This window comes from Streptomyces sp. NPDC021012 (assembly GCF_044333355.1).
GTDB lineage: Bacteria > Actinomycetota > Actinomycetes > Streptomycetales > Streptomycetaceae > Streptomyces.
Window position 1 is genome coordinate 56,813 of the sequence record NZ_JBIRQU010000004.1, and the last position, 56,436, is coordinate 113,248.

Sequence of the window (56,436 nt, forward strand, 5' to 3'; positions counted from 1 at the left end):
CGTCCGACGGTGATGTCACCGGCCTGCACGGTGAGGCGGGCGCTGGCGGTCTCGTCGAGCTTGACGGTGGCCTGCGCGCCCTCGAACGTGACGTCCCCCAGCCGTCCGACCCCGCGCAGCTCGGCGGCGGCCGCCTTCGCCTCGACCCGGGACCCGGCGGGCAGCTGGACGGTCACCTCGACGGCCCCGGACGGACCGAACAGCTGGTTCTTCGCCGCGGGCCCCGCGATCCGCAGGACCCCGTCCGCGAAGGAGACCCCGGTCTGCTCGGCCGCCCGCACGTCCCGGCCCCTGGAGGCATCGGCGGGCAGGACCTCGACGACGGTGTCGGCCCGATCGGCGGCGATGAACCGGATGCGCCCCGAGGGGATGTCGAGAACGGCGGAGACGGGGGCGGCGGTGGCGAACTTCTGCATGGTACTTCTCCTTGGACTCATTGTTTCCGATGAAGGAAAAGCTACGTTGCGTTCATTGATGTGGCAACAGGGGTGTTGCGTGAAACCGCGATAATTGCAGGTGAAGGCCTGGATTTCATTGCAACGACCATGAGGCTAACGCAACGCCGGGAGCGCCGTTCATTGCAATGGATTGAAGGTGAACGCTATGCGCGCCGAGGGGGCGTCGTCTGGCATGCGGGTGCGTGGGGGTGACCTGGTCGTCCATGGGGGCGCGACCTCGATCGGCTCGCGGAGGGGGTCGACGGCGGCACCCGGGCCGACCGTCGCGCCCGCTCCCCGCCCTAGGGGTGATCTCGGGTCTTGTCACGGTTCTTTTCGGGCGTTTCTGGCGCTCTCGTGCCTCAGGTGTCAATTCGCGACCAACTGGAAGGAAAACCAGTCATATTCGCCGGGCATGGTGCCGCTTTGTGAACGAGCTGCGTAGGTTCTGGGGTCGGTTCGGGATGTCCCTGCGGCAGCCCGGCCGAAGTCCTGCCACCGGAACCGGAGGGGAAATCGCATGGCTGACATCGATCTCGGGGTTGCGTCGGACTGGGACGAGGGGGACATCCACGGCCGCGTCAAGCTGCGGCAGAACCAGGTCTACCCGACCTCCCCGAAGAAGGACGTGCTCATCAGCTCCCCGGTGAGCATCGAGCTGTCCGTGAACACGAACTACTCCTCCTCCCAGGGGGCGGACAAGATCTACTTCACCACCCACCACGGCTCCACGAAGAAGATCATCGCGGTGCTCGACTCCGACGGAAACCTGCACATCGCCGGCCGTCTGATCACCGAGCAGAAGGACCTGCAGTACTAGAAAGCTCCGCGTGACGAGGGGCGGCGGGCTCGCGATGGCGAGCCCGCCGCCCTTGCGCGAGCCGGGGGAACCGCCCCGCGCTCGGCAGCTCCGCGGACTCGTGGCCGGGTTGCCGCGGCAGCGCGTGGCGGCGCGGAGCGGCCGGTGGACCGGAGTCGATGATGGCGACGTCGCGTATGCCGTCGCTCGGGTCGATGCCGCTCGCGCCGGTCACGCCCTCTTGGCGTCCCTCTTGGCATCGATCTCGGCGATCAGGCCCTCGATGAGGGTCCTGATCTCGTCGCGGATGGGGCGGACGGCCTCGACCCCCTGGCCGGCGGGGTCCTCCAGCTGCCAGTCGAGGTAGGTCTTGCCGGGGAAGTACGGGCAGGCGTCGCCGCAGCCCATGGTGATGATGTAGTCGGACGCCTGGGCGGCCTCCGGGGTCAGCACCTTCGGCTTCTGGTCGGAGATGTCGATGCCGACCTCCGCCATCGCGGCGACGGCCGAGGGGTTGATCCGGTCCCCCGGCAGGGAGCCGGCGGAGCGGACCTCGACACGGTCGCCCGCGAGGTGCCGCAGGAATCCGGCGGCCATCTGGGAGCGGCCGGCGTTGTGGACGCAGACGAAGAGCACGGAGGCGAGCGGGGCGGTCATCGGTTCTTCCTGGGGGCGGAGGCGGTACGGGGCGGGGAGGGCCGGGTGCGGGGGCGCGGCCGAGGTGCGAACCCCCTTCGGTGGGTTCATCGGTGGGTTCAAGGGGGAACGCCCCGGCCTGGCAGCGACTCCGCATGACGTGAAAGTATCAGTCCATGATGACGTCAGTCGATACTGATCTGATGCGGGTGCTGGGTGACCCCCTGCGCATCCGGATCGTGACCCTGCTCGCCCGCGAGACGCTGTGCACCACCCACCTCGTGGAGGAGACCGGTGCCAGGCAGACCAACCTCTCCAACCACCTGAGGGTGCTGCGCGAGGCCGGGATCGTCGAGACGGAGCCCTGCGGCCGGTTCACCTACTACCGCCTCAAGCCGGACGTCATCGAGCGGCTCGCCGCCCAGTTCGCCGCCCTCGCGCAGACCGCGCGCCTGACCGCCGAGGCGAACTTCAAGCGTTCCTGCCCCTGACCGGGCCTCCTGGCCCGGCCTTCTGACCCGGCCTTCTGGCCGGGCCTCCTGACCCGGCCTCCTGACCTGGCCTCCTGGCCCGGCCCTCTGACCCCGCCCCCTGTGCCTCACCTGCCGAGGAGTACCCGCCCGTGACCGCCACCGAGCCCGCCGCGAGCGACGCCATGGCCACCGCCCCGTCGCCGCGGCCCGCGCCCGGCGCCACCCCGCCCCGTACCTCCCCCGGTACCCCGCCCCGTAGCCCGCTCGCCGCCCGCGCCGCCGCCGAACTCGTCGGCACCGCCGCCCTGGTGGCGATCGTCGTCGGCTCCGGCATCCAGGCCACCGGGCTCACCGACGACGTCGCGCTGCGGCTCCTCGCCAACTCCACGGCCACCGTCTTCGGCCTCGGCGTGCTCATCGCCCTCCTCGGCCCGGTGTCCGGCGCGCACTTCAACCCGGCGGTCAGCCTGGCCGAGTGGTGGACCGCCCGCCGGGGCGGCGCGGGTGTCACGGGGCGCGAACTCGCCGTCTACGTCCCCTCGCAGATCGCCGGCGGGATCCTCGGCGCGATCCTGGCGGACGCGATGTTCGGCGAGCCGCTGGTGAAGTGGTCCACGCACGACCGCTCGGCCGGCAACCTCCTCCTCGGCGAGGTCGTGGCGACCGCCGGCCTGATCCTGCTGATCTTCGGCCTCGCCCGCACCGACCGGCTCCGTTTCGCGCCCGTCGCCGTGGCCGCGTACATCGGCGCGGCCTACTGGTTCACCTCGTCCACGTCCTTCGCCAACCCGGCGGTGACGATCGGCCGCGCGTTCACCGACACCTTCGCGGGCATCGCCCCCGCCTCGGTCCCCGGCTTCGTCGGAATGCAGGTCGTGGGCACGGCGGTGGGTCTGGCGCTGGTCGCGGTCATCTTCGTACGCGGCCGCTCATGAGCACCCCGGTGGACGTGGTGGTGATCGGCGGCGGCCAGGCCGGGCTCGCCGCCGGCTACCACCTGCGCCGCGCCGGCCTGGACTTCGTGATCCTCGACGCCCAGGCCGCGCCGGGCGGCGCCTGGCAGCACACCTGGGACTCCCTCCGCCTCTTCTCCCCGGCCGCGTACTCGTCCCTGCCGGGCCGGCTCATGCCGCCGCAGCCGGGGGAGACGTACCCGGACGCGGCACACGTCGTCTCGTACCTCACGGAGTACGAGCAGCGGTACGACCTCCCGGTCGTGCGACCGGTCCGCGTGGCCGGCGTCCACCGCGACGGCGAACTCCTGCGCGTGGAGGGCGACTCCGGTACGTGGCGGGCCCGCGCGGTCATCAGCGCCACCGGCACGTGGTCGCGCCCCTTCGTCCCGGCGATCCCCGGCCGCGAGACGTTCCCGGGCAGGCAGCTCCACACGGTGGAGTACACCAACCCTGCCGACTTCGCGGGCCGCCGGGTCGTGGTCGTCGGCGGCGGCAACTCCGGCGCCCAGATCGCCGCCGACCTCGCGCACGACACCGACCTGACCTGGTGCACCCTCCGCGAACCGCGCTACCTGGCCGACGACATCGACGGCCGCGCCCTCTTCGACCACGCCACCGCCCGCCGCCGCGCCCTCGACGAGGGCCGTGAGGACACGGGAGGTGTGGCCTCGTTGGGCGACATCGTGGCCGTACCGCCGGTGCGCACGGCGCGCGACGCCGGCCGGCTCGAGGCCCGGCCGATGTTCACCCGCCTCACTCCGGCCGGCGTGGAACGGGCCGACGGCACGACCGCCGAGGCGGACACCATCATTTGGTGCACGGGCTTCCGCCCGGCCCTCGCCCACCTGGCCCCACTGGGCCTGCGCGGTCCCCGCGGCCGCATCCCCACGGCCGGCACCCGGGCGATCGACGAGCCCCGCCTCCACCTCCTCGGCTACGGGGACTGGACCGGCCCCGCCTCCGCCACCCTCATCGGCGTCGGCCGCCCCGCCCGCGAAGCCGCCCGGCAGATCGCGGATCTGCTGCGCTGACAGGGCGCCCCGCGGCGGTCAGCCGTGCCGGGCGACCTTGACGGCGGAGACCAGCAGGACCACGGCCAGGGCAGGGACCAGCAGAAGGTCCGGGACGACCCCGAGCAGCAGCCCGCCCACCGCCGCACCGGCGACGGAGCCGCCGATCATGGTCACCGCGAAACGGACGTGGGCACCGAGCACCGCGAAGCCGCCGTCCCGGCTGTAGCGGGCGAAGGCCACCAGCATGGTCGGCAGGGAGACCAGCAGCGACAGGCTGCCCGCCGCTTTGACGTCGACCGCGAACAGCAGCGCGATCGTGGGGATCAGCAGCTCGCCGCCGGCCACGCCCATGATCGCCGCGACCACGCCGATGCCGAAGCCGGAGACGACACCGCCGGGCACTTGCGCCCACACGGGTGGATCGAGTGCTCCGAGGGCCGTGCTGTGCGTCGCCACCAGCGCCGCGGCCATGAGCACCATCAGCGCCGCCAGCACCTTGTACAGGGTGGCGCTCCGCATCCGCACCGCCCACGACGCACCGACCCAGGCGCCCAGCAGGCTCCCCGCGAGCAGGTTGAGGGCGACCGGCCAGTGCCCGAAGACCTCGGACGGCGGCACCGCCGCGAAACGCGCGGGCAACGCCACGAGGACCACGACCAGGCTCATCGCCTTGTTCAGGATCACGGCCGACAGCGCGGTGAAACCGAACAGGCCGATCAGCAGCGGCAGTCGGAACTCCGCGCCCCCGAGGCCGATCATCCCGCCGAGAACGCCGACGGCCCCGCCCGTGGCGAACACCCACGGGGCCGAGTGCGCCGACGCCGGAACGAGGTCCTTCTCCATGGTCATGGCCAGGATCCTCGCTCGCCCCCCGCCCCGCCCGCCACGGGCCGGCTCGTCCTTCGGGGAAAGGCACCGGCACCCCGCCCGCCGTTGGTGGGTAGCTCCGAACCCCGAACGGGGCTTACGCCACGCTACTGCTGCGACGCTCGACGAGTACGGTGTCGCGCCAGACCCCGTGATGCCGCCCGATGCGCTCGCGGGTGCCGATCACCCGGAAGCCGGCCCGTTCGTGAACGGCCAGGCTCGCGGCGTTCTCGGGGAAGATCCCGGACTGGATGGTCCAGATCCCCGCCGCCTCGGTGGAGTCGATGAGCGCCTTCAGAAGCGCGGAGGCGATGCCCCGGCCCCGGGCGTCGGGGTGGACGTAGACGGAGTGCTCGACGACGCCCGCGTACGCGCACCGGTCGGAGACCTTGGTGGCGGCGACCCAGCCGAGCACGCGCCCGGTCCCGTCGACGGCGGCGAAGCGGTGCTCGGGCAGCTTCGCCGCGTCGAACTGCTCCCAGGTGGGGGCGGTGGTCTCGAAGGTGGCGTTGCCCTCGTCGATGCCGGCCTGGTAGATCGCGATCACTTCGGCGGCATGCGCGGCGGTGAGGGGGACCACCGGAGCGGAGTCGGTCACGCGGCGGCGGCCTTGGTGAGGAGCGCGCCCATGGCGGCGAGGACGGCGGGCTCCACCCGGTAGTACACCCAGGTGCCGCGCCGCTCGGAGGAGAGCAGCCCCGCCTCCTTCAGCTTCTTCAGGTGATGGGAGACGGTCGGCTGCGAGACGCCGACGTCGGAGATGTCGCAGACGCACGCCTCGCCGCCCTCGTGCGAGGCGACCGCCGAGAACAGCCGCAGCCGTACCGGATCACCGAGGGCCTTGAACATCTTCGCGGTCCGCTCGGCCTCCTCGGCGTTCAGCGGGCGCTCGGTGAGCGGCGGGCAGCAGGGGGCGACCTCGGGTTCAAGGACGGGCAGCGCGGCGGCATTCGACATGCATCTATGTTGACACATGTCGAATCAGCCGCCCAGGGATGCCGGAGAGGGTGGGTCATTTCGATGAACGTCTATGTTGACGAACGTCGATTCAAGTGTGAGGCTTGCCGTGCAAGAGATCGACGGACGTCGAAACAAAGGGGAATCGCCGTGAACGCCACAGCCACCGCCACCGACCAGCTGCCCGTCGTGGTCATCGGAGCCGGCCCCGTCGGCCTGGCCGCCGCCGCCCACCTCGTCGGGCGCGGCCTGGAACCGCTGGTCCTGGAGGCCGGACCGGTGGCCGGCGCGGCGGTACGTGCGTGGGCGCACGTCCGTCTCTTCTCGACGTGGGGAGAGGTCACCGACCCGGCCGCCGAGAAGCTCCTGGCCCCCACCGGCTGGGTGAAGCCCGACGTGAAGACCTACCCGTCCGGTGGTGACTGGGCGGAGCGGTACCTCCAGCCCCTCGCCGACGCCCTCGGCGACCGGGTCCGCACCGGAGCCACGGTCACCGGCGTCTCGCGCGCCGGCCGCGACCGCATCGTGGACGCCGACCGGGAGGCCCGGCCGTTCGTCGTCCACGTCACCCACGCCGACGGCCGTGAGGAGCGACTCTTCGCCCGCGCGGTGATCGACGCCTCCGGCACCTGGTCCACCCCGAGCCCGGCGGGAGCGTCCGGCCTCCCCGCCCTCGGCGAGAAGGCCGCCGCCGACCGCCTCGCCTACCGCGTCCCCGACCTCGAGGACCCGTCCGTCCGCGCCCGGTACGCCGGCAGGCGCACCGCCGTCATCGGCTCCGGCGCCTCCGCCTTCACCGCGCTCGCCGCGCTGGCGGACCTGGCCCGGGAGCAGGCGGGGACGAAGGCCGTGTGGATCCTGCGCCGAGGCATCTCCGGCTCCACCTTCGGCGGCGGTACGGCCGACCAACTGCCCGCCCGCGGCGCACTGGGCCTGGCCGCGAAGGCGGCGGTCGACGAGGGCCACGCCGACGCCGTGACCGGCTTCCGTACGGAGGCGGTCGAGCGCGACGGCGACAACCGCCTGATCCTCGTGGCCGAGGACGGCCGGCGCCTCGACCCGGTCGACGAGGCCATCGTCCTCACGGGCTTCCGCCCCGACCTCTCCTTCCTCTCCGAGCTCCGCCTCGGTCTCGACGAACGCCTGCAGGCCCCGGTCGGACTCGCCCCGCTCATCGACCCCAACCAGCACTCCTGCGGCACCGTCCGCCCCCACGGCGCCAACGAGCTCTCCCACCCCGAACAGGGCGTCTACCTCGTCGGCATGAAGTCCTACGGCCGCGCCCCCACCTTCCTCGCCCTCACCGGTTACGAGCAGGTCCGCTCCGTCGTCGCCGCCATCGCCGGCGACCACGAGTCCGCCGAACGCGTCGAACTCGCCCTCCCCGAGACCGGCGTCTGCGGCGGCACCGGCCTCTTCGCCCAGCCGGACACGGCCCACCCGACCCCCGACGGAGGCTGCTGCGCCCCCACCCCCGCGCTCCTCCAACTCGGCACGGTCACCCCGTAACGACCCCGGACGGCCTCCCTCGCCCCCCGACCGGAAATCACCCCCGGCCAGCAAAAAGACCCTCCCGAAGGAGGGTCTTCGCCGATGCGCCCCCGGCAGGACTCGAACCTGCGGCCAAGTGCTTAGAAGGCACCGGCCTGGATCTGGGTCAGCAAGCATCTGACCAGGAGCTTTCAGCCTGTGGCGGGGTGGGACGCCTGAGTCTTCTCGTGTATTCACCGGAGCCAAGGGTTCCATAGAACGGCGAGGCTGACGAAGCGTCGGGCTCACTCCCGTCGTGCGCCCGGGGCTCCAAGGCACGCCGGCACCGAGCGCCCATGCCTACTAGCCCTGCTGCTCTGTTGCGCCAAGGAACCAGAGGTTGATCATGCAAAACCCTCCATCTGTATCACCTGCGGGGGCAAGATAGCTTGGTGGACTACGACTTGACGCGGCTTGGCGCCCGGGAGTTCGAGCACCTCACTCAGGCTCTCGCACTCCAGATCCTTGGCCCTGGCGTGCAGATCTATGGGGACGGACCTGACGGGGGCCGCGAGGCCGAATTCCGTGGCGAGATGCGCTACCCCTTCCCCGGCTCGTCAGACTGCTGGAGCGGGCACGGTGTCCTCCAGGCAAAGTTCCTTCAACGGCCGCGCGGGACCAAGCCGGATACCACCTGGTTCATCGGGCAAGTGCGTAAAGAGCTGCGACAATGGGCTAACAAGGATTCAAAGCGAGGTAGGGAAGGGGCGCTGCCGCGCTATTTGCTTTTCGCTACCAATGTCGTCTTGTCGTCTGACCCCGTTCAGGGAGGACTCGACCTTTTTGAGAAAGCCATGTCGGACTTGATTGACGAGTTGAAACTTCCTTTGGAAGGTTTTGGAGTCTGGCATTTTGATGAAATTTGCCGCTACCTAGATCAGTATCCTGCAATTCGACAGACTTATGCGGCTCTCACCACAGCCGGCGACGTCCTGTTCAAGCTCAGGGAGGTGATTGAGGGAAGCGCCTCTGAGTTGGGCGAACTGTTGACAGGTCATAGCGCTAAGGAGCTGGCGACCGATCAATGGGTGAGGCTTGGTCAAGCTGGAGAATCTGACAATCAGAGGCTCCCGCTGGCCGACATGGCAATCGACCCTTTTAGTGTTTCCATAGGGGAAGATGGTTCTCATCAGGTAGGCTTCACGGTTCGGCGCATACTGGAGCATGGAGATTCGGTTCTTCGGCCTAGCCGTCGAGCCGCCAACCACCCCTTCATCGCCGTAATCGGGGGGCCCGGGCAAGGAAAGTCGACCATCAGCCAACTGTTGTGTCAGGCATATAGGGTGGCTCTCCTTTCAGATGCTCACGCTAGGCTTGATCCGGAAACAGCGAGAATCGTTACAGAGTTCCAGAATCAGACTCCCCGCATGGGAATCTCTTTGCCCGCCGCCCGACGATGGCCAGTTCGTGTGAACCTAAGTGAATACGCCGATACTATCGCCGGTGGAGAATCGGTCAGCCTGCTCAGGCATTTGGCCTCGGAGATAAGTAAAAGAACTTCGGACGTGACCCCGAATCAATTGCGAGCATGGTTGAGGGTGTGGCCGTGGCTCGTGGTTTTTGATGGCTTGGACGAGGTTGCCTCCCCTCAAGCTCGAGATGCCGTTATGGAAAAGATCAATGACTTCGTAATTGATGCCCACTCTGTGGATGCCGATCTTCTTATCGTGGCGACTTCGCGGCCCCAAGGGTACCGAGGGGAGTTTTCGCGCCAGCGTTATGTTCAGTTGACCCTAGAGCCTCTCTCTGCGGACAGTGCGATTTCGTATGCAAGGCAGCTGACTCAAGCTCGCCACAAGGGCGACCCGGATACTGCAGAACGAGTTCTGCAGCGGCTTCAAGAGGCGGCTGATGAAGATTTGACTGCTCGGCTGATGGTCACACCTCTTCAAGTGACTATCATGGCTATCCTCCTTGAGCGTCGTGAGCGCGTGCCACAGCAGCGCTATCGGCTTTTCAACGACTATTACCAGGTAATCTTTAACCGTGAAGTCAGCAAGCCTGGACCTATTGGGCTCCTTATCGACGACTATCGCACTCAAATTGATCACCTCCACGAACGGGTAGGGCTGTTCCTGCAGGTTCAGTCGGAGGGGGTAGGGGATTCCGACGCTATTATTTCCAGAGAGCAACTGTCTCGTATTACTCAAAGGCATCTGAAGGAAGAGGGGTACTCGGACCCAGATGCTTATTCTCTAGCATCGCGCCTAGTCGAAGCAGCCATGCATAGGTTGATTCTCCTAGTGCCGAAGAAGGGTGACAGCTTCGGATTCGAAGTTCGCAGTTTGCAGGAATTTATGGCAGCCAAAGCGCTTGTGTGCGACGATCTTTCTCGAACTATCGATCATCTGAGGATGATCGCCAAGTCCGCGCATTGGCGCAATACGTGGCTTCTAGCCGCTGGTCGAATTTTTCTTGAGCGCCCCAGCTTCCGAGACCGCCTCGTCAATCTGCTGGATGAGGTGCAGGCTTCCGATGAGCTGAGCCTATTCGTGAAGCCTGGATCCATGCTTGCTGCAGACCTAATTAATGACGATGTGGCTGCGAGGTCGCCTCGTTTTCTGAGAACTTTCACGAAGCAGGCGCTCGAACTTGTAGAGGAGCCTCTTGAAGAATTTCAGCAGCTCAGTCTAGGTGAAGCTATTTGGCATACCGGGACCATAGATGCTCCATCGCGTGCCGCGATTGAATACGAGATCTCTAAGAGCCTTGCTGCCGGCGGATCCGGGAGAGTAAACACCCTGCTCCTCCTTTCGGGTGAGTGGCAAGGGCGCCCGGGGCCACTGGCGTACTCCACGAAAACTAACCTGGAGCGTGCCCGGGATCAATCTGATTCCATCGAATTTCAGATGGGTATCAAAATCCTGCAAAATGATTTCTTGGTCTCGGGTATCAATAACGGAACTATCAAACTTCAAAACCGTGAATGGTCGGAAGTGGCCGAGTCCCTTCTTCATGTTTCCGCATCTGGCCTTCCGGATTGGGTTACTCAAAGTCTCTTCGGTGTCGGTCAAGTGGGTTACTACGTCACGGAGGCGGGGGAGCGTGTTGCGGTTAGTATGAGCCAACAGCCCGTCCGTAATCTATTTGAAGCTATGTCTTACCCTGGCGTTGTGTCACTCTTGGTGGACGGCGCCAGGAGCCTCCCGGTGGAGGAATGGCAGGTGCATCACAAATTGCGTACTTTGTGCTTGGATTATCAAGAGAGGATCCCGGCAGGGAAGGTGCTGGTTGAAAGATCTCGGCAATTCTTCGACTTGACTGATTTGTTTTAATAAGGCTAGTTTCGTCGGCCTCCGCGATTTCTGAGCCAGACGGTACTCGATCTTGGCCCGACAGCTCGTCTGCTAGTGGCCGGAACGTGCGACCCTGGCGGTAACCGAAGCCTGCGAAAGGAGGTGCCGTGTCGGAGGCCAGTCCGCGCGGAACCTATCTGCTCATCGCTGACGCGCTGCGGAGGGACATCAAGGAGGGCCCCGAGGGACGCGCGCTGCCGTCTGAAGCCGCTCTCATGCGGGCGCATGACGTCTCCCGCAACACCATCCGGCGCGCGCTCAAGGTGCTGGAGGCCGAGCAGCTAATCAGCTCCGTGCCTGGTACTGGATGGCGGCTGTCTGCCAAGCCCATCCGACCCCTAGTCGACCGCATGACCGACCTGATCAGGGAGGACGCACTGACAGTAGGCGACGCCTATCCATCGGAGTCGAAGTTGTGCGCGCGATTCGAAGTCTCCCGTACCGCTGTACGACGCGCCCTCGCGCAGATGGAGGGGACCGGACTGCTCGCCACGGTGCATGGCAAGGGCCGGACCGTTCGCGCTCTCCCGACTGAACCGGAGAAGACCTAACCTTGGTACTCATGGGGCTTACTGACTGGGCGTACGCGCTGTCCGAATCGCTGCTGGCCGAGCCGTTGCCGCGCCGCTGGGCGCACTCCCTCGGAGTCGCCAAAAGGGCCCGTTCGCTGACCCCGATCCTGGGGCGGGACGCCGAGCTGCTGGAAGCGGCCGCCGTCTTGCATGACATCGGATACTCCCCCTCCATCGCTACCACCGGCTTCCACCCGCTCGACGGTGCACGGTTCCTGCGGGACCAGGAGGGCGCCGACGAGCGGGTCGTCCGGCTCGTTGCCCATCACTCCTGCGCGCTCCTGGAGGCCGAGGAACGAGGTCTCCGGCATGAGCTGGAGACGGAGTTCGAGCTGGAGCGGCCCGAGCTGGTGGATGCGCTCATCGTGTCCGACATGACGACGACGCCGACCGGCGAGCACACGACGCCGGCGGCCCGGTTGGACGAGATCGTGCAACGGTACGGCCCGGACACGATCGTGGGGCGCTTCATCCAGCGGGCGGCGCCGGAGATCCACGCCGCCAACGAGCGCGTGGAGAGCCGCATGGCCGCCGTCACGGCCGGCGCTCAGCCGATGTAGGGCTCGCGCCGCGACTCGTCCAAACCGTGCTGGACCCTCAGCCGCATGGACGGGTGGATGTCCAAGTCATCGAGGTCCGCCGGAGCCATCCAGCGGACCTCTTTCGACTCGCTGCTCGTACGGAGAGACCCGCCGACCGGATGGGCCCGGAAACAGATCGAGAACTGCTGTCGCACCTCGCCGTCGTCGTACGCGAGCACGTGCTCGGGGTCGGTGTAGAGCCCGACGATCCCGTCCACCACGACCCTGATCCCGGTCTCCTCCTCCACCTCGCGCACGACGGTGTCGGCAATCCGCTCGCCGATGTCGTGGCCACCGCCAGGCAGCGCCCACAGGTCGTTGTCGGTCTTGTGGATGACCAGGAGCCTGCCGGCGTCGTCACGGACGACGGCCGTAACCGAGGGCACGACCGAATTGGCCTTCGGGGCGGCAGGGTCACGGAAGTAGTCGATCCGGCTCATGCGCTTGAACCTCCCAGGTCAGTGGGCGAGGAGATCGGCCGTGCGGACTCCCAGACCCGTTCGACGCTCTCAGCGTAGGCGTCGAACAGCTCGCCCCCGGGGATGCGCTGGATGTGCAGGACCGGGGCCATGTACGCCCCCACTCCGTACAGGTGCCCGTTGGCGAGCATCTCGTCGTCGGCCCGGTAGATGGAGTTGTAGAGCGTGGTGGAGTGAAGCCTGAACTCCACACCAGGAAGGCCGAACAGCGGCGCATAGTTGACCAGCGCGTTGCGAATCTTGCTCGCCATCGCGCCGCCGATCCCTTCGTCCGCCCCACGTGTGGCGACCGCAGCGGAGTTGGGGTCCCCGAGCATGAACCGGACCGGGACGCCGGCAGCCGACTTCTCCTTGACCACCTGGTGGAAGGCAGCGTCCTCGGTGAGCCAGAAGCCCGAGTAGACGAGCACGTCGAAGTGCCGCGTGGCGCCAGAGTAGAGCTGTGGCCAGAGCCGGTTCGGCACGACGGAGCGGTGGGGGTACAGCTTCACCAGCTCCGCATTGCCCGCCTCGGTGACCTCGACGGACGTCCGCTCCTCGGGCCACAGGTAGGACATCTCGCACTGCAGGAGCGAAGCCGCGGCGTACTTGAAGCGGCGGTACGGCTGCCGCTTGGGCTCATTGATCCAGCGCTCCACTGTCTTCGCCGACACCCCGAGCCGTTCGGCCACTTCATCAAGGGTCATGCCGCGCTCGATGATCGCGCCGCGTAAGCGTTCGTTGGCCATGCCATGTGCTCCCCAGGTGGGACGACTTGGGACGACTTCACCGTAGCCAAGACGTCCTGGAGCCGTACATGCGCGGAGTCCAACGTCTGCCCTGCTCAAGCCAATCTGGAGTCATCGAACGGGGCGGACTCGCAGGCACCAAGGATCCAAGGGACTTGACGATGCGAACCCTCCTCCGCATGATGAGGAACAGGTAGTACATGTGCCTCATCGGGCTTCGGCTCGATGAACCGTGCTGCCCAACGCCCGGAGAGGCTCGTGAAACGACTTCGAAGGAAGCGTCCGTTGGCTTGAGAACTGAACAGTGGACACACAGAACGACAGGCATCTGCGACAAGCCGCAGGCCCTGCCGCACGAGCAGCAAGCACCTTGCTCCGGGCCGCCTCTTTGGGCTGGCTGAGGAGTCCTCGACGTGCGGTGAGACAAGGGCAGAGATCGCGATCTACGCCATGCACCCATGTCCGCCCCAATGGAGGCCGACGTGAAGCGACGAAGACCCTGGGCGCCGCCCCCGCTGGACCGGCGGAGCGGCCGCGCCCACCGCGTCACCTGACCACCGCAGCCTTTCGGCTGCGGCCGGTTGCCTCCTCCGCCAGTCCGGACCCCACACGGGGTTCCGTACGGGCGGGGTCGAGGGGAGCCGGAGAAACCGCTCCAACGGCGAGAACCCCCGGTGCTGGAACACCAGGGGTTCGTTCGGGCCGTTCCTCGCTGGAAGGAACACACCCATGAACTCCATCGCGGCACTTCAGTCGGCTATTACGGCCGCCACCTTCGCCGCCGTGTTCGTCGCCCTCTACGTCGCGCACTCCGTGGGCGACCACTGGGTTCAGTCGAGTTGCCAGGCTGCCACCAAGGGCCAGCCTGGCTGGACCGGACGGTTCGCATGCGGCCGGCACGTCCTCGGCCTGACTCTCACCAAGCTCGTGGTCCTCCTCCCCGTGGCGCTCGTGCTCGATCTGCCGCTGACCGTCCTCGGCACGATCCTCGGCCTGGGCCTGGATGCGGTCAGCCACTACTGGGCTGACCGCCGGACCACGCTCAAGCGGCTCGCGGACCGGGTCGGCAAGGCGGAGTTCTACAGCCTTGGCACCCCGGCGCACCCGGGCCACCCGACCACCGCGAATGGCGAGTACGCACCGACGCTCGGGACGGGCGCGTACGCCCTGGACCAGTCCTGGCACCTGTTGTGGCTCGGCGTCGCCGCCCTCCTCATCGCGACCGTCTGAACAGCCCCCTCCGCAGCCACCCGGCTGTGGCCGGTTGCCTCCTCCGCCCGTCCGGGCCCCGTTCGCGGGGTTCCGTACGGGCGGGGTCGAGGGGAGCCGGATGGTTCCAACGGCGAGAGGTCCCGGAGTTGCAGCTCCGGGACCTCGTTCGGGCCGTTCCTCTCTGGAAGGAGCAGACCCTTGAAGTCCATCATCACACTCCCCGCCACCAGCGGGGCCCTGGCGTTCGACGGTGAGCCGTCGGGCGTGGAGCTGGACGCGATCGAGCAGGAGATGCCGCTGATCCTGGCGGAGGTCGAGCTGCTGGACGCGCAGATCAAGACGCTGGACCGTCCGGCCGTGAAGCTGGACGAGCGGCGGATCCGCCGGGCCCGTAACCGGGTGGTGGCGGCCCGCCGGGACCTGGCGAACCGCGTCGGCGTGGTGCGGGCGGGCGGTGCCGCGTGAGGGCCGGGACGCTGGCGGACCTGTCCGCCCCGCTGCTGGCGCTGCGGCTGCTGGCGGCGGAGTTCTCGCACCTGCCGGCGCCGCGCGTGGGGGTCTCGCCGCTCTACCCGGAGCGGCTGGAGCTGACGTTCCACGACGACTTCGCCGGTTTCGAGGCGTGGCGTGAGGCCCTGAGCATCGCCCCCGAGTCGGTCGTTCACCGCGTTCAGTGCGACGGCCGGACCGGCGTCCTGAACGTTCACGTCACGTTCGCGGGGGCCGACCTGGAGCTGACCGGCTACGGGAAGATCCCGGCCGTCGAGCCGGTGTCCTCGGGTGCGGGGGTGCTGTCGTGAACGGTGTTCAGATCCGTTCAGCGGAGCAGGCCCTGAGCGTGGGCACGTGGCTGATCGTGAGCGGGGCGATGCTCTTCTCGGTCCTCACGGTCACGCCGCTGATGCGGGCCCACACCCCCGACGGCTGGGCGTGGACGGCCCCCATCCTCCCGATCGTCGTGGACGCGGCCGTCGTCATCGTCGTCCGTCTCGACTCCGTCCTCGCCCGCCTCGGTGGGCACGGCGGCCGGTGGCCCATCGCGCTGCGGTGGATGACCGGCGGCATGACCCTGGCCCTGAACATCGGCGACTCCGCCCTGAAGAAAGACCTGGTCGGAGTCGCGGTCCACTCGGTGGCACCGCTGCTGCTGATCGTCACGGCCGAGACCGGCCTCGCCTACCGCACGGCCATCACGAACGCGCTCACGGCCATCCAGGAGCGTGAACGGGCCGACCGGGCGGCGCGGGAGAAGGCCGCCGCCGAGCGCGCCGAAGCGGCCGACAGGCGGTCCCGTGAGAAGCGGGAGTTCGAGGCCCGGATGGCGCGTGAAAAGCGTGAACACGAAGCCTCTCTGGTCCGTGAACAGGCCGAGCGGGAGGAGCGTGCCCGGCGGGAGGAGCGCGAGCGGGCCGAGGCCGCCGAGAGGGCGGAGCGGGAGACGCGTGAACGCCGTGAACGCGAGCGTGAACAGCAGCGCGTGGAGCGTGAACGCCTTGAACGCGAGGCCGCCGTACGCGCCGAACGCGAGCGCCGGGACCGCGAGGCGGCCCGGCAGCGTGAACAGCGTGAACGTGAGGAGCGGGCCGAGCGTGAACGCGCCGCCCTCCTCGCCGCCGGGCCCGCGCCGGTGAAGCAGTCCGAGGAGCAGGCCCGCCAGACCGTGGCCGCCGCGTACGCGACCGGGGTGCCGGTGCGGCAGGCGGCCGAGCTGTGCGGCTGGTCGGTCGGCTGGGTTTCCACCCGCTACCAGGAACTGCGCGACACCACCCCCGCCCGCTCCCTGGAAGGAGCCGCGCAGTGAAGCTCTCCCCGAACACCACGATCCGTCGGCACAACGCGGTGATGGCGGGTGCCGGACTGGTGGCCGTCGCCTGCGGCATGGCGGTCGCGCTGCGGCTCGACGCGTACGCGGTGCCGTTCTGGCTGTCGGTACCGTGCGGCTACGCGATCACGTCGGGGCTGCTCTCGCTCGCGTCCCGCGCGGTCGGCGCCCTTGGCTCGGTGACCTACGCGTGCACGGTGCCGGGCTGCACGTTCTCCGCCCGCCTGCGCTGGGCCGGTGCGGCCGAGTGCAGGCGCTGGCAGGAGGCCGCCACCCACCCCCAGCACCTCATTCCCCGTTCGTGACCTGGAGGTTCCTCATGCAGAACAACCAGCCCCAGGGCACGCACATGTACGCGCTGTCCCTGCAGAACAGCCAGATGAGCGCGTGCACGGTCTCTGGCACCTACACCCCGCCGCCCGGGACCACCCGGTTCGACATCCTGACCCAGCTCCGGCTCGACGCGGTGCGCCAGTACCCGTCGATGGAGGGTTCCATCGTCGTGTACTTCGCCCTGGAGCCCAACGCCGTGACCGGCGAGGGGGTGGACCGGTGACGGACCTCAGCACCGAGCCGATCCTCACGGACACGGCCCCCGTTCCCCCCACCGACCCGGCCCCCAGCCCCGCACCGGAAACCTCCGAGCCCGTGGGGAAGGCGGGTGTGGAGCACACGGCGGGCGGCTGGCCGGTCGTCCCCCTCGCCCTGACCGGCGCGAACGCCACGGTGACGCTGCTCGCCGGGGCCGCGCTGGTCGGCGGCCCGATTGCGGCGGCCGTCGCCGCGACCGGGGCCGTCGTCCTGGGCGCCACGACCGCCCGCACCCACAAGAACAACGCCCGGCAGGGCCGGCAGGCCAAGGCAGGCAAGACCGGCACCACATCGGCCGGGAAGTCGGCCGGCGGGTCGGGCCGTGTCCCGTCCCAGCCCAAGCGCGGTTCCACCTCCGGGACCCGGACGGGCGCGGGTTCTCCCGTGTCGGGGAGGAAGACGGCTCGCTCGGGCGCCGCTGCGGGCACGCTCCGCTCCGCGAGCGGACCTGCGGCCGGTCGGCACGTAGGCCGGAAGGCGGGTGTCCCGGCCGCCGCACCGGCCGGGTCCGTCGCGAAGGTCTCCGGGCCGAAGGCACGGGTGTCTGGCCGCAGTTCGGACTCCTCGACGGTGAAGCCGCGGGGACGGGTCGGGCAGGTCAAGGCGCTGCGCGAGCAGGCCCGTTCAGTGCAGCCGTCGAAGGCCGGGCGGCGGGCGGACACCACGACGGCCCGCCGTCAGGTCGCCGACGCCCGCCGGGCTGCGAAGCACGACGCCCGCACGATGGCCGCCGCGAAGAAGGGCCCGGTCGGCCGGGCGGTCGCCCGGGGCACCGGCGCGGCGGGTAAGAGCCGCAGCGCCGCCGTGGAACGGCTCCGCAAAACCCGGGACACCTCGGCGGCCGGGAAGCTGGCCGCGCAGCGCTCCGAGGTCCGCAAGGCCCCCGCCCGGGCCAGGGCCCGTAAGGCGCTGTGGAAGTCCGCCGCCCGGTTCCAGGGCCGCCGCCTGCTCGCCGCCCTGCTCGCCGGAGCGCTCGGCCTCCTCGGCCTGGTCACCACCCCGCTCGGGCGCAAGCTCGGCTGGGCGTGGCTGCAGCACCCCGGCCGCCGCCTCTACGCCCGCCTGCTGAAGAAGGCGCGCGAGGAGCGGGAGGCCCGGGACCGGGTCACCCGCGCGGAGCTCGTGGTCCTGGAGGCCGTCGCGGACGCCGAGGCCGCCGACGAGACGGACCAGATCGGGGACACCGCCGAGCGTCCGGCCGGACTCGTCCCCACCACCCCCACCAGTGAGAACAGCGAGGGAGAGATCGTGTCGGGTTTCCGGTTCGAGGAGCACGCGGCGGAGATGGAAGCCGCCGCCACCAGCTATGACCCCGAGAACGCCATGGAGATCCTCGCCATGGTCGAAGGCCTGCCCGCCGCGCTGACCAGCGTGGCGAACGTGATGAAGATCCTGGCCGAGCGCGCCGATTCGGAGTTCCCGCTGGAGAAGGAGATCGCCGACGGCTTCAACGACATCTTCGGCGCCCTCATGAGCGCGGTCGCGGTCGCCGAGGACATGGGCCCGCTGTTCCGCACCGCGCACGAGCAGGACATCGCCCGCCACGAGGACCCGCGCAACGGGCCCGAGGCCGAGAAGGGATGGAACGTCTGACCATGGCACCCACCACCGCCACCTCCACGGGGCCGGTGTGGGACTGGGCGGCCGGTCACGGACCCGTGACCGGCGCCCTGTCCGCCACCACCGGAGCCCTCGCCCTGGCCACCACCGGCGCCGCGACCGGGATGCCCGCCGGATGGGCCCTGGCGGCCGGCGCCGCCGGAGCCATCGGCCACACCGTCACCAGCCTGCGCGAGCGTCTCGCCGCCCGCACCATCGCCATGCGCGCCGCCTCCTGGCTCCTGGGCGCCGGGTGGACCACCTGGGCCATCACCAGCGGCCCGCTGACCTGGACCGCCCTGGGCTCGCTGGCGACCCTCGGGGTCGGCATCGGCGCCGCCGCCCGCTCCACCCTCCTGCACGAGGAGGCCCGCGAGTTGGAGGCCCTCGCGGCCGCCGAACGCCAGGTCTCCCGCGAGCTGTCCGCCGAGCGGCGGGCGATCGCCGCCGAGTGGGTCGACCGGATCCAGCGGGTGTGCGGCGGCATCACCCTGCGCGTCCTCGCGGTGGAGATGTGGCCGACCGGCACCGGGTTCACCATCGACGCCGAACTCCCGCCGGGCGGAACCACCTACGAGCGGATCGCCCAGTATGCGCCGCAGCTGTCGGCCGACGCCCGCCTGCCGCACGGCTGCACCGCCACCGCCTCGCAGGGCATCGACCAGGGCCGTGTCCTGATCGACGTCACCACCGTGAATGTGCTGGCCGGGGAGATCGAGTACCCCACCGACTACAGCCCCCTGTCGATCCACACCGGTCTGCCCTGGGGCGTCCGGCCCGACGGGCGGGAGGTGCGGGTCTACCTGCGCGAGCAGTGCGCGCTGGTCGTGGGGCCGACCGGGTCGGGCAAGACCAACTTCGTCCACGACGTCCTCGCGGGGTTCGCCCGCGCCACTGACATCCTGACCTGGGTCATCGACCTCAACGCCGGTTCCGCCGGCCTCCCGTGGGTGCGTCCCGCACTCGCCGCCGACGGGGGCGGGGAGGCGGTGCGGCCCGGGATCGACTGGCTCGCCGCTTCCTACGAGGAGGCCATGGTCATGCTGGACGCGGCGGTGCGGGTCGGCAAGCACCGCAAGGTCGCCTACCAGGACCTCATGGCCCGCGCGAACACCGACCTGCTGCCTGTCTCCGCGCAGATCCCGCAGATCATGCTCGTCATCGACGAGGGCGCCGAGATCCTGACCAGCAGCGATCCGAAGATGCGCAAGCTGGCCGCGAAGATCCTGGAGGTCATCCGGTTGCTGCGGGCGATGGGCCTGCGCACCGTGCTGACCGCCCTGGGGGCGACCGGGTCGGTGCTGGGCAACCTGATGATCCGCCGCGAGGCCAAGGCCCGGGTCTGCCTGACCGGCGGAGAGGTCGAGGGCATGGACCTGTCCAAGGTCTTTCCCGGCGCACGCGGCCTGAAGGTTACCCAGGCCCCCTACAAGGGCGCCGGGTTCATGGGCACGCCGGAGTCTCCGGCCGGACTGTTCAAGTCCTGGCGGATCAAGCCCAACCAGATTGCCGACATCGTCCGTGCCACCTCCGCCCTCCATCCCCGCCTGGACGCGGAGTCGGCCAAGGCCGCCGGCCCCGACTACGCCCGCCGCTGGGATGCGGCCCGCACCGCCTGGATGCACGGCACCCTCACTGCCGCGCCGGAGACCGCCACCGGCACTGAGGAGACCCCGAAGCGGCCCGGACTCAACCTCTCCGCCCACCGCGACCAGCAGCCTCCCACCGCCCCGACCGGCGCTGTGGACGCGGACGCGCTCGCGGCCGAGTTCATGGCCCAGATCGACGCTCAGTTCGGCACCACCACCGAACCCGGTGCCGGAACGGACGACGGGCAGCCGCCCTCGACGGGTGGCGGGCTGAACCTCTCCGCACTCCGCAAGGACCGCGAGGAGCTCGGCGGCCCGGACTGGCTGCCGACGGCCATCGCCGCGATCCAGGCCGCCGGGCCGGACGGCATGAAGCCCTCCGCCGTCGCTGACACCGTCGGACGCAGCCGCCATGCCGTCCGGGCCGTGCTCAAGGCGGCGGCCGAGCGGGGCGAACTCGTCTACCGCGACCGGGGTCCGCACTCCGTCTACGTCCACCCCGACCACGCCTGACAGCCGCACAGAGAGCTACTGGACAGTGGCCACTGGAAACTTTCCACTAGCCAGTAGAGAGCCCCTCTACTGGACAGCAGGGGCCTTGAACTGGGCTGTTTCCACTATCCAGTAGCCACTGTCCACTGACCACTAGACCCACACAGCGTCACCGACCCGAGCGGGCGGCACCTCACCGAGAGGCGCCGCCCGCCGCCGTTGAAGGGACTCCGTTGTGTACTCCGACACCCCGTACGAGATCACCCCCACCACCCCCTACCCCGGCCCCTTCGACCGCCCGACCGAGGTGCGGCGGCCGGTGATCCTGCCCGCCGAGATCCCGCCTGGCGTCGACTGGGTCACCCTCCCCAGCGGGGTCCGCACCCTCGCCTACACCCACCCCACCCCGCCGCCCACGCCGGTCCCGGCCGGGCAGCCGATTCCGGCGTGGGCCAAGACCACCGCCCTGCTCGCCCCCACCGTCGGCGGCGGGATCGCCGCCGCCGGCATCGGACTCTCCTACGCCGCCCCGGGACTCATCGCCATGAGCCACGCCCTGTGGTCCGCCGCCGCCCTCGTCGTCGCCGCCGTCATCGCTGTCCCCGTCCTGCTCCGCACCGCCCGCCGGGCCGCGACCGGTACCGGTACCGGCAGCAGCGGACCGGGGTCGACGACGCACATCACCCAGAACATCACCGCGACCGGACTGTTCGGCCGCGCCAACGGCACCATCAACAACAGCTGAGGAGATCACTGTGTGCCAGTTCGCCGAGCGCCGCATCGACACCGCGACCACCGTCACCCGCGCCGGTCTCGAAGCCCTCCTGTTCCAGGCCAGGTCCGGCCTGAACTGGGCCGACCGACAGCACCTCCTCCACCGCCTGTGCGAGCCCGAGAACGGCCACAAGGCGCTGCTCCCGCTCCTGGCCGAACTCATCGCCGTCACCCGGGACACAGTGCGCGAGTGGAACACCAACCACGAGGCCGCGACCGCGACCCTCGACCAGGCCGCCGCCCACGTCGCCGACCTGACCGAACTCCTCACCACCGCACGCACCCTGCTGACCCCCGCCGCCCGGCTCGACATCCTCACCCCGCCCGACGGCCGGTAGGACCCGGGGCCGTGGAACGGGTCCCGTGCTTGAACTGGGGCGACAGCAGCCACTTCGACCGCACCCGGGACCTGCCGTGCTGCCTGTGCGGCAGGCCCACCCCGCTGCGGTCTCACGACAAAGAGCCCGTCCACAAGGTGTGCGCGGAGGAGTGGAACGCCACCCGCCCGGGTGAGCCCCGCCGCTACACCCCGCCGGACAAGAAGAACCCGGATCGCCCGCAGCACGACATGGGCACCTGGCGCTTCCACAACGACGGCCCCACTACCCCGGTCCTGTCCCGCCCGATCGGCACCGCGACCTCGCCGTACCGCGAACCGGGCGACGACGACGGCGACCTCACCCTGTTCGCCGTCTGACAACGCCGAAGGCGGCCCCCTCACGCCAATGACCGGGGCCGCCCTCATCTCCCGATCCCAAGACCTGGAGGTCTCCCAGCATGACCCAACCCGCCCCCATTCCGCGAGAGGCCGGCGGCACCCCGCTCATCGACCTGCCGGGGCTCGACCTGCTCGCCCACGCCATTGCGGCCGCCGAGCGCGGCTGGCACGTCTTCCCCCTCCGCCCCCGGGACAAGCGGCCCGCCGGCCACGCCGCCGCCCGCTGCCCCGGCACCGGCCGGTGCGCGACCGGGCACCGCACCCCGGAGCAGCGCGCCACCACCGGCCACGACCTGCTCGCCGCCGCCTGGACCCACGCCCCGTACAACATCGGCATCGCCACCGGGCCGTCCGGGCTGCTCGTGGTCGACCTCGACACGGTCAAAGAGGAAGAACCGAAAGGAACGCCTGACGGCGTGACTACCTTCCAAGCGCTCTGCGAGCGCGCCGGACAGACCGTCCCTGCCACCCACCGGGTGCGGACCGCACGCGGCGGGATGCACCTGTACTTCACCCAGCCCGACGGGGCCCGGCTCGGCAACACCGCCAAACGGCTCGGGACACACATCGACACCCGGGGCTGGGGCGGATACGTCGTCGCCCCCGGCAGCCACACCCCCGACGGCACGTACGAGATCCTCGACGACCGCCCGCCGGTCCCGCTCCCGGACTGGCTCCACACCCAGCTCACCTCCCCGCGCGAGACCGCCCACACCCCGGCCCCGGCTCTGGTCGTCGCCCGCAGTGGCGGGACCCGCGCCGCCGAGGTGGCCCTGGAGCGCGAGACCGCCACTGTCCGGGCGGCCCAAGAAGGCGGCAGGAACGCGCAGTTGCTCGCTTCCGTGCGCGCGGTGGGGCGGTTCGTCGCATGGGGCGACATCCCCCGGCACGTGGCCGAGGAGGCTTTTCAAGCGGCGGGGGAGACGGCCGGACTGCCCGCGTCCGAGTGCCGCGCCACGATCCGTAGCGCGCTGGACTGGTCCATTCGCACCGCCCGCCCCCGGCCGGCCGCAGCATGAGCCGCCCCGAATCCCCCGCCTTGAAAAGCCTCATCCTTGCTGGTCACCGTCCCGCAGACGCCGAGCAGACCTCGCGCCGGGATGCCGTGGGCGCCCCGAAGGGCGTCGCCGAAGGCGTCCTTCTTGGTTCTGACCCGCACCCGACCGACGACGCCCCCAACCGGAGGGACACCCCGATGCCCGAGTCCATCGACGGCGCAGCCCTGCTCGACGAGGTAGAAGCCTTCCACCGTCGCTTCAACGTCTTCCCCCGCGAGGGCGCCTACGTCGCCGTCGCCCTGTGGGACGCCCACGCCCACCTGCTCGACTGCTTCGACTCCACCCCGCGCCTGGCGTTCCTCTCCCCGGAGCCCGGCTCCGGCAAGTCCCGGGCCCTGGAAGTCGTGGAGACCCTGGTTCCCCGGCCGATGCTCGCGGTGAACGCGCGGGCCGCCGCCCTGTTCCGGTCCGTCTCCGACTCCGCCGGACGGCCCACGATCCTCTACGACGAGATCGACACCGTCTTCGGGCCGAAGGCCGGGGACAACGAGGAACTCCGGGGCTTCCTCAACGCCGGACACCGCCGCTCCGGCGTCACCTACCGGTGCGTCGGAGACGGCGGCAACCAGACCGTCGTGGAGTTCCCCTCCTACAGCGCCGTCGCCGTCGCCGGACTCGGCTACCTCCCCGACACCATCACCACCCGCTCCGTCATCATCCGGATGCGCCGCCGCGCCCGGAACGAGAAGGTCGAGCCTTTCCGTCAGCGGCTCCACGAGGCCGAGGGCAACAAGCTGCGCGACCGGCTCGCCCAGTGGGCCGAGCAGGTCCACCAGGACATCGCCGGGCGCTGGCCCGAGATGCCCGACGGCGTCACCGACCGGGCCGCCGACGTCTGGGAGCCCCTGCTCGCCGTCGCGGACGCGGCCGGCGGGGCCTGGCCCGAGCGGGCCCGTGCCGCGTGCGTGGAGCTGGTCAACGCCGCCCGCGCCGACGACAAGGGATCCGTCGGCATCCGGCTGCTCACCGACCTGCGCGACCACGTCATGGTCGGTATCGACCGGCTCCCCACCGTCGCGATCCTCGACCGGCTCTGCGCGCTGGAGGAGGCGCCCTGGTCCGACATGGCCGGGCGCCCGCTCGACTCCCGGGGCCTGGCCAAGATGCTCGGCGAGTACATGACGGCCGACAACACCCCCATCAAGGCCCGGAACATCAAGACCGCCGGCGCCGTCCTGAAGGGCTACTACGCGGCTGATCTGTACGACGCCTGGGAGCGCTACTGCCCCCCTGTCCTGCTGAGGGCCGCTACTTCCGCTACCGCCGCTACCCCGCAGGTCAGAGAGCCGGAAACGGTAGCGGAAGAGCTCTTCCCGTCCGCTACCTGATCCGCTACCCCGCTACCGGTCCCGGCGCCTCAGCCCGGGGCCGGTAGCGGATTCATCCGCTACCGCTACCCCGTCCGCTACCTCCGGTCATGACCCTGACCAGGGCAGTAGCGGAGGTAGCGGAAGTAGCGGACCTGACAGGAAGGGGCCGAGGGCCCCGCTCCACCGCGATGAGGAGTCCGGTCATGGCCAGCACGCCCAAGACCCGCGCGATGCTCACCGTCCCCGAGCTGTGCGACGAACTCGGCATCACCCGCTCCACCTTCTACGACTGGCGCCAGAAGCAGCGGGCCCCCCGCTGCATCAAGCTCCCGAACGGCGGCATCCGTGTGCGCCGGGTCGACCTTGAGATCTGGCTGAACGAGTGCGAGGACGCTGCTTGATGGACACGACGTACGACGTGAAGTTCTGGAAGACCTCCGTGTACGAGGGGCAGAAGAAGACCACGTACACGGTGCGCTGGGAGCTGGAGGGCAAGGAGTGGCGGAAGCCGTTCAGCACCGTCGCCCTCGCCGATTCCTTCCGGGCAGGGCTCGTGTCCGCCGCCCGCAAGGGAGAGGCGTTCAGCCTCTCCACCGGTCTGCCCGTCTCGTACCTGTCCCGGGCGGCCGGCGTGAAGTGGTACGACTTCGCGATCCAGTTCGTTGACCTGCTCTGGGAGCGAACGTCCGCGAACAACCGGCGGAACGTGGCGAAGGCTCTCACGCCCGTCACGATCGCCTTGCTCCGCTCCCAGCCGACGGCGTTCAAGGGTGTGGAGGTGCGCCGCGCGCTCCGGGAGTACGCCTTCAACACCCTCAAGCGGGACCAGGCTCCGCCGGAGGTCGCCGTGATCCTGCGCTGGGTGCAGCGCAACTCGCTCTCCATGGCCGCCTGGGAGGACGAGAACACCGTGGAGACGGCGCTGCGTGCCGCCGGGGTGAAGCTGGATGGCACGCCCGTGGCCGCCAGCTCGGCCCGGCGGACCAAGCGCATCCTGAACGTCCTCTTCGAGCACGCCATCAAGAAGAAGGTGCTCAAGGAGAACCCCCTCCCGAAGGGGAAGGGCGCGAGCACCACTGCGGCGAAGACGTCATCCGCCGTCGACAAGCGGTCGCTGCTCAACAGCGAGCAGGCCGCCAAGCTCCTCGGCTGGGTCTATGCCCGGCCGAGGGGTGGCCGGCGGCTGCACACCTTCTTCGCCGCGATGTACTACGCCGGCGCCCGGCCCGAGGAGGTCGTGGCCATCGACGTCGGGGACGTACGCCTGCCTGCCGCCGACGCCGAGGACCAGTGGGGCGAACTCCTGCTCCACACCGCCCACCCCGAGGTCGGCAAGCAGTGGACGAGCACGGGCGAGGTCCGCGAGCAGCGCGGACTCAAGGGGCGGGCCGCCGACGACACGCGCACGGTTCCCTGCCGTCCTGCCCTGACTCGGATCCTCCGGGCCCACATCGAGAAGGAGGGGCTCAAGCCCGGGGATCTGCTGATGCAGGGAGAGAAGGGCGGGGACCTCGCGGGGTCTGTGATCCGGCGAGCGTGGCGGCGGGCTCGAAAGGAAGTGCTCACGTCGTACGAATTCGGGACCCCTCTCGGTCGCCGCGTGTACGACCTCCGGCACACCTGCCTGACGAACTGGCTCAACGCCGGCGTCCCCGCCGCGACCGTGGCCGAGTGGGCAGGCAACAGCGTGCCCGTGCTCCTGGCCACGTACGCCCGCTGCATCGACGGGCAGCTCGATGACCTGAAACAGCGGATCGAGAAGGCGGGGGAGCTCCCGGACCCGGCCGCGTCGAGGGGCTGAAAACTTCCCCGCGTATTCTCCGCAGCCACCCGCAGAAACCCGGAATCAGCCGGACACCGCCGGACGCGCCCCGACCCCGTCAAGGGGTGCGTCCGGCGCCTCTGGCGCCCACCCGAAACCGCACCTGACCAGCAAAAAGGCCCCTCCCGAAGGAGGGGCCTCGCTGTGCGCCCCCGGCAGGACTCGAACCTGCGGCCAAGTGCTTAGAAGGCACCTGCTCTATCCACTGAGCTACGGGGGCCGGGTGGTGGCCGTGTGGCCAGGAGCCCCTGGTGGGTGGGGTGTGCCTGCCGGGACAAGGATAGGGCTCCGATGGCCTTGGCCTGGTTGCTTCACCTGCGTGGCACGATGTGGAGGTTCGGTGAAGCGAACCGATAATCGCAGGCAGGTGCGATTCGCGCAGCGCTTTTCGCGCCGCTCGGGGCGGGTGTTGTGCACTCGTTATGCCCGACCTTCCGGTCACCACCCTTCTCTTCGGCGCGCAGGGTCGTAATAGGCTTCAAAAACACTCATAAATTGGGCATTCTTCGCATGTGGTGACCTTGGACGAACGGCCTCAGCTGATCGACGCACTCTCCGCCCTGCGCGACCGAGTCGCCGCCGTGCGTCTCCCGCTGCCCCTCCCGGACACGCCCCGCGCCCGCCAGACCCGGACCGAGCTGCTCGCCCAGCTGGACGACTACCTGGTGCCCCGTCTGAAGGATCCCGACGCCCCGCTGCTCGCCGTCGTCGGGGGATCGACCGGGGCCGGGAAGTCCACCCTCGTCAACTCCCTTGTCGGGCGCCGCGTCAGCGAGGCGGGGGTGCTCAGGCCCACGACCCGGACGCCGGTGCTCGTGTGCCATCCCGAGGATCACCACTGGTTCGCCGGAATGCGGGTCCTCCCGCAGCTCACCCGCGTGTGGCTGCCCCAGGCCGACGAGGACCACCCCGTCGACGAACCCGCCCCCGAGGAGAACGCGCTCCGCGTCGAGACGGCCTCCTCGCTGCCCCGGGGGCTCGCCCTGCTCGACGCCCCCGACATCGACTCCCTCGTCGTCGAGAACCGGCTCCTCGCCGCCGAGTTGATCTGCGCCGCCGACATCTGGGTGATGGTCACCACCGCCTCGCGGTACGCCGACGCCGTGCCCTGGCACCTGCTCCGTACCGCCAAGGAGTACGACGCCACCCTCGTCACCGTCCTCGACCGCGTCCCCCACCAGGTCATCGGCGAGGTCTCCCGCCAGTACGGGGCGCTGCTCGACAAGGCGGGTCTCGGCCACGTACCCCGGTTCACCATCCCCGAGCTGCCCGAGTCCACGGGCGGCGGCAGCGGGCTGCTGCCCGAGAACGCCGTCGCCGAGCTGCGCGGCTGGCTCGCCCACCGCGCCCTGGACCCGGCCGCCCGCCAGCAGGCCGCCGACCGGACCGCCTCCGGCGTCATCGACTCCCTCGACGCCCGGCTGCCCGAACTCGCCGGCGCGGTCGCCGCCCAGTACGCCACCGCCGTCCGCCTCGGCGGCGTCGTCGAGGCCGCGTACCGGGAGCAGGGCAGGCGGGTCCGCAAGGAGCTCGGGCGCGGCGCCGTCCTCGCGGGCGACGCCCGCACCCGCTGGCGCGGCTACCCCCGCGACAGCACCGCCGACGAGCTCCTGGACGCCCTCGCCGAATCCCTCGCCGCCCTCCTCCACTGCGCGGTCTCCGCCGCCGAGGAGCACGTCCGGGACACCTGGCGCCGCGAACCCGCCTCCGAGGCCCTCGGCCCCCTGCGGGCCGGTGGCGACCGGGAGGTGGCGGAACGTATCGGCGTGGAGGTGCGCCGCTGGCGCCGCGTGCTCGAAGAGCTGGCCGAGGAGGAGGTGCGCGAGGTCGAGCGCCCCTCCGGTTCGCGCGCGGCCCGCGCCGCCGTACCCGAGCCCGACACCGTCGCCACCCTCCTCGCCGCCTCCCTCCTCGGCGGCCGCCGCGCCCGCGCCGCCGGCGAACGCCTCGCCGAACTCCTCGGTGCCCAGGCCGCCCTGCGGCTGCGCGACAAGGGCGGCGAGCTCGTCCTCTCGTACGTCGACCGAGTCCTGCACGCCGAGCGCGACCGGCGCCTCGCCCCCCTCGAAGCGCTCGACGTGACCCCCGAGCCGCAGGCGGAGCTGATCGCCGCGCTCTCCGTACTGCAGAAGGAGAAGTGACGTGGGTGACGTGGTTGATGACGGGCGTCGGTCCGGACGCGAGCCCGGACGCGAGCGTGACGGGCGGCGCGGGCGCGATCTCGAACGCGGTGTCGAGCGCGGTGCCGAGGGTGGTGCCGGACGTGGTGCCGAGGGTGGTGCCGGACGTGGTGTCGAGCGTGGTGCCGGACGTGGTGTCGAGCGCTGGGACGACGGGCTGATCGCGCGGCGGGCCGCCGAGCGGACCGCCGTCACCGAGGAGAAGCCGAGCGGGCCGCCCGAGGAGGACGTCCTGCCGTCCTTCGGCGGCAGTTACGGCGGGCCGCTCCGCAGCCGCCTCGACGCCCTCCACGAGCTCGTCGGGCTCTCCCGCGCCCGCGTCGAGAGCGAGGCGCTCGCCGAGGCGGGGCGCGTCCTCGACGAGGCCGCCGCCCGACAGCGGCTCTCCTCCCGGCACACCGTGATCGCCATCGCCGGAGCCACCGGAAGCGGCAAGTCCACCCTCTTCAACGCCCTCGCCGGCGTCCCCGTCTCCGAGACCGGACTGCGCCGCCCCACCACCTCCGCGCCCATCGCGCTCAGCTGGTCCGAGGGCGCCGCCGGGCTCCTCGACCGGCTCGCCGTCCCCAGCAGGCTGCGCCGCCGCCCCCTCGCGGGGGGTGCCGCCGACGCCGAGCTCCAGGGGCTCGTCCTCGTCGACCTGCCCGACCACGACTCGGCCGTCACCGCCCACCGCGACCAGGTCGACCGGGTCCTCGGCCTCGTCGACGCCGTGATCTGGGTCGTCGACCCCGAGAAGTACGCGGACGCCGCCCTCCACGAGCGCTACCTGCGGCCCCTCGCCGGGCACGCCGAGGTCACCTTCGTCGTCCTCAACCAGATCGACCGGCTCGGCACCGAGGCCGCCGACCTCGTCCTCGACGACCTGCGCCGCCTCCTCGACGAGGACGGCGTGGCGCTCGGCGAGCACGGCGAGCCGGGGGCCACGGTCCTCGCGCTCTCCGCGCTGACCGGCGAGGGCGTGCCCGAACTGCGGGAACTCGTCGCCCGGTTCGTCCAGGAACGCACCGCTCCCGAACGCCGCCTCGCCGCCGACATCGACGCCGCCGCGGCCCGGCTGCGCCCCGCGTACGTCGCCGACGGCCGGTCCGGCCTCGACGAGCGGTCCAGGGACGCCTTCACCGACCGGCTCGCCGTCGCCGTCGGCGCCCAGGCCGCGGGCGAGGCCGCCGAACGGGTCTGGCGGCGCGGCGCCATCCGCGCCTGCGGCACCCCCTGGCTGCGGCTCTACCGCTGGTACGAGCGGCAGCGCGCGCACGGCCTCACCGACCCCCGTCCGGAGGTCCCCGTCGAGGACGAGCTGACGGCCCGCCAGCGCGTCGAGCAGGCCGTGCGGATCGTCGCCGACGAGGCCTCGCGCGGGCTCCCGACGCCCTGGGCGCAGGCGGTCCGCGAGGCGGCCGCGCGCGGGGCCGAGGGGCTGCCGGAGGCCCTGGACGAGCTGACGGTCTCCCTCGGGGACCCGGCGGCCCGACCGCCCAGGCCCGCCTGGTGGCCCGCGGCCGTCCTCGCGCAGGCGGTGATGACGCTCCTGCAGGTCTTCGGCGCGCTCTGGCTGGTGGCGCAGATCGTCGGCGTCGTCGAGCCGGGCCTGCTGCCGCCGGTCCTCGTGATGCTCGGCGGGATCATCGGCGGTCCGCTGGTCGAATGGGCCTGCGAGGGCGCCGTGAAGGGCCCGGCCCGCCGGTACGGGCAGGAGGCCGAACGCCGCCTGCGGGAAGCGGCCGCGGCCTGCGGCCGGGCCCGGGTCCTCGACCCGGTGGCGGCGGAGCTCGTGCGCTACCGGGAGGTGCGCGAGCAGTACGCGACGGTGGTCGGCGCGCGGCCGTCGGCGGCCGCCCGGGTGGTGGGCGGAAGCCGCCCCGGTACGAGGCGGCTGGGCGCGACGCGGGCGGGGGCGCGAGGGAGGTAGCGAGGCCCGGGATGCCCGTTTCCCACCCTTCCGGGTGAGGGAGTTGTCCCCAGGTGCGCGGCTGTCCACAGGCCCGAGCGAGGTCCGCCCGATCGCCTCAGCATGGTTCCCACGGGGTGTCCACGCAGCCGGACACCAGGGCACGGGACGCCGGGGCACAGGGCGTCAGGGCACAGAGAGAGTGGGGGCGACCATGAACGACACGACCGTGACGCTCGTCGGCAACGTGGCGACGGCGGTGGAGTACCGGGACACGGTGGCCGGAGGGGTGGCCCGCTTCCGGTTCGCGGTGACGGCGCGCCGCTGGGACCGGGAGCGGGGCCTCTGGTCCGACGGGAACACCAGCTTCTACACGGTGTCGGCCTGGCGCTCGCTCGGGGCCAATCTCGCGGCCTCGGTCTCCGTCGGCGAACCGCTGGTGGTGCACGGACGGTTGAAGGTCCGCGAGGAGGAGTACGAGGGGCGGCGCAAGACCTTCGTGGACGTGGACGCGGTGGCCGTGGGGCACGACCTGAACCGGGGGACGGCGGCCTTCCGGCGCGCCCCGAGGGTGGAGCGGGCAGGGCCCGAACCGCAGCCCGAGCAGGACCCGTGGACGGTGGCGGCGGAGGAGGGGACGGCCGTGACTCCGCAGCTGGTAACCGCTTCCTGACCTTGCGTTGTGGCGATTTGTCGACGAACTCGCCCCGGTGATAACGATTCCGATTCGGAATGGTTATCTGACCGTACGACAGGGCACCGGGGCGTTTCGCGTCCCTAGGATTCCCGAATACTCGTGCGGCACATGAGCCCATTGAGTCTGTGAGTTCTGCTGGCGTGCGCTCCCCCCACGCGAATCGACCAAGTTCGCGGAGCGTCTCGCCCGGAGGGGAATCCAATGTTTTCAGTTCGTGGGCGTGGCGTTGCCCGTCTGGCAGCCACGATCCTGGTCTCCGGCCTCGTCGCGACCGGTGCGATAGCGACCGCCGGTCCGGCGCTGGCCGACGAGGGCGCCCCGGGCGCCGGCGGTGTCACGGCGAAGTTCGGTGGTTTCACGGCGGACAAGGGCTCCATCGAGATCACCGAGAAGGACGGCGCCAACGAGCAGGACGGCACCAAGTGGTCCGTCAGCGGTGGTCTGTTCAAGATGGAGGTCGACGGCGGGGGCACCCTCTTCACCTACTGCATCGACCTCCGCACCGAGGCGAAGCACGACTTCGACTACAAGGAAGTCGGCTGGGACCAGTCCTCCCTGCACAACAACAAGAACGCGGGCAAGATCCTCTGGATCCTGGAGAACTCCTACCCGAAGCTGTCCGCCGAGACCCTCGGCGACAAGGTGGGCGTCGACCTCTCCAAGGGTGAGGCCGCCGCCGGCACCCAGGCCGCGATCTGGACCCTCTCCGACGACGTCTACGCGACGCCGAAGGACGAGGACGCCGAGAAGCTGAAGGAGTACCTGCTGGAGAAGGCGGTCGAGCTCGACGAGCCGACGGCCTCCCTCAGCCTCTCCCCGGCCACCGTGTCGGGCAAGCCCGGCGAGAAGCTCGGCCCGATCACCGTCACCACCAACGCCACCGCCAAGCTCGCGACCGCCCCGGGCGCCCCCGCCGGCGTCCAGGTCGTCGACCAGGCCGGCAAGCCGGTCACCGACGCCAAGAACGGTGACAAGGTCTACCTCGACGTCCCCGCCGGCACCGCCGACGGCACCGCCGACCTGACCGCCGAGGCCACCACCAAGGTCTCCCTCGGCCGCGCCTTCGTCTCCATCGACGGCCCCTCGCAGACCCTGATCCTGGCCGGCTCCAGCGACTCCACCGTCACCGCCAAGGCCTCCGCCACGTGGGCCAAGAAGGGCGCCGTCCCGTCCGTCTCGGTCGCCAAGGACTGCGCCAAGGGCGGCCTGGAGATCATCGCCGGCAACAAGGGCAACGAGGCCTGGACCTTCGACCTGAAGGGCACCTCCTACACGGTCGCCGCCGGCGAGACGAAGACCATCACGGTCCCGCTCGCCGAGGACGAGGCCTACAACTTCACGATCACCGGCCCGAACGGCTTCAAGGAGACCTTCGAGGGCGTCCTCGACTGCAAGACGGCCACCCCCGGCCCGAAGCCGTCCGAGACCCCCTCCACCACCCCCTCGGCGACGCCCTCCACCCCGTCGACCACCGGCACCACCGGTGACACCACGGGCGGCACCACGACCGGCGGCGGCGACCTCGCCGAGACCGGCAGCTCCAGCGCCACCCCGATGATCGCCGGCATCGCCGCCGCGCTCGTCGTGGTCGGCGGCGGCGCGGTGTTCTTCCTCCGCAAGAAGAAGACCACCGGCCAGTAGTCCCAGGCCCCGCCGCACCACCCCGCACGACCCCGCACGACCCCGGAGCGCACCCGCGCCCGGGGTCGTCGCGCGTCCGCGGCGGCGGACGGTGACCGGACCGCTACGAAAGAGGGTTCGGGAACCCGCAGGTCAGAGGGGTCGCCGCCTACTGGTTGGCTCCCAGGGGTGGCCGTCAGGCAAGATGGGGTGTATCTGCCCACTCACTCCTTGCCGGACGGTTTCTCTTGGCTGAGTACATCTACACGATGCGCAAGACGCGCAAGGCGCACGGCGACAAGGTCATCCTCGATGACGTGACGCTGAGCTTCCTGCCGGGCGCGAAGATCGGTGTGGTCGGCCCGAACGGTGCCGGTAAGTCCACCGTGCTGAAGATCATGGCCGGCCTGGAGCAGCCGTCCAACGGCGACGCGTTCCTGTCGCCCGGTTTCTCCGTCGGCATCCTCATGCAGGAGCCGAAGCTCGACGAGAGCAAGACCGTCCTGGAGAACGTCGAGGACGGCGTCGCCGAGATCAAGGGCAAGCTCAACCGGTTCAACGCGATCGCCGAAGAGATGGCGACCAACTACACCGACGAGCTCATGGAGGAGATGGGCAAGCTCCAGGACGACCTGGACCACTCCAACGCCTGGGACCTCGACGCCCAGCTGGAGCAGGCCATGGACGCGCTGGGCTGCCCGCCCGGCGACTGGCCGGTCAACAACCTCTCCGGTGGCGAGAAGCGCCGCGTGGCGCTCTGCAAGCTGCTCCTGGAGGCCCCCGACCTGCTGCTCCTCGACGAGCCCACCAACCACCTCGACGCCGAGTCGGTGAACTGGCTGGAGCAGCACCTCGCCCAGTACAAGGGCACCGTCGTGGCCATCACCCACGACCGGTACTTCCTCGACAACGTCGCCGAGTGGATCCTGGAGCTCGACCGCGGTCGCGCCCACCCCTACGAGGGCAACTACTCCACCTACCTGACCAAGAAGTCCGAGCGGCTCAAGGTCGAGGGCCAGAAGGACGCCAAGCGCGCCAAGCGGCTCAAGGAAGAGCTGGAGTGGGTGCGGTCCAACGCCAAGGGCCGTCAGGCCAAGTCGAAGGCCCGTCTCGCGCGCTACGAGGAGATGGCGGCCGAGGCCGACAAGATGCGGAAGCTGGACTTCGAGGAGATCCAGATCCCGCCGGGCCCGCGCCTGGGCTCCATCGTCGTCGAGGTCGAGAACCTCTCGAAGGCCTTCGGCGACAAGGTCCTCATCGACGACCTGTCCTTCACGCTGCCGCGCAACGGCATCGTCGGCGTCATCGGCCCGAACGGCGCCGGCAAGACCACGCTCTTCAAGATGCTCCAGGGTCTGGAGACCCCGGACTCCGGCACCGTCAAGGTCGGCGAGACCGTCAAGATCTCGTACGTCGACCAGAGCCGCGCCAACATCGACCCGAAGAAGACGCTGTGGGCCGTCGTCTCCGACGAGCTCGACTACATCAACGTCGGCCACGTCGAGATGCCCTCCCGCGCGTACGTCTCCGCGTTCGGCTTCAAGGGCCCGGACCAGCAGAAGCCGGCCGGTGTGCTCTCCGGCGGTGAGCGCAACCGTCTGAACCTGGCGCTCACCCTCAAGCAGGGCGGCAACCTGCTGCTCCTCGACGAGCCCACCAACGACCTCGACGTCGAGACCCTGTCCTCCCTGGAGAACGCCCTCCTGGAGTTCCCGGGCGCGGCCGTGGTCATCTCCCACGACCGCTGGTTCCTGGACCGGGTGGCCACCCACATCCTCGCGTACGAGGGCGACTCGAAGTGGTTCTGGTTCGAGGGCAACTTCGAGTCCTACGAGAAGAACAAGATCGAGCGCCTCGGCCCGGACGCGGCCCGTCCGCACCGCGCCACGTACAAGAAGCTGACCCGAGGCTGATCACCTCATGGCTCGGCACATCTACAGCTGTCCCCTGCGCTGGTCGGACATGGACGCCTTCGGGCACGTCAACAACGTCGTCTTCCTGCGGTACCTGGAAGAGGCGCGGATCGACTTCATGTTCCGGCTGGCGCCGGGGGACGGTTCCCCCTCGTTCTCCGGCGGGTCCGTCGTGGCCCGGCACGAGATCGACTACAAGCGGCCGCTGGTCCACCGGCACGAGCCGGTGACCATCGAGTCGTGGGTCACGAAGATAGGCGCGGCGTCGCTGACGATCGCCTACGAGATCAAGGACGCCGACGTCGTGTACGTCCGGGCGTCCACGGTCGTCGTGCCCTTCGACCTGGAGGCGCAGCGCCCGCGGCGGATCACCGACGAGGAGCGCGAGTTCCTCCAGGAGTACGTCGACGACGGGATGTCGTCCGCCGCATGACCGTGCTCGCTCCGCTGCACTTCGCCGACCCGAGGGAGGCGGCGGCCCTCGCCGCCTTCCTCGGCCGGCTGGTGCACTACGACCGCGCCGCCGCCGTCCGCCTCCAGGCCGGTGGAGGGGCGCTGGCCGTCTTCGGGCGGCCGCCGTCGTTCGAGGTGCTCGCGATCCGTACGGCCCGCCTCGTCGACGCCGTCGACCTCGACGTCACCGTCTCCGCCGGTGAACTCCTCGACGGCATCGAGGAGTCGGCGGGCAAGGCGGTCGTCCCCGACTCCGTGACCGGCCCGCCGTGGGCCGGTGTCCTCCCGCCGCGCGGCGGCTGGAAGCCGGTCCCCGGCCTTCCCGACGTCGCCGCGATGCGGGGCGCCGTCGCCGCCGCCGTCGGCGAGTTCCGTACGCGGGACGAGGCGCTGCCGGAGGAGCGGCGCACCCGGGCCGGGCGCGACGCCCTCGGCCGCGAGATCTGGTCCCGCACCCTCGGCACCACCGGCCTGCCGCTGCGCGCCGTGCACGCCGCCCAGTCGCTCGGCTTCCTGCCGCCGGGGGAGGCGCCGGTGGCGCTGTTCGCCTCCGGGCCGTGGCTGCGGCTCCGTACCCCGTACGGCTCGATCGCGCTGCGCACCGGATCCTCGATCTCGCTGGGAGTCGCCCCCCGATGACCGACGTCGAGGTCGACGGGCCCCTCTCCGGGGACGAGCTCAACGCCCTCTTCCACGCCTCCTGGCCCGGGCATCAGGACACCGACTTCGGTCCCGTCCTCGCCCGGAGCCTGCTGCGGGTCACCGCCCGCCGGGCCGGGGAGCTCGTCGGGTACGTGAACGTCGTCGGGGACGGCGGCGTCCACGCGTTCCTGCTCGACACCACCGTCCACCCCGACGAGCGCCGCCGGGGGCTCGGCGTCGCGCTCGTACGGGCCGCCGCCGAGGCCGCCCGGGGGCGCGGCGCGCACTGGCTGCACGTGGACCACGAGCCGCACCTCACCGGTTTCCACGAGCGGTGCGGCTTCCGGCCCACGGCGGCCGGCCTCATGGACCTGACCTAGGACCTGTCCGCGTCGTCCGGCCACACCCCGATGTGGTCCTGCTCCAGTTCGAGGGCCACCCGGTGCTCCATGCCCAGGGACTCCGTGTACTCCGCCGGGAGCTGGAGCCGGCCCGCGCGGTCGAGCATCGCGTACTCCCGCGCCACCAGCGACTCCTGGCCCTGAGCGTCGACCTCGGTGCGGCGCAGCACCTCCGAGGAGGTGCGGCCGTCGCGGATGGCGACGGTGCGGCGGACCTCGGAGGCGACGGCCTGGTCGTGGGTGACGATGACGATCGTCGTGCCCAGCTCCTCGTTGGCGCGGCGGAAGGCCGCGAAGACCTGCTCGCCGGTGGCCGAGTCCAGCTCGCCCGTGGGCTCGTCGGCGAGGAGCACGGCCGGGTTGTTGGCCAGGGCGACCGCGATGGCCACCCGCTGCTGCTGGCCGCCGGAGAGCTGGTGCGGGCGCCGGTCGCGGATCTCCGAGATGCCGAGCATGGCGAGGAGTTCCTCGGCGCGCTCCGCCTTCTGCTTCGAGCGGCCCCGCAACTGCATGGGCAGCGCCACGTTCTGGGCGGCCGTCAGATACGGCAGGAGGTTGCGGGCGGTCTGCTGCCAGACGAAGCCGACGACCTCGCGGCGGTAGCGCAGCCGCGCCTTGCCGTCCATGCCGAGCAGGTCGCAGCCCGCGACCCGGGCCGCGCCGGCGGTCGGCACGTCCAGGCCCGCCAGGATGTTCATCAGCGTCGACTTGCCGGAACCGGAGGCGCCGACCAGGGCCATCAACTCGCCCTCCTTGACCAGGAGGTCGAGCCCCTGGAGCGCCTGCACCTCCACCCCGTCCGTGGTGAAGATGCGGACGAGCCGGTCGCAGGCGATGAGCGCGTCATGACCGTACGAGGGCCGGTCGCGGTGCGCCGTGGCCCGCCGCTCCAGCTCCTCCAGGGTCGTGTCGGACGGTGCGGTGCCGGTCTTCGTCATCGTGCGTCTCCTGCCCTGAGTTCCTTGATCGAGCCCCTGCGTCCCACCCACCACGCCTGTCCGACCGCCGCGAGCCCCGTGAGGACGACGACGGCGAGCGCGGGCAGCAGCAGCGACCACGGGTCCGCCCGCAGCGGGGCGCTGTCCAGCGGGGCGAGCCCCGGTGTCGTCGCGAGCGCGAGCCGGAACAGGTCGATGCCCGGGGCGAGCAGCGGCACCGTCGCCCAGCCGACCACCATGCCGCCGAGGGCCGCGAGGACCGCCTGCGGCAGCGCTTCGAGGCCGAGGAGCCGCCGCGCCTGCTTCCGGGTGAGGCCCATCGTCCGCAGCCGCGCGAGGAGCGTGTTCCGTTCGGGCGCGCTCTGCATCAGCGAGAGCAGCAGGGCGACGACGGCGAAGGCGGCGCCCGCGCCGATCGCGCCCAGGTAGATCCGCTCGGCGCCGGACTGGAGCGGCGAGTCCACGTAGGTGGCCCGCTTCTCGCTGCGGAGCGCCACGTCGAGCCTGGACGACTTCGCCCTGACGGCGGCGCGCAGCGCGGTGCCGTCGACCGGCCCCGTGACGAGCAGCTGGGTGTCCGCCCGGTGGGTGAGGTCGGCGCCGTTGACGAGGAGGAAGTCGGCGTCGTCCAGGGCCGGGGTGGTCGAGCGCACCGCGACCACCTTCACCCGGAAGACGCCGGCCGCCGCGAGGACGCGCATCGGGGCGCGGCCGAGCCGTTCGGCGACCTTCGGCGAGGCGATCGCGGGCAGCACCCGCTCGGTGTCCGCGACGGCGTCCTCGCCGCCCTTCCCGGTCGAGGCCAGCAGCCCGGCGGGGAAGGGGCCGAAGCCGGTCAGGTTCGCGAGCCGGGTGTACGAGCCGGGCTCGACGCCCACGAGCGGCGCGCTCATCGGCTGGTCGGCGGTCCCCCGGGCGGACGGCAGCTCGACCCCGTACTCGATCTGCACCGGGGCCACGTCCCGTACCCCGGCCAGACCGCGCACGGACTCGGTGAGTCCGGCGGGCAGCGGGGTCCATTCGACGTAGCCGCCGATCCGGGCGTCCGCGCCGGTCGCCAGGAGCGCCGCCCGGTCGCGGGCGTCGGCGACGCCCGCGAGGACGGAGCCGCCGAAGGCCGCCGTGGTCAGCGCGAGCACGAGGGCGAGCAGCGGGAGGGTGCCCGAGGACGGGGCGCGCCCGGCGCGGGCGAGGGCCAGCGGTCCGACGGCCCCGCGCAGCCGGCGGGCCGGGCGGGCCAGCCACCGCAGCGGCAGCGGGTAGATCCGTACGAGGACGGAGGCGGCGATCAGGCCGACGAGCACGGGCGCGGCGCTCACCAGCGGGTCGCCGGAGTCGCCGCCGTCGTCGGTGCCGCGCAGCCGCAGCGAGGCGACCGCGCCCACGGCGAGGACGAGCAGGGTGAGTTCGAAGACGGTGCGGCGCCGGGAGGGGCGCGCGGTGAGCAGGTCGTCGCGTCCGCCGTTCAGGCGCGGGCGCCGGTGGCGGACGACCGCCCGTAGGGGCAGGACGAGCATCGCGATCAGGGCGACGAGGACGGCGGCGAGGACGGAGGGGGCGAGGGGGATGCCGCCGGAGCCTCCGCCGGGCGGCCGGACGGTCGCCACGGCGAGGCCGAGGGCGAGTGCGGCGGCCGGCAGGGCGACGGCCGAGGTCTCGCCGAGCAGCCGCAGGCCGATGCCGGGGAGGGAGGCGCCGCGGGAGCGGAGCAGCGAGAGTTCGCTGTCGCGGCGGGTGACGAACAGGCCGCCGGTCATCGCGAGGACGACCGCGGCGACCGTGCCGACCCCGAAGACGGCGACGGCCACGACCGGGTTGATCGCCTCGCGCATCGAGCGGTACGAGTCGACGATCGCGTCGAGGTCGGTGGTGACGGCGGCGTTGCCCCCGACGGCCTTGCGGAGCTTGACCAGGTCGGGGCCGCTGGCCGTCGAGTCGAGGGCGGAGGCGAGCCGGTCGGTGTCCCGGCCGGTGAGGTGGCCGGCCGTCGGCATGTACCGGAAGAAGATCTCCGGCTCGCTGTTGGTGGCGAGGACGGCGGGCGCGGAGGCGGGGGAGAGGAGCAGCGCCCCCTGCCAGTAGTACTTCACCTCGTCGCTGATCTTCGCGGCGAACGCCGGGGTGCGCAGCAGCTGCTCGACGGCCCAGTACGGGGACCGGGGGGCGCGGGGTTCCACGATCCCGGTGATCGTGACGGCGAGCGGTTCCGGGCTGGTCTTGCGCGGTACGTGCACGACGGAGCCGGGCTTCAGGTGCAGGGACCCGGCGGTCTGCGTGGTCACGACGGCTTCCGGGGCGTCGGCCGTGCCCGCGGCGAGCCGGCCCTTCCGCAGGGTCGCGTGCTCGGCGAGACGGGACGGGGCGGAGAGCAGGAACTCCGGGAGGAGCCCGTCGGGCTGGGGCAGCCACGGGTCGAGTCCGTCGACGCGCTTGACCGTGCGGACGCCGTGGACGGTCTGCTCGGGGTCGGTGCGGATCGGCTCGGGCAGCAGCGCGCGCGCCTCGTCGCTCTTCCTCTGGATGAGGCCGGGGTCCAGGCCGGGACCCTGCTCGGACAGCGGGATCGGTGTCGTCAGTTCGAGGACGGCGTTGCGCGGTTCGGCGCTCAGGATGTCGTGCCGCAGGCCCTCCGTCTCGTACCGGTCGACCGCGCGCGGCAGCGCCGCCGCGAGGTACGCGGTGACCAGGACGAGCAGGGCGAGGGCGGCGGCGGCCCAGGGGGCGGTCCGCAGCCGGGTCCGCACCCAGGGCGCCACCGCGCGGGCGGGCTTGTCGGACCGGGACCGGGGCATGTCGGGGGCCTTCCTGCGTACGGCGGGCGTGTCGGTGCGGTCGCGGTCCCCGTCAGCGGGTGTCGGCGGCATCAGTTGTCCCCCTGGTGGCGCAGGGTCACGGCCGGGTCGGCGCGGCGCAGGGCGATCGAGGCGACGATGGCGAGCGGCAGGGCGGCGACGCCGGCGAGCAGCAGCGCCACCTGGCCGAGGGGCAGTTCGACGAGGACCGGCGGGACGGGCCGGGCGGCCTGGCCGGTGAGGACGACGAGCGGGACGACCGTCCGGGCGAGGACGGCGCCGAGCCCGATGCCGACGAGCAGGCCGATGCCGATGAGCAGTCCCTGTTCGGCGGCGACGAGCCGGGCGAGCTTGCGGCGCGGTGCGCCGAGCGCCCGGAGCACGCCGAACTCGGCGGCCCGTTCCCGCATCGCGCCGGCCGAGCCGACGGCGAAGCCGACGGCGGCGAGCGCGGCGGCGGCCGCCGCGACCGCCATCAGGGCGGCGTTGGGGCCCGCGCCGAGCGGGTCGCCGAGGAGTTCGGCGGCGACCTCGTCCCGTACGAGGATCTGGGTCGGTTCGACGTCGGGGCGGGCGCGCAGGGCCGCGGCGACCTCGGCGGCGCGGCCGGGGGCGGTGGTCAGCCACCACTCGGTGGGCGGCAGGGTCGCGGTCCCGTCGGAGTCGGCCGCCAGGAACCGGTTGACCGAGGCCAGGTCGAGGAGGATCGCGCCGCCGTCCTCGGGGGTGGCGGCGCCGGAGGAGACGGAGGCGGTCTGCGCGCCCGGACCGGTGGTCGGCAGCTCCTTGACCACCCGGTCGACGGTGACGTCGAGCTGCCGGCCGGCGAGGGCGACCTGGATCGGTTCGCCGGGCTCGGCACCGGTCGCCGTCATGAAGGTCTCGGTGGCGACGGCGGTGAGCCGCCCGGGGGCCTTCGGGGCGGGGGCGTTCATCCGCAGGGTGAACTCCAGCGCCCAGGTGTAGTCGGTGACCTTCGCGCCGACGACGGGGAACGAGAGGGAGTACGGGGCCGGCCGGCCGCCGGGTCCGGCGGCCCCGGCACGACCGCTCGCGCCGATCTCCGCCGTGCTGCCGTCGGCCTTGGTCTGCTCGAACGAGGAGGCCCAGGAGGCGAGGACCTGCGCGGGGGCGTGCGTCTTCGTCCCGCCGTCGGCTCCGACGGTGGCGAAGCGCTCGACGCGCAGCGTCTGGGTGTGGTGCGCGTTGTCGGCGATCGTGCCGGTGAGCTCCAGGTCCGTGAGGGTCAGGAGGCCGCCGGAGCCGCGGGCGGCGTCGGCGCCGGGCACGGCGCCCTCGGCGGCCAGGTCGAGGGTCAGCCGGTGCGTGCGGCCGTCGGAGGGCAGCGGTCCCAGGTCCCGCCGGTACGGGACGCCGCTCGGGTCCTCCAGGACGGCGCCGACCCGGGCGTCGGGCGTGCCGGCGGGCGCGGTCGTCCGCAGGTCGACCGAGAGCGCCCGGGTCCCGGCGGGCAGCGCGAGACCGGTGCCGGCGAAGGCCTTGGGGGTCAGCGGGGCGAGCAGGGCCGGGGCGGGGACGGGCGAGAGGTCGGAGCGGAGGAACAGGCCGCCCGCGTTGCGGGTGTCCACGGCCAGGACGGCGGCGTTCTTCCCGGCCACGTCCAGGGAGGCGCGGTGCACGGGGGCCACGGCCCTGACGCCCGGTACGGCGGCGAGGCGTTCGGTCTGCGTCGGCTCGCCGGAGCCGACGCCGAGGACGCGGACGTCCGTACCGGTGCGGAAGTCGGCCTGGTCGCGCTGTGAGCGCTCCCAGGAGCCGCTCTGCCCGATGGCCAGCATGCCCATCGCCACGGCGAGGACGAGGAGGAGGACGGGACCGGCGCCGCGCAGCGGCCGGCGGCTGAACTGCCAGCCCGCGAGGGCGGCGGAGAGCCCGCGCCCGCCGGCCGCGCGCCGCTCGGCCAGCTTGGCGGCGGGCGGCAGCAGACGCAGCGTCAGGACGGTGCCGGCGAGCAGGGCGAGGGCGGGCGCGGCGATGAGCACCGGGTCGACGGAGCCGCCGCCGGCCCCGTCCGCGCCGAGGGTGCCGCCCGCGGCGGACGGCCGCTGGAGCTGCCAGTAGGCGACGCCCGCGACGGCGAGCAGGCCGAGGTCGGCCCCGGCCCGTACCGAGGCGGGCAGGGAGGCCGAGCGGGCCTTGCGCAGCGAGACGACGGAGCCGTCCCCGGCGGCGAGCGCGGGGGCGACGACGGCCGCCGCGCAGCAGAGCGCGACCACGGCGGCGACCAGCCACACCTGGGCCGAGGGCGAGGTGTCGAGGTGCACCCCGAGCCTGGAGAGCGCGGACCGCTCGGCGAAGAGCCGGGTCAGCGGGCCGGACAGGAGCGGGGCGGCGAGCGCGGCGGGCAGGGCGAGCAGCAGCGCCTCGGCGGCGGCGAGCCCGGCGATCCGGCGGCGGGAGCCGCCGCGGGCCCGCAGCAGGGCCGTCTCGCCGGAGCGCTCGGTGCTGAGCAGCCGGGCGACGAGCAGCAGCGCGTACGCGGCGAGCAGCACCAGCTGCACGGCGACGATCAGGAGGGTGGAGCGGGAGACGAGCAGGGCCCGCCGGGTCTGGTCGAGGACGGTCGGGAGCGCGGTCGACGCGGAGATCGTCGTCCCGAAGGCGCCCGTGGCCTCGGCCAGCTTCTTCGGGCCCTCGGCCGACGCGGCGCGCAGGGCGTCCATCCGGTCCGTGGTGAAGCCGGTGTAGTCGGCGGAGCCGAGCCAGGTGGTGTCGCCGGGGCTCAGCGTCCCGGAGCTGAGGACGGCCGGGTCGACGTCCAGCGGCCCGTACGTCGTGAACGCGACGGTCCGCACGCCGCGGCCGCCCGCCGGGTCCAGCTGCCAGTACAGGTCGGTGGTGTCGGCCGGCTTGTAGACGCCGGTGATCCGGGCCTTCAGCTTCTGGTTCTTGAGCCGGTCGGTGAGGTCGAGGACGGTGCCGGGGCCGACCCTGAGCCGCCGGGCCGCCTCCTCGGGCAGCGCCGTCTCGATCACGCCCCCGGCCCTGGCGGGCGAGGGCCAGGCTCCCTTGACGAGCGAGAGCCGCGAGCGGTCGAGCGCGGCGAACTGCGTCAGGTCGGGGTCGCCCTTGCGGGCGGCGGGCGGCTGGAGGTCACGGGGCAGGGCGTACGGCCCCGAGCGTTCGAGCCGCCACACGGTCACCGGCAGTCCGTCGAAGGTCCTCCGCACGCCGTCCTCGACGGCGGCCTCGGCGCTGGCCCGCTTCGCGGCCGGCACCTGTCCGCTCACGAGCATCGCGGCGGCGGCCGCGGACCGGCCGCGCAGTCCGGCCTGGAGCGCGGCGTCCCCGATCGCGCCGGAGAAGGCGGCGAGGGTGGCGAGCACCGAGGTCGTCAGGAGCACGGAGAGCAGTGCCGCGGCGAGCAGCAGCCGGTGTGCCCTGACACGCAGAAATACGAACCCCGTCACCCATCCCCCTGGACCCGCTGAAAGTTTCCTCGGATGCTTTCAGAGGCCACGCGTCGCTGGTAACCGCTTCCCAGCGCACCTTGATGGGATCGTGACCGTTATTCGGCGTTCCGTGTCCGGAACGTTTCAGTCCGTGGAGCCGGCCGTCGGTTCGTCAGCCGACGCTGTTCACCATCGACGCCGCCGCGTACGTCAGATAGCGCCACAGCTCGCTCTCGTGCTCCGGGGCGAGACCCAGCGAGTCGACGGCGTCGCGCATGTGGCGCAGCCAGGCGTCGTGGGCGGCCCGGTCCACGGTGAACGGGGCGTGGCGCATCCGCAGGCGGGGGTGGCCGCGGTGGTCGCTGTAGGTGCGGGGGCCGCCCCAGTACTGCATCAGGAAGAGGGCGAGGCGCTCCTCGGCCGGGCCGAGGTCCTCCTCGGGGTACATCGGGCGGAGCAGCGGGTCCGCCGCGACGCCCTCGTAGAAGCGGTGGACCAGACGGCGGAACGTCTCCTCGCCGCCGACCTGGTCGTAGAAGGTCTGCTCCTGCACTGTTTCCCCGGGAATCTCGTTCACCGTTCCATCGTCTCAGATGCCCCGGCCGAGGACCGGAGGCTTAGGACCACCTGTACGGGCGGTCGACCGGGGGCCCGGCGGGGCGGGAGAGTGGGGGCATGGACGCGGTGCGGGACGAGTTCGCCGAGGCCGGAGCGCGGGAGCGGCGCGCGCTCGTGCGGGAGCTCGACGCGGAGGGCCTGCTGACCGACCCCGCCTGGCGGGCGGCCTTCGCCGAGGTGCCGCGCCACCTCTTCGTCCCGTACTACTACGTCTCCGCGCCCGGCGGCTACGAGCGGCTCTGGTCCGGCGACCCCGAGCCCGCGCGACGCGACCGCTGGCTGCGCGGGGCGTACGCGAACACGGCGATCGCCACCCGGGTACGGGACGGGGGCCTGTTCTCCTCCGCCAGCCAGCCCTCCCTGATGGCGCTGATGCTCGACGCCCTGGACGTACGCGACGGGGACGACGTCCTGGAGATCGGCGCCGGCAGCGGCTACCACGCGGCCCTGCTCTGCCACCGCCTCGGCGAGGAGCACGTCACCACCGTCGACCTGGACGAGGAGATCGCCGAGTCCGCCCGCACCCACCTCGCCGCCGCCGGGTACCGGCCCGCGGTGCTCGCCGCCGACGGCGCCCGGGGCTGCCCCGAGCGCGCCCCGTACGACCGGATCGTGGCGACCTGCGAAGTGCCCGCCGTCCCGTACCCCTGGCTCGCCCAGTGCCGACCCGGCGCGCTCGTCCTCGCCCCGCTCTCCACCGGGCTGATCCTGCTGCGGGTGCGCGACGCCGGGCATGCGGAGGGACGGTTCCTCGCGACCTCCGCGTACTTCGTGGCCCTGCGGGGCGCCGCCGCCCAGGCCCCGGCGGCGGCAGGACCGCGCCACGGCCCGGCCGGGGACGAGCGCTTCCTCTTCCTGTGGGGTCTGGTCGGCGGGACCCTCGACCGACGCGAAGCGCTCTCGCTCTGGCTGCGCGAGCGGCGGCCGGAGCGGGAGCGCTTCGGGGTGACGGTCAGCGGCGACCGGCAGTGGGCCTGGCTGGACGACCCGGCGGGGCCGTACGCCTGGCCCCTGCGCTGAGGCCGTCCGTCAGGAGCTGCGGATCGTGATCGTGGTCCAGGCGCCGACGTGCACCCGGTCGCCGTCCTGGAGCTGGACGGGGACGTAGGGCTGGATCGGCTCCTCGCCGCCGTTGACCGTGGTGCCGTTGGTGGAGTTCTGGTCCACCACCGCCCACGAGCCGTCCGGCTGCTGCACGAGCACGGCGTGCTGGTGCGAGACGCCCGGGTCCTCCGGCGGCACCGACAGGTCGATGTCGGGGGACTCGCCGGTGGAGTGCCGGCGACGGCCGATGGAGACCTGGTTGCCCTGGAGCGGCACGTGCTTGTCCGGCGAGTACGCGGGCAGGTTCAGGCCCGTGGCCTCCGGGCCGCTGCGCTGCATCATCGCCATGAAGTACTCGCGGTCGGGACCGATGACCGCGGTCCAGCTGAGCGGCTGCTGCGGCGGGCGCGGCGGCTGGAACTGCTGCGGAGGCGCCTGGTGCTGCGGCGGGGCCGGAGGTGCCTGAGGCGCCTGCGGCGGCTGGTGCTGCGACGGCGGCGACAGGACCCAGTCGTCGTCCGCGCGCGGCTGCGGCGGCGCGGGCGGCGCCGGGGCCTGGGCCGGAGCCTGGAGGTACGCGGGCTGGGCCGGCTGCTGCTGCTCCTGCGGGCGCTGCGGCGGGGCCTGGTGGTGCGTGGGCTCGGCGCCCAGCGGCTCGGCCGGCCGGTTCACCTGCGAGGGCCGCGAGCCCTGGTAGCCGAACGGGTCCGGCTGCGGGGGCTGCTGCTGCCTCGGCGGCGCGGGCGGCGGCGACTGGAAGCCGGGCGGCAGGTTCACTCCGGGCGGCGGGCCGGGCTGCTGCTGCGGCGGTGCGGGCGGGGCCGACGGGGCGTTGCGCGGGGCCAGCGGCGTGTACGAGGTCGCCGTGTTCGTGAGGAAGTTCCAGCGGCACTCCTCGCAGAACGGCGCCATGTGCTCACGCGGCGTCCGGCACTGCGGGCACAGCTCCGCCTGAGCCGTCGCGTTCGGGTCACCACCGGGCCCGAAGCCGCCGGGGGCGGCGGGCGCGCCGGGACCGCCGTAGGGGCCGGGACCACCGGGACCGGCAGGGGCTCCGGGGCCACCGGGGCCGCCGTAGGGGCCGGGACCGCCGGGTGCGTCAGGGCCGCCGTAGGCACCGGGGCCGCCGGGAGCCGCAGGGGCTCCGGGGCCGCCGTAGGAGCCGGGGCCGGAGGGGGCGCCGGGTGCGTCAGGGGTGTTGAAGGCGCCGGGACCGGCGGGAGCCGGGGGAGCTCCGGGGCCGCCGTAGGGGCCGGGAGCGGCGGGGGCACCAGGGCCGCCCGGGCCGAAGTTGCCGGGGGTGCCCGGGGGCGGGCCCTGGGGGGCCTGGCCGGGGCCGGAGGGGCCGGGGTATCCGTACGCGGGGGGCGGCGGCGGGGGAGGCGGCGGTACGGCACCCGTCGGCGCACCCGCCCCGGCCATGCGATGGCCGCAGACCTCGCACCAGTCGTCGGAGACCGACTGGTGTCCGTTCGGGCAGGTCGGCATGTCGGTGCTTCCCCCTCTCGTCGTCCGGCCCGGTGGCCGGGCTACCTCTTGACGCGAACGGTCTTGGTGGAACGGGTCTCGAGTGTCATCTCGTCCGCTTCCGCGACCTTCGCCTTCAAACGCACAGTACCGGTCGCCGCGTCGACGACGTCGACCACCTTCGAAAGCAGTTTCGCGGTATCCGCGTTGCCGGAGGCCGCCGCGAGCTGCACGGCACGGCCCAGTTTGGCCGTCGCGCCGTCCCGATCGCCCGATTTGCGGGCATCCAGACCCTGCTGGATGACGTCCGCCAGCTCCGCCTGGCCCGTGTAGTGCGCGACCTGCGGATTGATCGACGTCGACATGGCGAGGTCGTCCGTCCACACCGCCCGTACCAGTCCTTGAGACAGCGGGCGCGGGTCGCCGCCCGCCGGGTCGGGTGCGAGCAGCGAGACCCGGGCGGCGAGCATCTCCTGCCCGATCGCCGCCTGCGGGACCCGCACGCTCACGTGGTAGTCGCGGGACTCGTCGCCCCACGAGCCCGTCGGGTAGTCGCCGGCGCGCGGCCCGGCCTCGGTGCGCCGCCCGGTCAGGTCCTCGACCGCCGGCGCCACCTGCTTGACGAACATGATCTCGACCCCGACCGGGGTCCACAGGCGCAGCGCGACGTCCGCGACGCCCTTGCCCATCGCGTGCTCCATCATCGCCGTGAAGTCGGCGGCGAGCCCCGCCGGGTCGGCGACGATGTCGGCGGTGCCCAGGAGCGCCGAGGCGATCCCGGTGACCTCCTTGACCTCCCAGTCCGTGCCGACCCCGCGCGCGTCGCAGGTGAACCGGCCGGCGCAGGCGTCGAGCGCGGCCCGCAGCTCCGCCGGGGACTCGTGCTCGTTGCGGCCGTCGGTGAGCAGGATGCCGTGCCGGATGGTGAGCTCGGCGGAGGACAGCAGCCGGTCCGCGAGGCGCAGCCAGGTGCCGATCGCGGTGCCGCCGCCCGCGGAGAGCCGGCGCAGCGCCTCCTTGGCCTCGGCGCGGGTCCGGGCGTCGGCGACGGCGAGGCCGCCGTCGGCCGGGTAGACCTCCTTCGCCACGTGCGTCCCGGCGACGACGGCGAAGTGCGTGCCGTCCCGCAGGGTGTCGACGGCGGCGGCGGTCGCCTCGCGCGCGCCGCGCATCTTGGTGGCGGGGTAGTCCATCGAGCCGGAGCAGTCGACCATGATCACGACACCGGCCGACCCGCCGCTCGCGAACCCGCCGGTGGTGCCGCCCCCGGTCGAGGTGACCGTGACGATCGCGCTGACGTCCCGGCCGCCCTCGGGCAGGAACTCGTTCTGGTAGACGTCCACGGAGAACTGGGGCACGGTCGGCTTGGAGAAGTTCGCCATCTGTTTCGGCTCCTACGCGACAGACGCAACAACGGTGAAGGGGACGGGGGATGGGCGACCGCTCTCAGGCGGATCCTGCCCCTTGCGGGGTGACGGTGAACGGGACGAGCGCGACCGTGATGTTGTCGTGGCCTCCGCCGTCCAGGGCGTGGCCGACCAGGACCTGCGCTCCGTGCAGCGGCCGGTCGGCGGCGTCCGCGGGGACGACCCGGGCCATGTCCTCCGCGGCCTCCGCGTAGTTCCACAGGCCGTCCGTGCAGACCACCACCACGCCGGAACGATCCGGCTTGAACGCGGCCGTGTGCGGGTCGAGTTCGTACGAGTCGGCGCCGAGCCAGCCGGTGATCGCGTGGGCGCGCTCGTCCGCGTACGCCTCGGCCTCGTTCATCAGGCCGGCCGCGACCATCTGCGCGGCCCACGAGTCGTCCTCGGTGAGCCGGGCGGGCGGGGCGCTGCGGTCGTCCGGCACCCAGTAGGCGCGGCTGTCGCCGACCCAGCCCACTACGAGCAGCCCGGCGGCGACGACGGAGCCGACGATGGTGCAGGCCGGGGCGTTGCGGTGGCGGTGCGGATCGTGCTCCGCGCCGTCCTGACCGGGCTCCTCCGCGAGGGAGTTGACGGCCTCGGCGGCGGCCACGATCGCCTCGTGCATCGCCTGCTGCGGGTGCGTGCCCCGGGGGAGCGCGGCGAGCAGCGAGGCGCCGGCGGCCTCGGCGGCGGCCGCGGAGGCCTCGTCGGGGCGGGTCGCCGAGGAGACGCCGTCGCAGACGATCGCGAGGGTGGCGGGGGAGCCGTCGGGCAGGGTGGTCGTCGAGACGGCGAACGCGTCCTCGTTGCGGTGGTGGCGCAGCCCCCGGTCGCTGACGGCGGCCACACCGGCGAGCTCCCGCTCCATGTGGTCGCGCTCGCGCGGCTGCGCGTGCCCGCAGTTCTCGCAGTACCCGTCGGTGTCCACCCGCCCGGCCCGGCAGGCCACGCAGAGCGCGGGTCCGCCCGCGGCGGGCGGGGCGACCGGGGCGGGCGGGGCGGGATCCACGCGCACGGCGGCACGGGGGTCGGGCGCGGCCAGCTCGAAGTCACCGTCGGACGCGGGCGCCGAGCCCGCGGCGGGCGCGGCGGTACCGGGCGCCGAGGCCACGGCGGGTGCGGCGGTACCGGGCGCCGAGCCCGCGGCGGGTGCGGCGGTACCGGGCGCCGAGGCCGCGGCGGGCGCGGGGGATCCCGGCACCGGACCGTCCACGCGGACCTCCGTCGTCGGCAGGTCGCGGCCGCCGGAGTCGGTGCCGGGGAGGTCGCCCGGGTGCTGGGTCATCGTCGAGAGCGAACCGGGTTCGCGGGGCGGGGCGTCCGGCCAGATCACGGGGGTGCCGATCGCCACGGTCGGGCGGTCCGGCACGGCCTCGGCGGCCGGCAGGGCCGACAGGTCGTAGCCGCACGCCCCGCAGAACCGGTCACCCGACTCCAGCGGCTCCGCGCAGCCCGGGCAGACGGCGAGTCCGTGCGACGGCTTCGGCTTCTGGGACATCCTCACACCCACGTCCTGGGGCGGAAGCGGTTGGCCCGCTCCACCAGTTCGATCCTCTCCTCGCCCCGCTGGGCGAGCCGGGCCAGCACCCGGTACGAGCGTTCGAGGCCGAAGCGCAGTCCGCGCTCGTCCAGTTCACTGCCGAGCAGCAGCGCGCCGCCGCCCGGTGCCGCGCCGGGACTCCCGGAGAGTACCCAGTCGAGGGCCGTCCCGAGGACCTCCGTCGACAGGCGCTCCCGGCGCACCGCGTCCAGACCGAAGCCCTGGAGCGCGGAGACCTGCGCCGCGGCCGCCGTCAGGTCGGCGCCGAGCGGCTCGTGCGCCGGGCGCCGCCGCAGCCGCGCCCGTACGGCCGCGACCCGGGCCGCCGTGTAGTGGATCGACGCCTCCGGTACGGACTCCAGGGCCTGTACGGCTCCGCCGCGGTCGCCCGCCGCGAGCCGCACCCGGGCGAGCCCGAAGGCCGCGCTGACGTAGCCGGGGTCCGTCGCCCACACCAGGCGGTAGTACTCGGCGGCGTTGTCCAGCTGGCCGAGGACCTCGGCGCAGATCCCGAGGGCCAGCTTCGGCGCGGGCTCGCCGGGGAAGGCGTCGTACACCGCGTCGAAGGCCAGCGCCGCGTGCTCGTGGTCCCCGGTCACCAGGGAGGCGACCCCCCGGTACCAGACGACCCGCCAGTCATCCGGGTCCCGCTCCTCCAGACCGGCGAGGGTCCGCGCGGCGGCGGGCAGGTCGTCCAGCTCCAGCTGGGCCCGCAGGGTCCGCAGCACCAGCTCGGGGGAGGGCGCGGGCGCGCCCTGGAGCGCCCCGAGCAGCTCGGCCGGCGCGGCCGCCGCGAGCCCGGCGAGGAAACCGGCGTTGGGGTCGCCCGCGTCGACGCGCGGCACGGGCAGCGCGAGCGCGGTGGCGGGCGCGTCGAGCGGCGCGAGCAGCGAGCCGAGCCCGGGCTCTCCGGCACCCGGCACCGCACCGGAGACGGCGCCCGGCACCGCGCTCGTCCCGGCGCCCGCTGCGGCGCTTGCCCCGGAGGCCGGGAGCGCGCCCGGCGCCTGACCCGGAACGGAACCCGGCAGCGGCGGACCGGCCGCGGCTCCGGCCTTACTGCGCCGCCCGCCGCCCCGGCGGGCCCCGAGCAGCGACACGTCCTCCGTGAGCTCGGCGAACAGCGTGGTGTCCGTGACCCGCACCTCCGTGCCGAACAGCGTCGACAGGGCCGGGCGCGGCCGGCCCGACTGGAGCGCGACGACCTCGCGCAGCACGCCCGTCAGCTGCTCTGCCATCTCCTGCGCGGAGGCGAACCGGCGGGCCGGGTCCGGGTCGGTGGCGCGGACCAGGAAGCGGTAGTACGACTCGTACGTCCGGAAGACCTCGATGTGCTCCGGGTCGGGCAGCGAGTCCAGGAAGACGTTCGTGTAGCCCTGGAAGTCGAAGGTCATCACGGCGAGCGTGCGCGCCACCGTGTACAGGTCGCTGGCCACCGAGGGGCCGACCTCGGCCACCTCGGGCGCCTGGTAGCCGACCGTGCCGTAGATCGCGGACTCGTCGTCGTCCATCCGCCGGACCGCGCCCATGTCGATGAGCTTCAGCTGGTCCTCGGTCTGGATGGCGTTGTCGACCTTGAAGTCGCAGTACAGCAGGTTCCGGCTGTGCAGATGGCCGAGCGCCTCCAGGGCCTCGATGCCGTACGCGCAGGCCTGCTCCACCGGCAGCGGATCGCGCCGGCCGTCGGGGGTCCGCCGGTCGTTGGCGATCTCCTTGAGCGACTTGCCGCCGACGTACTCCATGACGATGTAGCCGTCCAGGGAGCCGGTGCGCGGGTCGAGGTGCTCGACGAAGTTGTAGATGCGGACGATGTTGGAGTGCTCGATCTCGGCGAGGAAGCGGCGCTCGGAGATCGCCGCGGCCATGGCGTCCTGGTCGCCGGTGTCGAGCAGGCCCTTGAGGACCACCCACCGGTCGGAGACGGCCCGGTCCACCGCGAGGTAGATCCAGCCGAGCCCGCCGTGCGCGAGGCAGCCCGCGACCTCGTACTGGCCGTGCACGATGTCCCCGGCGCGCAGCTTCGGCACGAAGGAGTACGGGTGCCCGCACTTGGTGCAGAAGCCCTCCGTACGGCCCGGCCGGTCCCCGCGCGAACGGCCCACCGGGGCCCCGCAGTCCGAACGGGAGCAGAAACGCTTCCGCTCGGGCACCTCGGCGTTCTCCATCACCGCCGCCCGCGGGTCCGGGCGCGGCACCTCGGGGATCGTCACCAGGCCCGCGCCCAGCCGGTTCCGGGCGGACTGCCCGGTCGACGAGCCCGAGCTGCGCACCGACACCGAGCGGCCGGTGGAGGCCCCGGAGAGCGAGCGCGAGAGCCGGCCGGAGACCGAGCGGCGCGAGGTCGAGGAGCGGGACGAGGACCGCGAGGAGGCGCGCGAACCGCTCCGCGAGGAGCTGGAGTCCGGCCCCGCGACGCCCGTCCCCTTCCCGGGCACGGCCATCCCCGTCGGCGTCGACCCGATCAGGCCCCCGGGCGCGACGACCGGCGCGAGCCCGCAGGTGTCGCAGTACAGCTCGCCGCCCCCCATGTCCTCGTACGAACCCTCGCACGAAGGACGCTGACAGCTCTTCACGTCCGTTCCCCCGCTCACCACTGCTGTCCTCCCGCGTCTCCCGCGTCTCCCGTGTCCCTCGGCCCGGACAGTACCTCCGCGACCGCCCGCTGGTAGCGCAGCACCGCCTGCTCGGCGACCCGCAGATCGCAGGGCGCGCTCCACAGCATCCGGCGCGCCGCGTCGTACCGCTCGACGAGCAGCGGGTCCTCCGCCGCGCCGAGCCGCGCCGCCTTCGCCTTGTACGCGTCGAGCCGGCCGCGCAGCTCGGCCCGGACCGCGAGCGGCGCGGTGACCGCCGTCAACGACTCGCGGGCCCGCAGCAGTTCGTCCTCCGCCTCCCGCTCCAGGGAGTCCAGGAGGGGGGAGAGCCGGTGCCACTGGGCGCGCCTGCGGTACTCGGCGGCGGCCGCGAGCCGCTCCTGGAGCACGATCGGCGGGCCGCTGACGGCCGGCACCTCGGAGGCGGCGATCTTCGCGAGGACCTCGCCGCGCGCCGACCGCGCCTCGGCGAGCGTCCGGTCCGCCCGCGAGAGCACGTCCCGCAGCCTCAGCAGCCGGTCCTCGGAGTCCTGCCGGACCGCGAGGACGGCCTCGACCTCGCGCCGGACGTCCTCCAGGGCCAGCGCGGCCCGGTCGTACCGATCGGTGTCGGGACGGCCCCCGCCGGGCGCCGAACTCCCCGCCGCCGGGCGCCAGAACGCCAGCGGGTCGGTCACCACCTGGGAGCGCAGCGCGGTCAGCTCGGCCGTGATCGCCTCCAGCTCGTCCCCCGCCGGGTGCTCCCCGGGACGCACGCCCACCGAGTGCGCGAGCGAACGCGTCCGGCCCAGCTCGGCGGCGAGCAGGTCTATCCGGGCCGGCAGCGCCGACCAGACGGCGTCGGCGGTGACGACCAGGTCGAGCGAGGAGGCGTACAGCTCGTTCATCCGCCGGACCAGGCCCTCCAGGGTGAACCGCTCCGTGAGCAGGGCGCCCTCGGCGGCCCCGCCCGGCACGAGCACGGTGTCCCCGCGCAGCCGGTCGGTCAGCTCCACGAGCTCCTCCCGGCCGGGCCAGCGCTTGCGCGCGCGCAGCTCACGGGCGTCCCGCAGGGCGGCGGTGTACACGTCGAAGCAGGTCCAGAGCAGGCTGATGGTCCGCTCGGCGGCCGCCCACCGCTCCCGGGTCGAGCCCGTCAGCTCGGCCCCTTCGAGCAGCCTGCGGCCCGCGTGGTCCTGGAGCGCGAGGAGCGAGTCCTCGATCGCCTGGTGCTCCGCGCCGAGCCGCGCCAGCGCACGGTCCGCCTCGTCCCGGTCCATCACCGGCCCGGGGGGTCCCGTGACGCCCATCGGTCACCTCTTCCGCTTCGTCGTGTGCAGGGTCGCTCCTCCGGGGCGCGTACCGGGCTACTTGTACAGCGGGGCGGGCGGCCCCGTTATCCCCGGGAGGTCCTTCGCCAGCCACTTCTCGTACGCCCGCTGCCAGGGGCCCTGCCGGTAGCCGACGAGCACCTGGTTGACCCGGCGCACCAGGTCGTCGTTGCCCAGCTTGGCCGCCACCCCGTAGTACTCCCTGGTGAACGGCTTGCCCTTGAGCTCGACCGCCGGGTCCTGCGCGGCCTGGCCGGCCGCGAGGGCGTTGTCGGTGACGACGGCGTCCACCTCGCCCATCTGGAGCCGGGCCAGGCAGTCCAGCTGGTTGGGGACGGTCAGCAGGTCCTGGTCGTCCTTGGTGCCGTCGCCCTCGTCCTTGAAGACCGCGCCGAACGAGTTCTCCGCCAGCGCGTCGTAGGCCGTGGAGCCCTCGGCGGTGCAGACCCGCTTGCCGCGCAGCGAGGAGTCGTAGCCGGTGATCCCGGTGGCGAGCTTGGGCGCCAGGACCTGCTGCCCGGCCTGGAAGTAGGCGGTGGAGAAGGCGACCTGCCCGATCCGCTTGCAGTTGATCGTCATGGTCCGCACGACGAGGTCGACCTTGCCGCTGTCCAGGGCGGCGATCCGCTGGTTGGTCGGGATCGTCCGGAAGATGATCGCCTCCGGGTCGCCGAGGATGTCCTGGGCGACGGCCTTGGCCAGGTCGATGTCGAAGCCCTCCAGGACGCCCTTCTCCGGGTTCCGGTAGCCCCAGCGGTAGCTGGACTGGTCGACGCCGACGATCAGCTTCCCGCGCTCCTTGATCGCCCGGATCGACGGGCCGTCCGCCGAGGAGGGCGTGAGGGAGGTCTCGGGGTGCTCGCAGGTGTCGGCCTTGACCTGGACGCCGGTGCCCACGCCGGGGCCGGCCGTCCGGGGCGCGGCCGCCGCGCCGCTCCCCTCCCGCGCGAGGGGCAGCAGCGTGAGCGAGGCGGTGAGCCCGCAGGCCACGGCCATGGCGGCGACCCCGCCCCAGCCCCGCAGCCGCCCGGCCGCCCGCACCACGAGCGGCTCCGCGCCGCTCGCCGCGCCGCTCGCCGCGCGGCGCGCCGCCGGCTCCGCGCCGCTCGCCACCGACCGCGCCAGCGGGTCCGCGCCGTTCGGCATCCCGCCCCCTCTCACCGGTACTCCGACAGTCTGCGGTTGATGCCGAGCACGGCGCCCGCCGCGCCCAGGATCCCGAGGGCCGCCGCGCCGAGGGGAAGCGCGGTCAGCGCGTCCCTGGCGCTCCCGGCGGAGCGGGTGAACTCGTCCTGCTCGTGCGCGAGGGCCCGCTCCAGGGCCGCGTCGACCTGGTCGAAGGACTGGCCCGTCGACCCCTTCGCGCCGACGACCAGGCCGAGGGCGCCCTCGTAGTCGCCGGCCTCGTCCTTGGCGCGGGCGTCCTTGTGGCGCTCCCGCCACTCGGCCGCGCGGGCGGCGGACTCGTCGACCGGGCCCCGCCCGGCGTCGTCGTCGGCCCGCTCCCGCGCCGCGGCGAGCGCCGTCGTCAGGGCGCTCATGCTCGCCGTGTAGTCCGCCTCGTACTTGTCGTTCTTGCCGTCCTCGGTGAGGACGGCGCCCCGGGCGACCAGGGTCAGGTTCTCGTTGGAGCGGGCGGTGAGGGAGCTGATCCGGGCCGTGTTGAGGACCTGGAGGGAGTCCTGCCCGTGCGCCCGCGCGCTGTTCAGCTCGGCCCGCGTCACGGTGTGCGCGGCGAGGAGCCAGAGCAGGACGGCCGCGGTGGCGGCGGTGGCGGCGAGCAGCCCGTGGTTGAAGACCCGGTTGGTGCGGGCGTAGTTGCGGCGCTGGGCCCAGACGAGGACGCCGAGGGCGAGCAGGCCGAGCGCGAGCGACGCGTACGGCCAGGCGCGGGCCGAGTCGTCGTCCCCGTGCAGCCGCGCCGTCTCCGCCGCGTACAGCCGCTCGGCGGCCGGGAGCAGCGCGCCGGACATCCGCGCGTTGGCGTACCGCAGATAGGCGCCGCCGAGCGGCAGGCCCTGCCGGTTGGCCGCCCGGGCGCGCTCTATCAGGCCCGTGTAGCGGGGGAGCTGCTCGTTGAGGGTGGCGATCTCGCGGGCCGAGGCGGACGAATCGTCCGTGTTGGAGGCGGCCTTGACGAGGAGCCGGGAGGCGGTGGTGATGTCCCGGTCGTACCGCGCGCGGGACTCCGCGGGCTCCAGGGTGCCCGCCAGGAACCCGGCGGCGGCGGTGGTGTCGGCGTCGGCGAGGGAGCGGTAGATGGCGGCCGCGTCGGCGCTCAGGGGCTGGCTGCGGCTGACGACGTCGTCGGCGGCGGAGGCCCGTCCGCTGACCTCCAGGGCGGTGACGGCCCCGAACGCGACGACGAGCAGCGCCAGTACGGCCCCGAGGATCTGGAGTCGGCCGGGCTCGGTGGTCGCGGCCTCCCGCAGCCGCTCCCGGCCCACGGCCCAGGCGCCGCGTCCCGCGGGCGGAGTGGCGGCGGGCGCGGGCGACGGCTGCGCGGGCACACCGCCCGGGCGCGCGGGCGCCTGCGCCGTGCCCCGCGCCGCCGGCGCGGCGGGCGCGTTCGGCGGGTATGTCACTTGACCTCCCCCTCGGTCGCTGACGTCGGACCCTCCTGCCGGGGTTCCGGTTCGGGACCGGTTCCGGTGGCGGACCACCCGGCCAGCAGTATGGCCTCAGGGGCCCGTCCGCACACCGGGATTGACTGGATCTTGTGCCTATCGTGCCCCATGCCTCCCAGGCGTCAGCAGGCGAACCCCCTCACCATGAATACGTCGCCCGGCGGGGATCGGTTCCGTATCGGCCATCGCTCGAACAGGTGAACATGCGTGAGGGGCGCCCCGTCGATCTGACGGGACGCCCCGTGACGGCGCGCTCGGACCGGCCCTCAGACCACCCCGTAGTGCTCCCGCAGCCGGGCCTTGGCCTCCGGGTCCGCGTCCGCCGCGTCCAGGGCGAGCAGTCCCGCCCCGAGGACCGGCGGCGCGGTCACGAAACCGATCACGGCCTTCGGCGCCCGCGCCGCCAGGAGTTCGCGGATCCGCTCCTCCAGCTGCGGGTGGCGGGCGGCGAGCACGCTGCCGCCGAGCAGCACCGGCGCCTCCTCGTCCTGGAGCCCGAGCCGGCGGAGCGCGACCGCCGCCATGGCGACGACCTCCTCGGCCTGCCGGTGCACGATCGACAGCGCCACCGGATCG

51 protein-coding genes and 1 tRNA gene (2 of these 52 only partly in view) are annotated in these 56,436 nt (G+C 72.4%); 32 read left to right on the forward strand and 20 right to left on the reverse strand.

Annotated elements, in window-relative coordinates:
* Positions 1-416, reverse strand: the 5' portion of a protein-coding gene (locus ACH4TP_RS14445) for a DUF4097 family beta strand repeat-containing protein (RefSeq protein WP_398188970.1). 256 nt of this gene lie to the left of the window's left edge; only the first 416 of its 672 coding nucleotides appear in the window; it begins with the start codon at positions 414-416; the stop codon falls past the left edge of the window.
* A gap of 541 nt (positions 417-957) precedes the next feature.
* Between ACH4TP_RS14445 and ACH4TP_RS14450 the strand changes: the two genes are divergently transcribed.
* Positions 958-1,257: a DUF6342 family protein gene (locus ACH4TP_RS14450; protein WP_398437921.1), complete on the forward strand. Its 300-nt coding sequence runs from the start codon at positions 958-960 to the stop codon at positions 1,255-1,257.
* Positions 1,258-1,467: 210 nt separating this feature from the next.
* Here the strand turns inward: ACH4TP_RS14450 and ACH4TP_RS14455 are convergent, their stop codons facing one another.
* Complete coding sequence (locus tag ACH4TP_RS14455) at positions 1,468-1,893, reverse strand: arsenate reductase ArsC (RefSeq protein WP_398437922.1); 426 nt, start codon at positions 1,891-1,893, stop codon at positions 1,468-1,470.
* A gap of 155 nt (positions 1,894-2,048) precedes the next feature.
* Between ACH4TP_RS14455 and ACH4TP_RS14460 the strand changes: the two genes are divergently transcribed.
* The 3 genes from ACH4TP_RS14460 to ACH4TP_RS14470 all read left to right on the forward strand — a co-directional run bounded on the left by ACH4TP_RS14460 (position 2,049) and on the right by ACH4TP_RS14470 (position 4,332).
* Positions 2,049-2,363 carry an ArsR/SmtB family transcription factor gene (locus ACH4TP_RS14460; RefSeq protein WP_398437924.1) on the forward strand — a complete coding sequence of 105 codons (315 nt, stop codon included), beginning with the start codon at positions 2,049-2,051 and terminating at the stop codon, positions 2,361-2,363.
* Between the two features lie 131 nt (positions 2,364-2,494).
* Positions 2,495-3,280 (forward strand): aquaporin, encoded by a 786-nt coding sequence (locus tag ACH4TP_RS14465; RefSeq protein ID WP_398437926.1) that lies wholly within the window; start codon positions 2,495-2,497, stop codon positions 3,278-3,280.
* A complete protein-coding gene (locus ACH4TP_RS14470) occupies positions 3,277-4,332 on the forward strand; it encodes an ArsO family NAD(P)H-dependent flavin-containing monooxygenase (protein ID WP_398437927.1) in 1,056 nt (351 codons plus the stop codon). The genes ACH4TP_RS14465 and ACH4TP_RS14470 overlap by 4 nt, the downstream gene beginning before the upstream one ends.
* Before the next feature lie 18 nt (positions 4,333-4,350).
* On the opposite strand, the gene ACH4TP_RS14475 is transcribed toward ACH4TP_RS14470, so the two are convergent.
* From ACH4TP_RS14475 to ACH4TP_RS14485, 3 genes are all read right to left on the reverse strand, one after another.
* Positions 4,351-5,163 (reverse strand): sulfite exporter TauE/SafE family protein, encoded by an 813-nt coding sequence (locus ACH4TP_RS14475; RefSeq protein WP_398437929.1) that lies wholly within the window; start codon positions 5,161-5,163, stop codon positions 4,351-4,353.
* A 115-nt stretch (positions 5,164-5,278) separates the two neighbouring features.
* The gene (locus ACH4TP_RS14480) at positions 5,279-5,779 is read right to left on the reverse strand and encodes a GNAT family N-acetyltransferase (protein WP_389222039.1); all 501 of its coding nucleotides are present in this window, start codon (positions 5,777-5,779) and stop codon (positions 5,279-5,281) included.
* Positions 5,776-6,138, reverse strand: a complete 363-nt coding sequence (locus tag ACH4TP_RS14485) for an ArsR/SmtB family transcription factor (RefSeq protein ID WP_389222037.1) — start codon at positions 6,136-6,138, stop codon at positions 5,776-5,778. Before ACH4TP_RS14485 ends, ACH4TP_RS14480 begins: the two co-directional genes overlap by 4 nt.
* 150 nt (positions 6,139-6,288) lie before the next feature.
* Here ACH4TP_RS14485 and ACH4TP_RS14490 point away from each other — a divergent pair, with 150 nt between their 5' ends.
* From ACH4TP_RS14490 to ACH4TP_RS14505, 4 genes are all read left to right on the forward strand, one after another.
* On the forward strand, positions 6,289-7,647 hold the full coding sequence (locus tag ACH4TP_RS14490) for an NAD(P)-binding domain-containing protein (protein WP_398437932.1): 1,359 nt from the start codon (positions 6,289-6,291) through the stop codon (positions 7,645-7,647).
* Between the two features lie 413 nt (positions 7,648-8,060).
* Complete coding sequence (locus ACH4TP_RS14495; RefSeq protein ID WP_398437933.1) at positions 8,061-10,943, forward strand: NACHT domain-containing protein; 2,883 nt, start codon at positions 8,061-8,063, stop codon at positions 10,941-10,943.
* Between the two features lie 128 nt (positions 10,944-11,071).
* Positions 11,072-11,515 (forward strand): GntR family transcriptional regulator, encoded by a 444-nt coding sequence (locus tag ACH4TP_RS14500; protein ID WP_398437935.1) that lies wholly within the window; start codon positions 11,072-11,074, stop codon positions 11,513-11,515.
* Between the two features lie 11 nt (positions 11,516-11,526).
* Positions 11,527-12,096 (forward strand): HD domain-containing protein, encoded by a 570-nt coding sequence (locus ACH4TP_RS14505; protein WP_398437937.1) that lies wholly within the window; start codon positions 11,527-11,529, stop codon positions 12,094-12,096.
* Here the strand turns inward: ACH4TP_RS14505 and ACH4TP_RS14510 are convergent.
* Positions 12,084-12,557: an NUDIX domain-containing protein gene (locus ACH4TP_RS14510; RefSeq protein ID WP_398437939.1), complete on the reverse strand. Its 474-nt coding sequence runs from the start codon at positions 12,555-12,557 to the stop codon at positions 12,084-12,086. The genes ACH4TP_RS14505 and ACH4TP_RS14510 overlap by 13 nt on opposite strands.
* Positions 12,554-13,324 (reverse strand): helix-turn-helix domain-containing protein, encoded by a 771-nt coding sequence (locus ACH4TP_RS14515; protein ID WP_398437940.1) that lies wholly within the window; start codon positions 13,322-13,324, stop codon positions 12,554-12,556. The genes ACH4TP_RS14510 and ACH4TP_RS14515 overlap by 4 nt, the downstream gene beginning before the upstream one ends.
* Positions 13,325-14,053: 729 nt before the next feature.
* On the opposite strand from ACH4TP_RS14515, the gene ACH4TP_RS14520 reads away from it, so the two are divergent.
* From ACH4TP_RS14520 to ACH4TP_RS14590, 15 genes are all read left to right on the forward strand, one after another.
* Positions 14,054-14,554, forward strand: a complete 501-nt coding sequence (locus tag ACH4TP_RS14520; protein ID WP_398437942.1) for a transcriptional regulator — start codon at positions 14,054-14,056, stop codon at positions 14,552-14,554.
* A gap of 180 nt (positions 14,555-14,734) precedes the next feature.
* Positions 14,735-15,001 carry a DUF6284 family protein gene (locus tag ACH4TP_RS14525; protein WP_398437944.1) on the forward strand — a complete coding sequence of 89 codons (267 nt, stop codon included), beginning with the start codon at positions 14,735-14,737 and terminating at the stop codon, positions 14,999-15,001.
* A complete protein-coding gene (locus tag ACH4TP_RS14530) occupies positions 14,998-15,336 on the forward strand; it encodes a hypothetical protein (RefSeq protein WP_398437945.1) in 339 nt (112 codons plus the stop codon). Before ACH4TP_RS14525 ends, ACH4TP_RS14530 begins: the two co-directional genes overlap by 4 nt.
* Positions 15,333-16,337: a DUF2637 domain-containing protein gene (locus ACH4TP_RS14535; RefSeq protein WP_398437946.1), complete on the forward strand. Its 1,005-nt coding sequence runs from the start codon at positions 15,333-15,335 to the stop codon at positions 16,335-16,337. Before ACH4TP_RS14530 ends, ACH4TP_RS14535 begins: the two co-directional genes overlap by 4 nt.
* Positions 16,334-16,663, forward strand: a complete 330-nt coding sequence (locus tag ACH4TP_RS14540) for a hypothetical protein (protein WP_398437948.1) — start codon at positions 16,334-16,336, stop codon at positions 16,661-16,663. The genes ACH4TP_RS14535 and ACH4TP_RS14540 overlap by 4 nt, the downstream gene beginning before the upstream one ends.
* A gap of 14 nt (positions 16,664-16,677) precedes the next feature.
* Entirely contained in the window at positions 16,678-16,914 is a 237-nt protein-coding gene (locus ACH4TP_RS14545) for a hypothetical protein (RefSeq protein WP_398437950.1), read from the forward strand.
* Positions 16,911-18,542, forward strand: a complete 1,632-nt coding sequence (locus ACH4TP_RS14550) for a hypothetical protein (RefSeq protein ID WP_398437952.1) — start codon at positions 16,911-16,913, stop codon at positions 18,540-18,542. Before ACH4TP_RS14545 ends, ACH4TP_RS14550 begins: the two co-directional genes overlap by 4 nt.
* Before the next feature lie 2 nt (positions 18,543-18,544).
* On the forward strand, positions 18,545-20,650 hold the full coding sequence (locus ACH4TP_RS14555; protein ID WP_398437954.1) for a hypothetical protein: 2,106 nt from the start codon (positions 18,545-18,547) through the stop codon (positions 20,648-20,650).
* Between the two features lie 214 nt (positions 20,651-20,864).
* Positions 20,865-21,374, forward strand: coding sequence for a hypothetical protein (locus ACH4TP_RS14560; protein ID WP_398437956.1), 510 nt, complete (start codon positions 20,865-20,867; stop codon positions 21,372-21,374).
* Between the two features lie 10 nt (positions 21,375-21,384).
* On the forward strand, positions 21,385-21,741 hold the full coding sequence (locus tag ACH4TP_RS14565) for a hypothetical protein (protein WP_398437958.1): 357 nt from the start codon (positions 21,385-21,387) through the stop codon (positions 21,739-21,741).
* Positions 21,742-21,770: 29 nt separating this feature from the next.
* Positions 21,771-22,100, forward strand: a complete 330-nt coding sequence (locus ACH4TP_RS14570) for a hypothetical protein (RefSeq protein WP_398437960.1) — start codon at positions 21,771-21,773, stop codon at positions 22,098-22,100.
* Positions 22,101-22,180: 80 nt separating this feature from the next.
* Positions 22,181-23,140 (forward strand): bifunctional DNA primase/polymerase, encoded by a 960-nt coding sequence (locus ACH4TP_RS14575; protein WP_398437962.1) that lies wholly within the window; start codon positions 22,181-22,183, stop codon positions 23,138-23,140.
* A 176-nt stretch (positions 23,141-23,316) separates the two neighbouring features.
* On the forward strand, positions 23,317-24,507 hold the full coding sequence (locus ACH4TP_RS14580) for a DUF3631 domain-containing protein (RefSeq protein WP_398437964.1): 1,191 nt from the start codon (positions 23,317-23,319) through the stop codon (positions 24,505-24,507).
* A 185-nt stretch (positions 24,508-24,692) separates the two neighbouring features.
* Positions 24,693-24,890 (forward strand): helix-turn-helix transcriptional regulator, encoded by a 198-nt coding sequence (locus ACH4TP_RS14585; RefSeq protein WP_398193821.1) that lies wholly within the window; start codon positions 24,693-24,695, stop codon positions 24,888-24,890.
* Positions 24,890-26,290 carry a tyrosine-type recombinase/integrase gene (locus ACH4TP_RS14590; RefSeq protein ID WP_398437966.1) on the forward strand — a complete coding sequence of 467 codons (1,401 nt, stop codon included), beginning with the start codon at positions 24,890-24,892 and terminating at the stop codon, positions 26,288-26,290. Before ACH4TP_RS14585 ends, ACH4TP_RS14590 begins: the two co-directional genes overlap by 1 nt.
* Positions 26,291-26,458: 168 nt before the next feature.
* Here ACH4TP_RS14590 and ACH4TP_RS14595 read toward each other — a convergent pair.
* Positions 26,459-26,531, reverse strand: a tRNA-Arg gene (locus ACH4TP_RS14595).
* A gap of 301 nt (positions 26,532-26,832) precedes the next feature.
* On the opposite strand from ACH4TP_RS14595, the gene ACH4TP_RS14600 reads away from it, so the two are divergent.
* The 8 genes from ACH4TP_RS14600 (at position 26,833) to ACH4TP_RS14635 (ending at position 36,087) form a co-directional block, all read left to right on the forward strand.
* The gene (locus ACH4TP_RS14600; protein WP_389222033.1) at positions 26,833-28,452 is read left to right on the forward strand and encodes a dynamin family protein; all 1,620 of its coding nucleotides are present in this window, start codon (positions 26,833-26,835) and stop codon (positions 28,450-28,452) included.
* Between the two features lies 1 nt (position 28,453).
* Complete coding sequence (locus ACH4TP_RS14605; RefSeq protein WP_398437969.1) at positions 28,454-30,403, forward strand: GTPase; 1,950 nt, start codon at positions 28,454-28,456, stop codon at positions 30,401-30,403.
* A 193-nt stretch (positions 30,404-30,596) separates the two neighbouring features.
* Positions 30,597-31,055 (forward strand): single-stranded DNA-binding protein, encoded by a 459-nt coding sequence (locus ACH4TP_RS14610; protein ID WP_389222031.1) that lies wholly within the window; start codon positions 30,597-30,599, stop codon positions 31,053-31,055.
* Positions 31,056-31,280: 225 nt separating this feature from the next.
* Entirely contained in the window at positions 31,281-32,720 is a 1,440-nt protein-coding gene (locus ACH4TP_RS14615) for an LAETG motif-containing sortase-dependent surface protein (RefSeq protein WP_398437971.1), read from the forward strand.
* Between the two features lie 227 nt (positions 32,721-32,947).
* Positions 32,948-34,612 (forward strand): energy-dependent translational throttle protein EttA, encoded by a 1,665-nt coding sequence (gene ettA, locus ACH4TP_RS14620; RefSeq protein ID WP_389222027.1) that lies wholly within the window; start codon positions 32,948-32,950, stop codon positions 34,610-34,612.
* A gap of 7 nt (positions 34,613-34,619) precedes the next feature.
* Positions 34,620-35,045 carry an acyl-CoA thioesterase gene (locus tag ACH4TP_RS14625; protein WP_389222025.1) on the forward strand — a complete coding sequence of 142 codons (426 nt, stop codon included), beginning with the start codon at positions 34,620-34,622 and terminating at the stop codon, positions 35,043-35,045.
* Positions 35,042-35,704: a hypothetical protein gene (locus tag ACH4TP_RS14630; protein ID WP_389222023.1), complete on the forward strand. Its 663-nt coding sequence runs from the start codon at positions 35,042-35,044 to the stop codon at positions 35,702-35,704. The genes ACH4TP_RS14625 and ACH4TP_RS14630 overlap by 4 nt, the downstream gene beginning before the upstream one ends.
* A complete protein-coding gene (locus ACH4TP_RS14635; protein WP_398178757.1) occupies positions 35,701-36,087 on the forward strand; it encodes a GNAT family N-acetyltransferase in 387 nt (128 codons plus the stop codon). The genes ACH4TP_RS14630 and ACH4TP_RS14635 overlap by 4 nt, the downstream gene beginning before the upstream one ends.
* On the opposite strand, the gene ACH4TP_RS14640 is transcribed toward ACH4TP_RS14635, so the two are convergent.
* The 4 genes from ACH4TP_RS14640 to ACH4TP_RS14655 all read right to left on the reverse strand — a co-directional run bounded on the left by ACH4TP_RS14640 (position 36,084) and on the right by ACH4TP_RS14655 (position 43,828).
* Positions 36,084-37,046, reverse strand: coding sequence for an ABC transporter ATP-binding protein (locus ACH4TP_RS14640; RefSeq protein ID WP_389222019.1), 963 nt, complete (start codon positions 37,044-37,046; stop codon positions 36,084-36,086). The genes ACH4TP_RS14635 and ACH4TP_RS14640 overlap by 4 nt on opposite strands.
* Complete coding sequence (locus tag ACH4TP_RS14645) at positions 37,043-39,838, reverse strand: FtsX-like permease family protein (RefSeq protein ID WP_398438448.1); 2,796 nt, start codon at positions 39,836-39,838, stop codon at positions 37,043-37,045. Before ACH4TP_RS14645 ends, ACH4TP_RS14640 begins: the two co-directional genes overlap by 4 nt.
* A gap of 71 nt (positions 39,839-39,909) precedes the next feature.
* Positions 39,910-43,269: an FtsX-like permease family protein gene (locus tag ACH4TP_RS14650; RefSeq protein ID WP_398437975.1), complete on the reverse strand. Its 3,360-nt coding sequence runs from the start codon at positions 43,267-43,269 to the stop codon at positions 39,910-39,912.
* A gap of 154 nt (positions 43,270-43,423) precedes the next feature.
* Entirely contained in the window at positions 43,424-43,828 is a 405-nt protein-coding gene (locus ACH4TP_RS14655; RefSeq protein ID WP_398437977.1) for a globin, read from the reverse strand.
* Positions 43,829-43,926: 98 nt separating this feature from the next.
* Here ACH4TP_RS14655 and ACH4TP_RS14660 point away from each other — a divergent pair, with 98 nt between their 5' ends.
* A complete protein-coding gene (locus ACH4TP_RS14660; protein ID WP_398437979.1) occupies positions 43,927-44,889 on the forward strand; it encodes a methyltransferase domain-containing protein in 963 nt (320 codons plus the stop codon).
* Positions 44,890-44,898: 9 nt separating this feature from the next.
* Here the strand turns inward: ACH4TP_RS14660 and ACH4TP_RS14665 are convergent, their stop codons facing one another.
* From ACH4TP_RS14665 to ACH4TP_RS14700, 8 genes are all read right to left on the reverse strand, one after another.
* Positions 44,899-46,401 (reverse strand): FHA domain-containing protein, encoded by a 1,503-nt coding sequence (locus tag ACH4TP_RS14665; RefSeq protein WP_398437981.1) that lies wholly within the window; start codon positions 46,399-46,401, stop codon positions 44,899-44,901.
* A gap of 41 nt (positions 46,402-46,442) precedes the next feature.
* Positions 46,443-47,762 (reverse strand): VWA domain-containing protein, encoded by a 1,320-nt coding sequence (locus ACH4TP_RS14670; RefSeq protein WP_398437983.1) that lies wholly within the window; start codon positions 47,760-47,762, stop codon positions 46,443-46,445.
* A 64-nt stretch (positions 47,763-47,826) separates the two neighbouring features.
* Positions 47,827-49,287, reverse strand: coding sequence for a PP2C family serine/threonine-protein phosphatase (locus tag ACH4TP_RS14675; RefSeq protein WP_398437985.1), 1,461 nt, complete (start codon positions 49,285-49,287; stop codon positions 47,827-47,829).
* Positions 49,288-49,289: 2 nt separating this feature from the next.
* Positions 49,290-51,857 (reverse strand): tetratricopeptide repeat protein, encoded by a 2,568-nt coding sequence (locus ACH4TP_RS14680; RefSeq protein WP_398438449.1) that lies wholly within the window; start codon positions 51,855-51,857, stop codon positions 49,290-49,292.
* Positions 51,858-51,916: 59 nt separating this feature from the next.
* Positions 51,917-53,212 (reverse strand): hypothetical protein, encoded by a 1,296-nt coding sequence (locus ACH4TP_RS14685; protein WP_398437986.1) that lies wholly within the window; start codon positions 53,210-53,212, stop codon positions 51,917-51,919.
* 57 nt (positions 53,213-53,269) lie between these two features.
* Positions 53,270-54,379, reverse strand: coding sequence for a glutamate ABC transporter substrate-binding protein (locus ACH4TP_RS14690; RefSeq protein ID WP_398437988.1), 1,110 nt, complete (start codon positions 54,377-54,379; stop codon positions 53,270-53,272).
* 11 nt (positions 54,380-54,390) lie between these two features.
* Positions 54,391-55,818, reverse strand: coding sequence for a hypothetical protein (locus ACH4TP_RS14695; protein WP_389222001.1), 1,428 nt, complete (start codon positions 55,816-55,818; stop codon positions 54,391-54,393).
* Positions 55,819-56,126: 308 nt separating this feature from the next.
* Positions 56,127-56,436, reverse strand: the 3' portion of a protein-coding gene (locus tag ACH4TP_RS14700; RefSeq protein ID WP_398437989.1) for an N-acetylglucosamine kinase. Its footprint extends 674 nt past the window's final position; only the last 310 of its 984 coding nucleotides appear in the window; its start codon lies off the right edge, out of view; its stop codon occupies positions 56,127-56,129.

What these genes read in the sequence shown, in the direction of transcription:
- ACH4TP_RS14450 (WP_398437921.1), top strand. Translation starts at nt 958, where the DNA reads ATGGCTGACATCGATCTCGGGGTTGCGTCGGACTGGGACGAGGGGGAC.
- ACH4TP_RS14455 (WP_398437922.1), bottom strand. Translation starts at nt 1,893, where the DNA reads ATGACCGCCCCGCTCGCCTCCGTGCTCTTCGTCTGCGTCCACAACGCC.
- ACH4TP_RS14460 (WP_398437924.1), top strand. Translation starts at nt 2,049, where the DNA reads ATGATGACGTCAGTCGATACTGATCTGATGCGGGTGCTGGGTGACCCC.
- ACH4TP_RS14470 (WP_398437927.1), top strand. Translation starts at nt 3,277, where the DNA reads ATGAGCACCCCGGTGGACGTGGTGGTGATCGGCGGCGGCCAGGCCGGG.
- ACH4TP_RS14475 (WP_398437929.1), bottom strand. Translation starts at nt 5,163, where the DNA reads ATGACCATGGAGAAGGACCTCGTTCCGGCGTCGGCGCACTCGGCCCCG.
- ACH4TP_RS14485 (WP_389222037.1), bottom strand. Translation starts at nt 6,138, where the DNA reads ATGTCGAATGCCGCCGCGCTGCCCGTCCTTGAACCCGAGGTCGCCCCC.
- ACH4TP_RS14505 (WP_398437937.1), top strand. Translation starts at nt 11,527, where the DNA reads ATGGGGCTTACTGACTGGGCGTACGCGCTGTCCGAATCGCTGCTGGCC.
- ACH4TP_RS14510 (WP_398437939.1), bottom strand. Translation starts at nt 12,557, where the DNA reads ATGAGCCGGATCGACTACTTCCGTGACCCTGCCGCCCCGAAGGCCAAT.
- ACH4TP_RS14515 (WP_398437940.1), bottom strand. Translation starts at nt 13,324, where the DNA reads ATGGCCAACGAACGCTTACGCGGCGCGATCATCGAGCGCGGCATGACC.
- ACH4TP_RS14520 (WP_398437942.1), top strand. Translation starts at nt 14,054, where the DNA reads ATGAACTCCATCGCGGCACTTCAGTCGGCTATTACGGCCGCCACCTTC.
- ACH4TP_RS14545 (WP_398437950.1), top strand. Translation starts at nt 16,678, where the DNA reads ATGCAGAACAACCAGCCCCAGGGCACGCACATGTACGCGCTGTCCCTG.
- ACH4TP_RS14555 (WP_398437954.1), top strand. Translation starts at nt 18,545, where the DNA reads ATGGCACCCACCACCGCCACCTCCACGGGGCCGGTGTGGGACTGGGCG.
- ACH4TP_RS14575 (WP_398437962.1), top strand. Translation starts at nt 22,181, where the DNA reads ATGACCCAACCCGCCCCCATTCCGCGAGAGGCCGGCGGCACCCCGCTC.
- ACH4TP_RS14580 (WP_398437964.1), top strand. Translation starts at nt 23,317, where the DNA reads ATGCCCGAGTCCATCGACGGCGCAGCCCTGCTCGACGAGGTAGAAGCC.
- ACH4TP_RS14585 (WP_398193821.1), top strand. Translation starts at nt 24,693, where the DNA reads ATGGCCAGCACGCCCAAGACCCGCGCGATGCTCACCGTCCCCGAGCTG.
- ACH4TP_RS14590 (WP_398437966.1), top strand. Translation starts at nt 24,890, where the DNA reads ATGGACACGACGTACGACGTGAAGTTCTGGAAGACCTCCGTGTACGAG.
- ACH4TP_RS14610 (WP_389222031.1), top strand. Translation starts at nt 30,597, where the DNA reads ATGAACGACACGACCGTGACGCTCGTCGGCAACGTGGCGACGGCGGTG.
- ACH4TP_RS14615 (WP_398437971.1), top strand. Translation starts at nt 31,281, where the DNA reads ATGTTTTCAGTTCGTGGGCGTGGCGTTGCCCGTCTGGCAGCCACGATC.
- ACH4TP_RS14625 (WP_389222025.1), top strand. Translation starts at nt 34,620, where the DNA reads ATGGCTCGGCACATCTACAGCTGTCCCCTGCGCTGGTCGGACATGGAC.
- ACH4TP_RS14630 (WP_389222023.1), top strand. Translation starts at nt 35,042, where the DNA reads ATGACCGTGCTCGCTCCGCTGCACTTCGCCGACCCGAGGGAGGCGGCG.
- ACH4TP_RS14635 (WP_398178757.1), top strand. Translation starts at nt 35,701, where the DNA reads ATGACCGACGTCGAGGTCGACGGGCCCCTCTCCGGGGACGAGCTCAAC.
- ACH4TP_RS14640 (WP_389222019.1), bottom strand. Translation starts at nt 37,046, where the DNA reads ATGACGAAGACCGGCACCGCACCGTCCGACACGACCCTGGAGGAGCTG.
- ACH4TP_RS14645 (WP_398438448.1), bottom strand. Translation starts at nt 39,838, where the DNA reads ATGCCCCGGTCCCGGTCCGACAAGCCCGCCCGCGCGGTGGCGCCCTGG.
- ACH4TP_RS14660 (WP_398437979.1), top strand. Translation starts at nt 43,927, where the DNA reads ATGGACGCGGTGCGGGACGAGTTCGCCGAGGCCGGAGCGCGGGAGCGG.
- ACH4TP_RS14665 (WP_398437981.1), bottom strand. Translation starts at nt 46,401, where the DNA reads ATGCCGACCTGCCCGAACGGACACCAGTCGGTCTCCGACGACTGGTGC.
- ACH4TP_RS14670 (WP_398437983.1), bottom strand. Translation starts at nt 47,762, where the DNA reads ATGGCGAACTTCTCCAAGCCGACCGTGCCCCAGTTCTCCGTGGACGTC.
- ACH4TP_RS14675 (WP_398437985.1), bottom strand. Translation starts at nt 49,287, where the DNA reads ATGTCCCAGAAGCCGAAGCCGTCGCACGGACTCGCCGTCTGCCCGGGC.
- ACH4TP_RS14680 (WP_398438449.1), bottom strand. Translation starts at nt 51,857, where the DNA reads ATGGGGGGCGGCGAGCTGTACTGCGACACCTGCGGGCTCGCGCCGGTC.
- ACH4TP_RS14685 (WP_398437986.1), bottom strand. Translation starts at nt 53,212, where the DNA reads ATGGGCGTCACGGGACCCCCCGGGCCGGTGATGGACCGGGACGAGGCG.
- ACH4TP_RS14690 (WP_398437988.1), bottom strand. Translation starts at nt 54,379, where the DNA reads ATGCCGAACGGCGCGGACCCGCTGGCGCGGTCGGTGGCGAGCGGCGCG.